The organism is Nonomuraea sp. NPDC050786, assembly GCF_040654115.1.
GTDB lineage: Bacteria > Actinomycetota > Actinomycetes > Streptosporangiales > Streptosporangiaceae > Nonomuraea.
Map to the genome: position 1 here is coordinate 1 of NZ_JBFAHJ010000040.1, position 56,440 is coordinate 56,440.

At 70.9% G+C, this 56,440-nt stretch carries 54 protein-coding genes (1 of these 54 cut by a window edge); 32 read left to right on the plus strand and 22 right to left on the minus strand.

Features of this window, described 5'->3' with window-relative positions; translation table 11 throughout:
* Nucleotides 1-329 precede the first annotated feature (329 nt).
* The 3 genes from AB0H84_RS46340 to AB0H84_RS46350 are packed head-to-tail and all read left to right on the plus strand — an operon-like array spanning nt 330 to nt 2,394.
* A complete protein-coding gene (locus tag AB0H84_RS46340) occupies nt 330-1,001 on the plus strand; it encodes a pentapeptide repeat-containing protein (RefSeq protein WP_357619544.1) in 672 nt (223 codons plus the stop codon).
* A gap of 44 nt (nt 1,002-1,045) precedes the next feature.
* Nucleotides 1,046-1,378 carry a helix-turn-helix transcriptional regulator gene (locus AB0H84_RS46345; protein WP_357619546.1) on the plus strand — a complete coding sequence of 111 codons (333 nt, stop codon included), beginning with the start codon at nt 1,046-1,048 and terminating at the stop codon, nt 1,376-1,378.
* Nucleotides 1,375-2,394, plus strand: coding sequence for a hypothetical protein (locus AB0H84_RS46350; protein ID WP_357619548.1), 1,020 nt, complete (start codon nt 1,375-1,377; stop codon nt 2,392-2,394). The genes AB0H84_RS46345 and AB0H84_RS46350 overlap by 4 nt, the downstream gene beginning before the upstream one ends.
* Here the strand turns inward: AB0H84_RS46350 and AB0H84_RS46355 are convergent.
* Genes AB0H84_RS46355 through AB0H84_RS46370 form a run of 4 tightly spaced genes read right to left on the minus strand, consistent with a single transcriptional unit; the run spans nt 2,354 to nt 5,631 of the window.
* The gene (locus tag AB0H84_RS46355) at nt 2,354-3,421 is read right to left on the minus strand and encodes a nitronate monooxygenase (RefSeq protein WP_357619550.1); all 1,068 of its coding nucleotides are present in this window, start codon (nt 3,419-3,421) and stop codon (nt 2,354-2,356) included. The two genes, AB0H84_RS46350 and AB0H84_RS46355, sit on opposite strands and share 41 nt — an antisense overlap.
* The gene (locus AB0H84_RS46360) at nt 3,418-4,140 is read right to left on the minus strand and encodes a CoA-transferase (RefSeq protein WP_357619552.1); all 723 of its coding nucleotides are present in this window, start codon (nt 4,138-4,140) and stop codon (nt 3,418-3,420) included. Before AB0H84_RS46360 ends, AB0H84_RS46355 begins: the two co-directional genes overlap by 4 nt.
* Complete coding sequence (locus tag AB0H84_RS46365; protein ID WP_344987664.1) at nt 4,124-4,894, minus strand: CoA-transferase; 771 nt, start codon at nt 4,892-4,894, stop codon at nt 4,124-4,126. Before AB0H84_RS46365 ends, AB0H84_RS46360 begins: the two co-directional genes overlap by 17 nt.
* Nucleotides 4,895-4,902: 8 nt before the next feature.
* Nucleotides 4,903-5,631 (minus strand): enoyl-CoA hydratase family protein, encoded by a 729-nt coding sequence (locus AB0H84_RS46370; protein WP_357619554.1) that lies wholly within the window; start codon nt 5,629-5,631, stop codon nt 4,903-4,905.
* Between the two features lie 50 nt (nt 5,632-5,681).
* Between AB0H84_RS46370 and AB0H84_RS46375 the strand changes: the two genes are divergently transcribed.
* A complete protein-coding gene (locus AB0H84_RS46375; protein WP_357619556.1) occupies nt 5,682-6,419 on the plus strand; it encodes an SDR family oxidoreductase in 738 nt (245 codons plus the stop codon).
* Between the two features lie 31 nt (nt 6,420-6,450).
* Nucleotides 6,451-7,365 (plus strand): SDR family oxidoreductase, encoded by a 915-nt coding sequence (locus tag AB0H84_RS46380; RefSeq protein WP_357619558.1) that lies wholly within the window; start codon nt 6,451-6,453, stop codon nt 7,363-7,365.
* Between the two features lie 5 nt (nt 7,366-7,370).
* On the opposite strand, the gene AB0H84_RS46385 is transcribed toward AB0H84_RS46380, so the two are convergent.
* Entirely contained in the window at nt 7,371-8,024 is a 654-nt protein-coding gene (locus AB0H84_RS46385; RefSeq protein WP_357619560.1) for an NIPSNAP family protein, read from the minus strand.
* Nucleotides 8,025-8,170: 146 nt separating this feature from the next.
* On the opposite strand from AB0H84_RS46385, the gene AB0H84_RS46390 reads away from it, so the two are divergent.
* The 3 genes from AB0H84_RS46390 to AB0H84_RS46400 all read left to right on the plus strand — a co-directional run bounded on the left by AB0H84_RS46390 (nt 8,171) and on the right by AB0H84_RS46400 (nt 9,635).
* Entirely contained in the window at nt 8,171-8,446 is a 276-nt protein-coding gene (locus AB0H84_RS46390; RefSeq protein ID WP_357619562.1) for a hypothetical protein, read from the plus strand.
* A gap of 48 nt (nt 8,447-8,494) precedes the next feature.
* Entirely contained in the window at nt 8,495-8,752 is a 258-nt protein-coding gene (locus AB0H84_RS46395) for a hypothetical protein (protein WP_357619564.1), read from the plus strand.
* A 67-nt stretch (nt 8,753-8,819) separates the two neighbouring features.
* Nucleotides 8,820-9,635: a hypothetical protein gene (locus tag AB0H84_RS46400; protein WP_357619566.1), complete on the plus strand. Its 816-nt coding sequence runs from the start codon at nt 8,820-8,822 to the stop codon at nt 9,633-9,635.
* Here AB0H84_RS46400 and AB0H84_RS46405 read toward each other — a convergent pair.
* Nucleotides 9,632-11,410, minus strand: coding sequence for a glycoside hydrolase family 15 protein (locus tag AB0H84_RS46405; RefSeq protein WP_357619568.1), 1,779 nt, complete (start codon nt 11,408-11,410; stop codon nt 9,632-9,634). The two genes, AB0H84_RS46400 and AB0H84_RS46405, sit on opposite strands and share 4 nt — an antisense overlap.
* A 60-nt stretch (nt 11,411-11,470) precedes the next feature.
* Entirely contained in the window at nt 11,471-12,568 is a 1,098-nt protein-coding gene (locus tag AB0H84_RS46410; protein ID WP_357619570.1) for an enolase C-terminal domain-like protein, read from the minus strand.
* Between the two features lie 182 nt (nt 12,569-12,750).
* Between AB0H84_RS46410 and AB0H84_RS46415 the strand changes: the two genes are divergently transcribed.
* The gene (locus AB0H84_RS46415) at nt 12,751-15,702 is read left to right on the plus strand and encodes an FAD-binding and (Fe-S)-binding domain-containing protein (RefSeq protein ID WP_357619572.1); all 2,952 of its coding nucleotides are present in this window, start codon (nt 12,751-12,753) and stop codon (nt 15,700-15,702) included.
* A gap of 155 nt (nt 15,703-15,857) precedes the next feature.
* On the opposite strand, the gene AB0H84_RS46420 is transcribed toward AB0H84_RS46415, so the two are convergent.
* From AB0H84_RS46420 to AB0H84_RS46440, 5 genes are all read right to left on the minus strand, one after another.
* The gene (locus AB0H84_RS46420; protein ID WP_357619574.1) at nt 15,858-17,057 is read right to left on the minus strand and encodes a hypothetical protein; all 1,200 of its coding nucleotides are present in this window, start codon (nt 17,055-17,057) and stop codon (nt 15,858-15,860) included.
* Between the two features lie 48 nt (nt 17,058-17,105).
* Entirely contained in the window at nt 17,106-18,401 is a 1,296-nt protein-coding gene (locus AB0H84_RS46425; RefSeq protein ID WP_357619576.1) for a DUF2252 domain-containing protein, read from the minus strand.
* A gap of 63 nt (nt 18,402-18,464) precedes the next feature.
* A complete protein-coding gene (locus tag AB0H84_RS46430) occupies nt 18,465-19,238 on the minus strand; it encodes an SDR family oxidoreductase (protein WP_357619578.1) in 774 nt (257 codons plus the stop codon).
* An 11-nt stretch (nt 19,239-19,249) separates the two neighbouring features.
* A complete protein-coding gene (locus tag AB0H84_RS46435; protein WP_357619719.1) occupies nt 19,250-20,404 on the minus strand; it encodes an acyl-CoA dehydrogenase family protein in 1,155 nt (384 codons plus the stop codon).
* Complete coding sequence (locus AB0H84_RS46440; RefSeq protein WP_357619721.1) at nt 20,397-20,918, minus strand: flavin reductase family protein; 522 nt, start codon at nt 20,916-20,918, stop codon at nt 20,397-20,399. The genes AB0H84_RS46435 and AB0H84_RS46440 overlap by 8 nt, the downstream gene beginning before the upstream one ends.
* Nucleotides 20,919-21,156: 238 nt before the next feature.
* Here AB0H84_RS46440 and AB0H84_RS46445 point away from each other — a divergent pair, with 238 nt between their 5' ends.
* From AB0H84_RS46445 to AB0H84_RS46465, 5 genes are all read left to right on the plus strand, one after another.
* Entirely contained in the window at nt 21,157-22,326 is a 1,170-nt protein-coding gene (locus AB0H84_RS46445) for an acetyl-CoA acetyltransferase (RefSeq protein ID WP_357619580.1), read from the plus strand.
* Nucleotides 22,326-22,769, plus strand: a complete 444-nt coding sequence (locus AB0H84_RS46450; protein WP_357619582.1) for an OB-fold domain-containing protein — start codon at nt 22,326-22,328, stop codon at nt 22,767-22,769. The genes AB0H84_RS46445 and AB0H84_RS46450 overlap by 1 nt, the downstream gene beginning before the upstream one ends.
* Before the next feature lie 870 nt (nt 22,770-23,639).
* Complete coding sequence (locus tag AB0H84_RS46455; protein WP_357619584.1) at nt 23,640-24,377, plus strand: GntR family transcriptional regulator; 738 nt, start codon at nt 23,640-23,642, stop codon at nt 24,375-24,377.
* A 201-nt stretch (nt 24,378-24,578) separates the two neighbouring features.
* A complete protein-coding gene (locus tag AB0H84_RS46460; protein WP_357619586.1) occupies nt 24,579-25,181 on the plus strand; it encodes a GNAT family N-acetyltransferase in 603 nt (200 codons plus the stop codon).
* A 150-nt stretch (nt 25,182-25,331) separates the two neighbouring features.
* Nucleotides 25,332-26,012 carry a copper homeostasis protein CutC gene (locus AB0H84_RS46465; RefSeq protein WP_357619588.1) on the plus strand — a complete coding sequence of 227 codons (681 nt, stop codon included), beginning with the start codon at nt 25,332-25,334 and terminating at the stop codon, nt 26,010-26,012.
* A 13-nt stretch (nt 26,013-26,025) separates the two neighbouring features.
* On the opposite strand, the gene AB0H84_RS46470 is transcribed toward AB0H84_RS46465, so the two are convergent.
* The 5 genes from AB0H84_RS46470 to AB0H84_RS46490 all read right to left on the minus strand — a co-directional run bounded on the left by AB0H84_RS46470 (nt 26,026) and on the right by AB0H84_RS46490 (nt 32,393).
* Entirely contained in the window at nt 26,026-27,168 is a 1,143-nt protein-coding gene (locus AB0H84_RS46470) for an aldolase (RefSeq protein WP_357619590.1), read from the minus strand.
* On the minus strand, nt 27,152-28,453 hold the full coding sequence (locus tag AB0H84_RS46475) for an FAD-dependent oxidoreductase (RefSeq protein ID WP_357619592.1): 1,302 nt from the start codon (nt 28,451-28,453) through the stop codon (nt 27,152-27,154). Before AB0H84_RS46475 ends, AB0H84_RS46470 begins: the two co-directional genes overlap by 17 nt.
* A 287-nt stretch (nt 28,454-28,740) precedes the next feature.
* On the minus strand, nt 28,741-30,279 hold the full coding sequence (locus AB0H84_RS46480; protein WP_357619594.1) for an AMP-binding protein: 1,539 nt from the start codon (nt 30,277-30,279) through the stop codon (nt 28,741-28,743).
* A 9-nt stretch (nt 30,280-30,288) separates the two neighbouring features.
* Complete coding sequence (locus AB0H84_RS46485) at nt 30,289-31,326, minus strand: hypothetical protein (protein ID WP_357619596.1); 1,038 nt, start codon at nt 31,324-31,326, stop codon at nt 30,289-30,291.
* Nucleotides 31,326-32,393 (minus strand): LLM class flavin-dependent oxidoreductase, encoded by a 1,068-nt coding sequence (locus AB0H84_RS46490; protein ID WP_357619598.1) that lies wholly within the window; start codon nt 32,391-32,393, stop codon nt 31,326-31,328. The genes AB0H84_RS46485 and AB0H84_RS46490 overlap by 1 nt, the downstream gene beginning before the upstream one ends.
* A gap of 94 nt (nt 32,394-32,487) precedes the next feature.
* On the opposite strand from AB0H84_RS46490, the gene AB0H84_RS46495 reads away from it, so the two are divergent.
* Nucleotides 32,488-32,970 (plus strand): hypothetical protein, encoded by a 483-nt coding sequence (locus tag AB0H84_RS46495; RefSeq protein WP_357619600.1) that lies wholly within the window; start codon nt 32,488-32,490, stop codon nt 32,968-32,970.
* A gap of 60 nt (nt 32,971-33,030) precedes the next feature.
* On the opposite strand, the gene AB0H84_RS46500 is transcribed toward AB0H84_RS46495, so the two are convergent.
* A complete protein-coding gene (locus AB0H84_RS46500) occupies nt 33,031-33,966 on the minus strand; it encodes an acyl-CoA dehydrogenase family protein (protein ID WP_357619602.1) in 936 nt (311 codons plus the stop codon).
* A gap of 136 nt (nt 33,967-34,102) precedes the next feature.
* Here AB0H84_RS46500 and AB0H84_RS46505 point away from each other — a divergent pair, with 136 nt between their 5' ends.
* Both AB0H84_RS46505 and AB0H84_RS46510 read left to right on the plus strand, forming a co-directional pair.
* Nucleotides 34,103-34,774: a hypothetical protein gene (locus tag AB0H84_RS46505; RefSeq protein WP_357619604.1), complete on the plus strand. Its 672-nt coding sequence runs from the start codon at nt 34,103-34,105 to the stop codon at nt 34,772-34,774.
* An 84-nt stretch (nt 34,775-34,858) separates the two neighbouring features.
* Nucleotides 34,859-36,601 carry a proline--tRNA ligase gene (locus AB0H84_RS46510; RefSeq protein ID WP_357619606.1) on the plus strand — a complete coding sequence of 581 codons (1,743 nt, stop codon included), beginning with the start codon at nt 34,859-34,861 and terminating at the stop codon, nt 36,599-36,601.
* Nucleotides 36,602-37,316: 715 nt separating this feature from the next.
* On the opposite strand, the gene AB0H84_RS46515 is transcribed toward AB0H84_RS46510, so the two are convergent.
* Together AB0H84_RS46515 and AB0H84_RS46520 are read right to left on the minus strand one after the other, a co-directional pair.
* The gene (locus AB0H84_RS46515; RefSeq protein ID WP_357619608.1) at nt 37,317-37,787 is read right to left on the minus strand and encodes a ferritin-like domain-containing protein; all 471 of its coding nucleotides are present in this window, start codon (nt 37,785-37,787) and stop codon (nt 37,317-37,319) included.
* Complete coding sequence (locus tag AB0H84_RS46520; protein ID WP_357619610.1) at nt 37,784-38,254, minus strand: hypothetical protein; 471 nt, start codon at nt 38,252-38,254, stop codon at nt 37,784-37,786. Before AB0H84_RS46520 ends, AB0H84_RS46515 begins: the two co-directional genes overlap by 4 nt.
* Nucleotides 38,255-38,561: 307 nt before the next feature.
* Between AB0H84_RS46520 and rimP the strand changes: the two genes are divergently transcribed.
* The 8 genes from rimP (at nt 38,562) to truB (ending at nt 46,400) form a co-directional block, all read left to right on the plus strand.
* A complete protein-coding gene (gene rimP / locus AB0H84_RS46525) occupies nt 38,562-39,047 on the plus strand; it encodes a ribosome maturation factor RimP (RefSeq protein WP_357619612.1) in 486 nt (161 codons plus the stop codon).
* 12 nt (nt 39,048-39,059) lie between these two features.
* A complete protein-coding gene (gene nusA, locus AB0H84_RS46530; protein WP_357619614.1) occupies nt 39,060-40,064 on the plus strand; it encodes a transcription termination factor NusA in 1,005 nt (334 codons plus the stop codon).
* Nucleotides 40,048-40,359 (plus strand): YlxR family protein, encoded by a 312-nt coding sequence (locus AB0H84_RS46535; protein ID WP_357619616.1) that lies wholly within the window; start codon nt 40,048-40,050, stop codon nt 40,357-40,359. The genes nusA and AB0H84_RS46535 overlap by 17 nt, the downstream gene beginning before the upstream one ends.
* Before the next feature lie 112 nt (nt 40,360-40,471).
* Entirely contained in the window at nt 40,472-43,606 is a 3,135-nt protein-coding gene (infB, locus tag AB0H84_RS46540; protein WP_357619618.1) for a translation initiation factor IF-2, read from the plus strand.
* Between the two features lie 117 nt (nt 43,607-43,723).
* Complete coding sequence (locus AB0H84_RS46545; RefSeq protein WP_357619620.1) at nt 43,724-44,020, plus strand: DUF503 domain-containing protein; 297 nt, start codon at nt 43,724-43,726, stop codon at nt 44,018-44,020.
* A gap of 39 nt (nt 44,021-44,059) precedes the next feature.
* Nucleotides 44,060-44,500 (plus strand): 30S ribosome-binding factor RbfA, encoded by a 441-nt coding sequence (rbfA, locus tag AB0H84_RS46550; protein WP_357619622.1) that lies wholly within the window; start codon nt 44,060-44,062, stop codon nt 44,498-44,500.
* Complete coding sequence (locus AB0H84_RS46555) at nt 44,497-45,528, plus strand: bifunctional oligoribonuclease/PAP phosphatase NrnA (protein WP_357619624.1); 1,032 nt, start codon at nt 44,497-44,499, stop codon at nt 45,526-45,528. Before rbfA ends, AB0H84_RS46555 begins: the two co-directional genes overlap by 4 nt.
* Nucleotides 45,528-46,400 (plus strand): tRNA pseudouridine(55) synthase TruB, encoded by an 873-nt coding sequence (truB, locus tag AB0H84_RS46560; protein WP_357619626.1) that lies wholly within the window; start codon nt 45,528-45,530, stop codon nt 46,398-46,400. The genes AB0H84_RS46555 and truB overlap by 1 nt, the downstream gene beginning before the upstream one ends.
* On the opposite strand, the gene AB0H84_RS46565 is transcribed toward truB, so the two are convergent.
* Nucleotides 46,397-47,416: an SAM-dependent methyltransferase gene (locus AB0H84_RS46565; protein WP_357619627.1), complete on the minus strand. Its 1,020-nt coding sequence runs from the start codon at nt 47,414-47,416 to the stop codon at nt 46,397-46,399. The genes truB and AB0H84_RS46565 overlap by 4 nt on opposite strands.
* An 82-nt stretch (nt 47,417-47,498) precedes the next feature.
* Here AB0H84_RS46565 and AB0H84_RS46570 point away from each other — a divergent pair, with 82 nt between their 5' ends.
* From AB0H84_RS46570 to AB0H84_RS46595, 6 genes are all read left to right on the plus strand, one after another.
* Nucleotides 47,499-48,437 (plus strand): bifunctional riboflavin kinase/FAD synthetase, encoded by a 939-nt coding sequence (locus tag AB0H84_RS46570; protein WP_357619629.1) that lies wholly within the window; start codon nt 47,499-47,501, stop codon nt 48,435-48,437.
* Nucleotides 48,438-48,599: 162 nt separating this feature from the next.
* Nucleotides 48,600-48,869, plus strand: a complete 270-nt coding sequence (gene rpsO / locus AB0H84_RS46575; RefSeq protein WP_132592555.1) for a 30S ribosomal protein S15 — start codon at nt 48,600-48,602, stop codon at nt 48,867-48,869.
* A gap of 304 nt (nt 48,870-49,173) precedes the next feature.
* Complete coding sequence (locus AB0H84_RS46580) at nt 49,174-51,558, plus strand: polyribonucleotide nucleotidyltransferase (protein ID WP_357619631.1); 2,385 nt, start codon at nt 49,174-49,176, stop codon at nt 51,556-51,558.
* Nucleotides 51,559-51,622: 64 nt separating this feature from the next.
* Nucleotides 51,623-52,960: a pitrilysin family protein gene (locus AB0H84_RS46585; RefSeq protein WP_357619633.1), complete on the plus strand. Its 1,338-nt coding sequence runs from the start codon at nt 51,623-51,625 to the stop codon at nt 52,958-52,960.
* Nucleotides 52,961-53,057: 97 nt separating this feature from the next.
* Entirely contained in the window at nt 53,058-53,795 is a 738-nt protein-coding gene (gene dapB / locus AB0H84_RS46590) for a 4-hydroxy-tetrahydrodipicolinate reductase (RefSeq protein WP_357619635.1), read from the plus strand.
* 157 nt (nt 53,796-53,952) lie between these two features.
* The gene (locus tag AB0H84_RS46595) at nt 53,953-54,426 is read left to right on the plus strand and encodes a GNAT family N-acetyltransferase (protein ID WP_357619637.1); all 474 of its coding nucleotides are present in this window, start codon (nt 53,953-53,955) and stop codon (nt 54,424-54,426) included.
* Between the two features lie 10 nt (nt 54,427-54,436).
* On the opposite strand, the gene AB0H84_RS46600 is transcribed toward AB0H84_RS46595, so the two are convergent.
* A complete protein-coding gene (locus AB0H84_RS46600) occupies nt 54,437-55,222 on the minus strand; it encodes an AAC(3) family N-acetyltransferase (protein ID WP_357619639.1) in 786 nt (261 codons plus the stop codon).
* Between the two features lie 245 nt (nt 55,223-55,467).
* Here AB0H84_RS46600 and AB0H84_RS46605 point away from each other — a divergent pair, with 245 nt between their 5' ends.
* Nucleotides 55,468-56,440 carry the 5' portion of an MFS transporter gene (locus AB0H84_RS46605; protein WP_357619641.1) on the plus strand. The gene runs 305 nt beyond the window's last position, so the window shows 973 of its 1,278 coding nt (coding positions 1-973); the start codon lies at nt 55,468-55,470; the stop codon falls past the right edge of the window.

A 56,440-nucleotide genomic window follows, 5' to 3' on the forward strand; every position in this document is an offset into this window, starting at 1 on the left:
GTTGTGCAGGTGCACCTGCTGGGACTTGGCGACGCACTCGTTCCAGATCCACCGGCACCGGTCCCACTCGGCCAGCAGGGCGGCGCGGGCGGTGGCCGACACCCGAAGCCGGTAGGTGTACCGGGCACGCCCGGTATCCTCAGCTCCCTGCGGTGGCCTCGTCACGATCGGCCAATCTATCGGGGAGGTACGACGAATTTGAGCCTTCGTCGCAGGGTTGAAGCCCGATCGCCTTGGCGGCGATCCGGATGTCCTTGTCCAGCCTCTCAGGAGCTCCGGATTCCTCCTGGCCCCGAAGCTGAAGGACCGGGGTTCTTCCGGAGGTTTCGGTGAACTTCGACGGCGAGGACCTTTCTCGCAAAGCGCTGGCCGACCGCCTCCCCTCCGGCGAAACCCACGTCTTCCGCAATTGCGACCTCACGGAGACCGACCTGTGGGGCGCCCCGCTGGCGGGGGCCAGGTTCGAGTCGTGCGTGCTGGACCAGACCGACTTCCGCAAGGCCGACCTCGACGGGGCCTCGTTCGCGGGTGGGGGCGGGATGCGCACCCGCTTCAACGACGCCGACCTCATCGACGTGACGTTCACCGACGTGGACCTGTCCTCCGCGCAGTTCGGCGGCGCGCTCCTGACGGACGTCTCGTTCACGGGCTGCCGCATGATCGGCGCGTCTCTCACGGCCTCGCGCGGCACCGGCTTCAGGCTCAGCCGCTCCAACCTGACCCTGGCCAACCTCGGCGGCTGCTCGCTGCGCGGTGAGGTCATCGAGGGCGTCCGCTTCGACGACGCCGACCTGTCGGGCTGCGACTTCACGGAGGCCACGTTCAGCGACTGCCGGCTGACCGGGACGCGCCTGCTGCAGACGAAGTTCGCCAAGGCCGATCTGCGCGGGGCCGACCTGGGCCAGCCGGACGACGCGAAGCTGCGGGCGTTCGCGGGCGCCGTCATCAACCAGGCCCAGGCCAACGCCATCCTCGCCGCCCGCGGCATCACCGTGGTCTGACTCCGACCGGCGGCATATGCAGATCATCGGTATATATTGATCGCATGAAGCCGATGCAGGAACCCACTTTCCTCATCCTCACCGCGCTCGCCGCCGGCCCGCAGCACGGCTACGGCGTGATCACCGACGTCGAACGCATCTCCGACGGCCAGGTGCGCCTGCGCGCCGGCACCCTGTACGCCGCCTTCGACCGCCTCCAGGCGGAGGGCCTCATCGAGGCGGACCGGGAGGAGATCGTGGACGGGCGGGTGCGCCGCTACTACAGGCTGACCGGCGACGGCGCGGCCAGGCTGGCGGCGGAGGCCGAGCGGTTGCGCAGGCACGCCCGGGCGGCCACCGCGCGCCTGCGCGCCGCAGGGGCGGGAGGCGCGGCATGAGCCCCGCACGTCCGCACGTCGCCGGCGGCCCAGGCATGAGCCCCCTCGAAGCCCGCTACCGCCGCCTCCTGGCCTGCTATCCGCGCGATCATCGGGCCCGGCACGAGGAGGAGATGATCGGCGTGCTGCTGGCCGGCGCGCGGCCCGGCCAGACCCGCCCGTATCCCGCCGACGTGGCCGACCTGCTGTGGGGCGCGTTACGGGTGCACGCCCGGCGGGCGTTCGGCGCGGGCTCGGCGCCCTCCTGGCGCGACGGGGTCGCGCTCGCCGTGGCGCTGTGGCCGCTGCTGATGCTGGCGGCGGCGCTGGCGACGATGCTGCTGGACAGCGCCAGAACCGTGGAGAACGCGCTGAACTTCGGCGTCGCCGTCCTGGCCGGACCCGTCTGGATCCAGCACCTGGCCCAGCCGGTCGCCATCGCGGCCCTGCTCGCGCTGGCGGTGCGGTCCGGCCGCAGGTGGGTCGCCGCGCTCGGCACGGTCGTGCTCGTGCTGGGCCTCGCGGACCCCTGGAGTGGGGTGCTTCCGTATCTCGTGTCGCCGTCGAGCGGCCGGGTCCTCCTGGTGCACTTGGCGGCACCGAACGTCGGCCCGCTGCTCCTGGCACAGGTGGCGGCGGCCGTCATCGCCTTCCTGCCCGCAGCGCACCGTGCCCTCGCGGCCATCCCCCGGCGCACCTTGCTGCTCTGGGCGCCGCTCGCGCTGGTGGGGCTGACCGCCAGCAAGGCCATCGTGCGCTGGGTGGACGTGGTCGCCCATCAGGATGTCGTCGTCTGGAAACCGGTGCCCTGGCTGGTCGTGGTCTCACTGGCCGCCGGGTACGCGTGCCGGTCGGCGGTGGGCCGGCGGGCGGCGCTGGTGCTGTTCCTGCCCGCGGCCGCCCTCGGCGACCTCGGCGACCTGCTGTGGATCCCCACTTCCACGGCCCTCGCCCAGCTCGGCTGCGCGGCCCTGGCCTTCGCCGCCGGCGCGGCGCTCACCCGCCGCCGGAGCGGTCAGGAGGCGTTGGCGACGTGAGTGCCCGGGTCAGGTGGGAGAGGGAGGTCTCGGCCTCGGCCATGATGCGGTCGATCAGCTCCCGGCAGGACGGCAGATCGTCGATCACGCCCACCACCTGGCCCGACGCCATCACCCCGAGATCCGCCCGGCCCTCCACCATGGCGGCCCGCAGCAGCACGGGTGTGTTGGCCGCCTGCAGCACCTGGGCCCAGGTCAGGTCCCGGGCCTGCCGCATCCGCCTGCCCTCCCTGAGCATCGCCGCCCAGGACAGGCCCGACAGGCGTTTGAAGCGGGCCCCGTTCATCACCGCCCTGACCAGGCGCGACCGCTCCAGTGACGCCACGAAAGGGGTCAGGAGCACCCGGTGCGGCACCCCGTCCACCCTGGTCGTGACCACCGTCTCCCGCGTGGCCAGATAGAGCTTCTTCACCTCGTCGGGCACGGGGGAGTCACTCGTCAGCAGGAACCGGGTCCCCATGGCGATCCCGCAGGCCCCGTACGCCAGGGCCGCCACGAGGCCGCGCCCGTCGAAGAAGCCCCCGGCCGCGATGACCGGGATGTCCACCGCGTCCACGACCTGGGGCAGCAGCAGGGTGGTGGCGACGGGTCCGGTGTGGCCGCCGCCCTCGCCGCCCTGGACGATCACCGCGTCGACGCCCCAGCCCGCCACCTTCTCCGCGTGCCGGCGGGCTCCCACCGACGGGATCGTGACCACGCCCGCGTCCTTGAGCCGGGCGATCAGGTCGCGCTCGGGCGCCATCGCGAACGACGCCACCCGCACGCCCTCCCTGATCAGCACCTCGATCCGCGCCGCGGCGTCGTCGGCGTCGGAACGGATGTTCACCCCGAAAGGCGCGTCCGTGCGCTCCTTGACCCGCCTGATCGCCGCGGTCATCTCGGCCACGGACATGGTGGCGGCGCCGATCACGCCCAGACCGCCCGCCTGCGAGGTGGCCGCCGCCAGCCGGGCCCCGGCGACGTACCCCATGCCGGTCTGCACGATCGGGTGGCGGCACCCCACCAGCTCGGTCAGCGCGGTCCTCACGCCGCCACCTCACGGTCGCGGGCCCGCTCGGGGTCGAGGCGGTCCAGGACGTCGAGCTCCTCGACGGTCGGCCCGCGCGTCCGGCTGACCTTCGCGGGAACGTGCAGCTCGAAGCCGGTCGCCGCCACCACGTCGGCCACCTCCACCCCGGGGTGCACCGACACCAGCCGCATGGTCCCGCCGGGGCCGCGGAAGTCCAGGACGGCCAGGTTCGTCACCACCCGGCGCAGGTCGAAGGCGCCCCTGTCCGTCCCGACCCCGCTGACCATGTCCACCGAGGGCACGAACACCCGGGGGGAGTGCCGGGGGATCCAGTAGCTGGTGGGATCGCAGCGCGTGTTCCCCGGCGCGCCCCGGACACCCAGCAGCTGCGCCTTGGGGCGCGACCAGTCGCCGATGCAGGAGATGTTCGTGTTGCCGTACCGGTCGATCTGGCTGGCCCCGAGCATGACGTGCCGCCGCCCGTTCAGCACCAGCCACAGGTGCTCGCGGAACGGCAGCCACCCCTCCACCACCCCGGGAGCCTCGCCCAGGGCGGGCACGTCGCCGGTGAGCAGGCAAGTGCCGTCGTGCGTGAGCAGCTCCGGCTCGAACGTCAGCCGCGCCAGCCGCGCGGCCAGCACCGTGACCGCCCCGCCGATCCCCGCCGCGAGGATCTCCCCGTCGCCCCTGAACGCCTCCGCGCACGCCACCACGCACACGTCAGCCCTGCTGCTCATCGAACTCCTCCCAGGGGGTCTCCACGTAACGCCGCTGGAGCGCCTCGTCCCGCCCGTAGTCGGGTTCGCACGAGGTGAACCCCGCCCCGCCGGGCGCCTCCACCACCCCGGCCACCATCGAGCGGCTGATCAGCAACGACTGCACGGGCCCTTCCTTCATGAGGTCCTCCACCACCCGCTCGCACGACACGTAGCAGCGCCGCGCGGCCTTGGCGTAGAGGTCGTCGAAGTACGGGTCGGGGCCCAGATATTGGGCGTTGCCCCGGGAGTCGGCCCGGTTCAGGTGGACCAGGGCCACGTCCATGGCCAGCGCGGGCACCGCGACCAGCTCCTCCCCGTCCGCGTACGGCGACCGGACCGTCCGCAGCCCGGGGTTGACCCGCAGCACGTCCGACCCGAGCCCGGCCCGCGTCGGCAGGAACGGCAGCCGGTGCGCCCCCGCCAGCAGCCCGAACATGAACATCCCCTCGTCGTACTCCACGAACTCGATCTCCCCGGCCTGCCTGGCCCGCCGGAAATGCGGCTCCAGGGGGATGGAGTCGAGCGTGACGAAAGGCGCCACGACCCTGCGTACCTTCTTCGCCGCGCAGAGCATGCCGACGTCCGGGCCGCCGTACGAGACGATCGTGAGGTCGTCGGCGGGGGAGCGGAGGAGAGCGCGTACGAGGGCCATCGGCTTGCGGCGCGAGCCCCAGCCGCCGATCCCGACCGTCATCCCGCTCTCGATCCCGCTCGCGACCTCCTCGGCCGACATCAGCTTGGTCACGTGAATCGCTCCCTGTGCCGGTCTCCGGCGCCCGTCAGGTTCAGCTCGAAGGTGAAGCCCTGCTCGAAGCGGTAACTGCGCTTGACGTCCACGGGGTCGATGCCGTTGAGCGACTCCTTGGCGCAGCGGATCACGTACGGGTCCTTCGCGGCGATCTGCCCCGCCACCTCCAGCGCCGCGTCGCGCAGCTTGTCGCCCGGCACCACCTCCAGCACCGACCCGAACGCGTGCAGCTCGGCGGCCGTCACGTTCCTGCACGTGTAGACCATGGCCCGCATCAGGTGCTGCGGCACCAGCCTGGACAGGTGCGTGGCCGCGCCCAGCGCGCCCCTGTCCACCTCGGGCAGCCCGAAGTAGGCGTCCTCGCTCGCCACCACGACGTCGGCGTTGCCTGCCAGGCCGACGCCGCCGCCCAGGCAGAAGCCGTGCACCGCCGCGATCACCGGCACCGGGCACTCGTAGACCGCCGCGAAGGCCGCGTAACACGCCCGGTTGACCCAGACGAGCGCCTCGTAGCCCTTCGCGTCGCGCAGCTCCTTGATGTCGACCCCGGCGTTGAACCCGCGTCCCTCGGCCCGCAGCACCACCACCCTGGTCTCCGGCTCGGCCCCGGCCCGCCGGACGGTCTCCGCCAGCTCCTCCCAGCCCCGCACGCTCAACGCGTTCACCGGCGGCACGTCCACCACGATCTCGGCGATCGGCCCGGCCCGCAGGGTGATTCCCATCCCCGCTCCCGTCTGGTTGCACCTAACGCTTGCTTGGTACGGTAGCACCCGTGACCGTGACTTACGACTACACGGGCAAGGCCGTCCTGGTGACGGGCGGCACCAAGGGCATCGGCGGCGGGATCGCCCGCGCCTTCCGCGAAGCGGGCGCCGAGGTGACGGTCTGCGCCAGGCGCGAGCCCGCCGCCCCTCTCCCGGGGCTCCGGTTCGTGCGGGCGGACGTGCGCGTGCCCGACGACGTCGAGCGGCTGATCTCCGGGTTCGACCGGCTCGACGTGGTGGTCAACAACGCGGGCGGCTCGCCGTACGCGCCGCTGGAGGGCACCTCGCCGCGCCTGCACGCCCGCGTCATCGAGCTCAACCTCACGGCCCCGCTGCTGGTCTCGCAGCGCGCGTACCCGCTGCTCGCCGCCGCCGGCGGGGCGGTCGTGATGATCGGCAGCGCCGGCGGCGCGCGCCCCTCGCCCGGCACCTCCGCGTACGGCGCCGCCAAGGCCGGGCTGCACCACCTGGCCCGCTGCCTGGCCGCCGAGTGGGCCCCGCGGGTACGCGTCAACACGGTCGTCGTCGGCCTCGCCGCCACGGAGAACGCCTCCTCCCACTACGGCGGGCGCGACGACGGGATGGGGGCGGCCATCCCCGCAGGCCGGATGGCGACGCCCGCCGACGTGGCCGCCGCGTGCCTGTGGCTGGCCGCCCCCGGCTACGTCACGGGCGCGGAGGTGCGGGTGGACGGCGGCGGCGAGATCCCCGCCTGGCGGCACCTGGCCTCCAGTGACGTTTCCTGATATCTCTGCATGATCCTTCTGGGAGGTCTGTGTGGGAATCTGTGCCGGCCGCGTGGTGGTCGTGACGGGTGCCGGTCGGGGCATCGGGAGGGAGCACGCGCTGGAGTTCGCCAGGCAGGGCGCCCGCGTCGTGGTGAACGACCTCGGCACGGCCAGGGACGGCGCGGGCAGGTCGGGCGGCCCCGCGCTGGAGGTGGTCGAGGAGATCCGCGCCCTCGGCGGCCAGGCGGTGGCCAACAGCGACGACGTGTCCGACTGGGGCGGCGCGGCCCGGCTGGTCAAGACCGCCGTCACCGCGTACGGCCGCCTCGACGTCCTGGTGAACAACGCGGGCTTCCTGCGGGACAGGATGCTCGTCTCCATGACCGAGCAGGACTGGGACGACGTCGTACGCGTCCACCTCAAGGGCCACTTCCTGCCGCTGCGCCACGCGGCGGCGCACTGGCGGGAGAGGTCCAAGGCGGGCGAGCGCGTCGAGGGCCGGGTCATCAACACCTCGTCCGGGGCCGGCCTGCTGGGCAGCGTCGGCCAGGCCAACTACGCGGCCGCCAAGGCGGGGATCGCCGCGCTGACACAGGTGGCCGCCGCCGAGCTGGCGAGATACGGCGTGACGGTGAACGCCATCGCGCCCGCCGCCCGTACGCGGATGACCGAGGAGGTGTTCGCCGCCACCATGGCCAGGCCGGAGTCCGGCTTCGACCCCATGGACCCCGCGAACGTCTCCCCGCTCGTCGTCTGGCTCGGGTCCGTGCGGTCTGCTCATGTGTCGGGGCGGGTGTTCGAGGTGGAGGGCGGGACGATCGCCCTGGCCACCGGCTGGCGGCACGGTCCCCGGGTGGACGGGGACGGGCGCTGGGACCCGGCGCGCGTCGGCGACGCCGTCGCCGGACTCCTCGCCTCCGCCCCGCCCCCCGAACCGGTCTACGGAGCACAGCCGAGCCGCTGAACCCGCTAGCGCATGGCCGAGCGGGCGGTCGGGCGCAGCAGGATGCGCTCAGGGGCGGCCGTCAGCCGGGGCTTCACCATGGGCAGCTCCACCTCCCGCTCGTCCTCGGCCGTCTCGAAGCGCGCGAACCACACGAACACGTTCTCCCCGGTGCGGATCGGGTGCCGGGGGAAGTTGTTCTCCGAGTGCTCGGTCTCCAGGCAGGCGATCGGCGGCACCCCCGCCTCGACCAGGACGGGCGCGACCTCACGGGCGAAGAACGCGGAGAAGCCGTCCTCGACGTGGTAGATCGTGGCGACGTACAGCGACGAGGGCCGCTCGGTGGCCCCGACGGCGGGGCGCTCCCACTCGGGCAGCTCGGCCCCCACGGAGTGCAGGAGCAGCACGTCGTCCGTGTCGGCCATGGTGACCCTGGCGGCGTCGCGGTGGGCCAGCCACACGGGCCCGTCGTAGAAGGCCTCGAGCGCGTCCTTGCGGGCGGCCATGGACGGATAGGAGCGCAGCCAGGTGAACCGGTCGGGCGCGCCCTCGACCCTGAAGGTGCCGTTGACGCGCATGCCGGCCGCCTCCTGCGACTCGACGAACTCGCGCTCGAACAGCTCGATCAGCGTGTCCCGCTGCCCGGGAAGCAGGGTGTACTGCCGCAGGTCGTAGATCATGCGATGGACGGTAGGACCGACTCGCTGACACCTCCTGTCAGCGTATTTATAGAATAAAATTCCAGTAACGTACTGCTGCGGATCAACCACACACAGTTATAGGCTCGCCATGGCCTTGACCTCCTCCGGTCAACGAAGGAGCAGAAGTGATCAGAAGACTGTGCGCCGCCGTGGCCGTGGTGGGAGCGGCCGTCGGCGGCGCACTGCCGGCTCCCCCCGCGCACGCCGACGACGCCTGGAGCAGCGACAGCTGGTACGGCAACTGGAGCGACAACCGCGGCTCGTCCCAGTCCGGGAACAACTTCGGCGACGTCACCGCCGTCAACCGCGGCGGGAGCGGCTCCACCAACGTCAACAACATCAACGGTATCGCCCCGACCGCCACCGACGGCGGGATCACGGTGACCTACATCTTCTACTGACCGGCTGACGTCCGAAAGCCAAGACGATCCGAGAGGACAACCACAAACATGATCAAGAAGCTCTGCGTGACCGGTCTCATCGCCGCGGCGGCCACGGGTGTGACGCTGCTGTCGGCACCGGCGTACGCGGACGTCAACGCCGGAAACACCAGCTCCAACCGCAGTTCGTCGCAGTCGGGCAACAACTTCGGCAACGTGGTCGGCAGCAACCGGAGCGGCACCACCGCCACCAGCCTCAACAACGTCAACGGCAACGCCGTGACGGCCAGCAACCGCGGCACCGTGACCGTCCACGACATCGACTAGCACTCCCTGGGACGCGCGGCGAGCCGGGCCGGAAATGGCCTGGCTCGCGCCGTAATAGCATCCCGGGGTGGCTATCTGTGCATATGTAACGTTTGAGGACCCCGAGAATGGCGACGACGAGCGCGATCTCGCCCTGTCGGCCTGGCGGGAGGCCGGCATCGACGGGCGCGTCGAGCGCTGGGACGATCCCGCCGTCGACTGGAGCGCGTACGACGCCGTGGTCGTCCGATCGGTCTGGGACTACATCCTCAGGCGGGAGGAGTTCCTGGCGTGGGCGCGGCGCGTGGACTCCGTCACCAGGCTGCTCAATCCGTCCCCGGTCCTCGAGGCCAACACCGACAAGACCTACCTGCGGGAGCTCGGCGTGCCGACCGTGCCGACGCACTGGTCGTCGGAGGGCCTGCCGGACTGGCCGGAGTACGTCGTCAAGCCGACGATCTCCTCCGGCGCCCGCGACACCACCAGGACGGCCGACCGGGACCAGGCCAGGGCGCTGGCCGCCGCGCTGGAGGCCGACGGGCGCACCCCGATGGTGCAGCCGTACCTCGACATGGTGGAGTCGGAGGGCGAGACCTCGCTGCTCTACTTCAACGGCCGCTTCAGCCACGCCGTACGCCGCCTGCCCATGCTCGCACCGGGGATGACGTACGACGACAACGGGCGGGGACAGCTCCGCACACCAGCCCCGGACCAGGTCGATCTCGCTGAGAAGGTGCTCACCGTCCTACCCCAGCCCCTGCTCTACGCCAGGATCGACCTGGTCCGGCTGCCCGGAGGCAAGCCCGCCGTCATCGAGGTGGAGCTGACGGAGCCGTACCTCTTCCTGCGCTACGAGCCGCGCGCGGCGGCCAACCTCGCCACGGCGCTGCGCGAACTGCTCTAGGCCTGATCATCCTGGCCGCCGCTCAGGGCCGCGGCGCTGTTGACGATGGAGACGTGGCTGAAGGCCTGGGGGAAGTTGCCGACCTGGCGGCGATGGGTGACGTCGTACTCCTCCGCGAGCAGCCCCACGTCGTTGCGGAGGGTCAGGAGCCGCTCGAACAGTTGCCGGGCCTGGTGGCGGCGGCCGGTCATGGCCAGGGCGTCGGCCAGCCAGAAGGAGCAGGCCAGGAAGGTGCCCTCGCCGCCCGGGAGGCCGTCCACACCGTCGGTTTGAGGCTGGTAGCGCAGGACGAGGCCGTCGTGGAGAAGCTCGCGCCGGATGGCGTCGATGGTCCCCCTTACGCGTTCGTCGTCGGGAGGTAGGAAGCCGAGGCGGGGAATGAGGAGGAGGGCGGCGTCCAGGCCGGTGGAGCCGTAATACTGGGTGAAGGTGTTGCGGTCGGCGTCGTAGCCGCGGGTGCAGACGTCATGGTGGATCTGCCGGCGCAGGGCGCGCCAGCGGTCGGCGGGGCCGTCGAGGCCGTGGCGGTCGATGGCTTGGAGCATGCGGTCGGCGGCGACCCAGGCGAGGATCTTGGAGTGGACGAAGTGACGGCGGGGGCCACGCATCTCCCACAATCCGTTGTCGGGCTGGTCCCATGCGCCTTCGAGGTAGTTCATCAGGGCGGTCTGCAGGTCCCACGCTTCCTCCTCGATGGTGAGGCCGGATTGGCGGGCCAGGTGCAGGCAGTCGAGGGTTTCGCCGTAGACGTCGAGCTGGAGCTGGGTGGAGGCGGCGTTGCCGATGCGGACGGGCCGGGAGTTCTCGTAGCCGGCAAGCCAGTCGGGGCTCCACTCCGGGATGCGGCGGGCGCCTTCGATGGTGTACATGATCTGCAGCGCGGCCGGGTGACCGGCGGCGGCGCGCAGCAGCCAGTCGCGCCAGGCCCGGGCCTCGGCGTCATACCCGGCGCACATCAGCGCCTGCAGGCTGAAACTGGCGTCACGTAGCCAGCAGTAACGATAGTCCCAGTTGCGGGGGCCGCCGAGTTGCTCGGGCAGGGAGGTGGTGGCGGCCGCGACGATGCCCCCGGTGGGGGCGTAGGTGAGGGCTTTGAGAGTGCGCAGGCTGGAGCGGACCGCCCGCTCGTACTCGCCGCGGTAGTCACAGCGGGCGCTCCATTCGCGCCACAGCCGTTCGGTGTCGGACAGGGCGGCGGGCGGGTCGAGGGGGTCGGGGCGCGGCAGCCAGGACTCCTTCCAGGTGAGCACGAACGGTACGCGGTCGCCCGCACGGACGGTGAAAGACGCTGTGGTGCGGTGGGCATCCTCGTCCACGTGCAGCGGGACAGGGGCATGCAGCCACGCGGCATCGGCGCCGGCGACGGCGACGAACTGGCCGTGGTCGTGGCGCAGCCAGGGGATGTCGCGGCCGTAGTCGAAGCGCAACATCAGCTCCATGTGCATGTCGACGCTGCCGCGCACGCCCTCGACGATCCGTACGACGTCGGGTGCCTGGTCGCGGGGCGGCATGAAGTCGAGGACCCGTACGGCGCCGCCCGCGCCGTCCCAGGTGGTCTCCAGGATGAGCGTGCCGTCGCGGTAGCGGCGGGAGGTGCTGTCGTGCGCACCGGCGGGGGCCAGCAGCCAGCGGCCGGCGCCCGGGCTGTCCAGGAGGGCGGCGAAGCAGGCGGGGGAGTCGAAGCGCGGCAGGCACAGCCAGTCGATGGAGCCGTTACGGCCGACCAGCGCCGCGGTCTGCATGTCGCCGATGAGGGCGTAGTCCTCGATCCGCATGTTGGGTGGTCTCCTCCTTGCCTTCGAGATCAGGTCACGGGCATGCCCTCATGGCCGCCGCTAGGCCACGCGGTGGCGTTCGGCGGCGCCGGCGCGGAGCACGAGGCCGTGGCCGGGGGCGTCGGTACGCGGCCGGACCAGGCCACCGGTCGGGTCGGCGGCGCCGTCGAAGAGCTCGCCCTCGATGCGCTGGTGGTCGTGGAACCACTCGATGTGGCGCAGGTTGGCGGTTCCGGCGGCGGCGGGGACGTGCAGGTTGGGGGCGCAGTGGGCGGAGACCTGCAGATGGTGGCCGGCGGCGACGGCCGCGGCGGCGAACCAGCCGGTGTAGCCGCCGCAGCGGGTGGCGTCGATCTGCAGGCAGTCCACGGCCTGCGCCTGGCACATGCGGGTGAAGTACGTCAGATCGCAGCCGTACTCCCCGGCGGTCACGTCGGCCCGGCAGTGCTCGCGCACCAGTCTCAGACCAGGCAGGTCGTCGGAGGAGACGGGCTCCTCGAACCAGGTCACGTCGTGCTCGTTCATCGCGTCGGCCATGCGGATGGCCTGCTTGGCGGTGTAGCCGCCGTTGGCGTCGACGTACAGCTCGGCCTCCTCGCCGATGACACGGCGGGCCAGAGCCACGCGGTGCAGGTCCCGTTCGGGTCGCGTGCCGGACGACTCGCCGATCTTGATCTTGACGCGGCCGATGCCCTGTCCGTGCGCCCAGCGGGTGAGCTGGCCGATGGTGGCGTCGTCGTCGTAGGTGGTGAAGCCGCCCGACCCGTACAGCGGAACCTGCTCGCGCGCGGCGCCGAAGAGGCGGACGAGCGGCAGGCCGAGCAGGCGCGCCTTGAGGTCCCACAGGGCGACGTCCACGGCCGAGACGGCGTATCCGGCGATGCCGGGCCGCCCCGCGTTGCGTACCTGGCGGGTCATCGCGGCCCAGACGGCGGGGATGTCGGCGGCGTCGGCGCCGATCACCGTCTCGGCGAGTGTCTCGGAGATGAACGGGGCCGCTGCGGCGGGCGCGTACGTCCAGCCGATCCCGGTCGCGCCTTCGGCGGTGAGCGTGACGACCACCATCGTGGTCGCCTGCCAGGCGAATGTGCCGTCGCCTTCGGGCTGGTCGGTGGGGATGCGGTAGGCCGCTGCGGCGACCTTGTCGATCGCGTTCATGTCGTTCTCGCTTCGCAGGTCAGCAGGCGTGTGAGCTACCCCGCAGATGTTCCCCAAACGGGGAATGCGTCCATGTGGCTAGATTTCCGGACGGCCAATGTTTACGTCCGCGCCCGCGGGCAGGCGGCTGGCATGACGTGCCTGGGTTCGTGAAAGGCCGGCCGAGCGGAAGGGCCATCGCCATGGCAGAGACCGTGCAGCTCCCCACCCCCGTACGCCAGCCGTACGTGCGGGTCCGCGACCTGGAACGTGACCTGAGGGCTCGCGTGGACGGGGAGGTCCGCTTCGACGCGGGCAGCCGCGGCGCCTACGCCACCGACGGCTCCAACTACCGGCAGGTGCCGCTCGGCGTGGTGGTGCCCCGGACCGTAGAGGCGGCCATCGAGGCCGTGGCCGTCTGCCGCGAGCACCAGGCGCCGATCACCTCGCGCGGCGGTGGCACCAGCCTGGCCGGACAGACCTGCAACACCGCCGTGATCATCGACTGGTCCAAGCACTGCCACCGCCTGATCTCGGTCGACGAGCGAGCCAGGACCTGCGTGGTGGAGCCCGGAATCGTCCTGGACGAGCTCAACCGGCAGCTCGCGCCCACCGGCCTGATGTTCGGGCCACGCCCGTCCACCCACGGCCAGTGCACCCTCGGCGGCATGATCGGCAACAACTCCTGCGGCTCCACCGCCCAGGCGTACGGCAAGACCGCCGACAACGTCACCCGCCTCGACGTCCTCACCTACGACGGGACGCGCATGTGGGTCGGCCCGACCGACGAGCGGGAATACGCGCGAATCCGCGCCGAGGGCGGCCGCCGCGCCGATGTCCACCGGCGCCTGCGCGAGATCGCCGACACGCACGCCGCCGAGATCCGGGCACGCTTCCCCGACATCCCGCGCCGGGTGTCCGGCTACAACCTCGACCAGCTCCTGCCCGGCGGCGACTTCGACGTGGCCAGGGCGCTGGTCGGCTCGGAAGGCACGCTGGTCACCGTGCTGCGGGCAGAGCTGAAACTCGTACCGGTGCCCGCGGCCGAGGTGCTGGTCCTGCTCGGCTACCACGACATCGCCGCCGCCGCCGACGCGGTGCCGCGCGTCGCCGCCCACCACCCGCTGCAACTGGAGGGCGTGGACGACAAGCTGATCTCCTACGAGCGCCGCCGGCACATGCATCCCGAGGCGCTGGCCCGCCTTCCGGAAGGCGGCGGCTGGCTGATGGTCTCCTTCTCCGGACGCGACAAGCCGGAAGCCGAGGCCCGGGCACGGGCCCTCATCGACGAGTTGCGCGGCGGCGAGCACGAGCCGCACGTGTCGTCCTTCGACGACGACAGGGCGGAGCGGCAGCTGTGGGAACTGCGCGAAGCCGGCCTGGGCGCCACCGCCCGCGTCCCGGACATGCGCGTTACCTGGGAGGGCTGGGAGGACTCGGCCGTGCCTCCGGAGCGGCTCGGCGACTACCTGCGCGACCTGCGCCGGCTGTTCGCCGAGTTCGGTTACGGCGACGCCGCCCTGTACGGGCACTTCGGCCAGGGGTGCGTGCACACCCGCATCCCCTTCGACCTGGTCACCGCCGACGGCATCGCGGCCTTCCACACCTTCCTGCGCCGCGCCGCCGACCTCGTCGTCTCCTACGGCGGCTCCCTGTCCGGCGAGCACGGCGACGGCCAGTCCCGAGCCGAACTGCTGCCCGCCATGTTCGGACCCGACGTCATGACCGCCTTCGCCGAGGTCAAAGCCGTCTTCGATCCCGAGAACAGGATGAATCCCGGCAAGATCGTCGCCCCGTACGGCGCCACGGAGAACCTGCGGCTGGGCAGCGACTGGACCCCCGCCGAACCGGACGTGCAGTTCGGCTACCCGCATGACGAGGGCAGCTTCCAATGGGCGGTGATGCGCTGCGTCGGCGTCGGCCAGTGCCGCAGCCACACCGGTGGGGTCATGTGCCCCTCCTACCGCGCCACCGGCGAGGAGGAGCACTCCACCCGGGGCCGCGCCCGCCTGCTGTTCGAGATGCTGAACGGCCACGCCGACACCCCTGTCACGGACGGCTGGCGCTCCACCGCGGTACGGGACGCGCTGGACCTCTGCCTGGCCTGCAAGGGATGCAAACAGGACTGCCCGATGAGCGTGGACATGGCCACGTACAAGGCCGAGTTCCTGGCCCACCACTACGCCCGCAGGCTGCGGCCCGCCGCCCACTACAGCATGGGCTGGCTCCCGCTCTGGGCGCGCCTGGCCGCGATCGCTCCCGGCGCGGTCAACGCCCTCACCCATGCTCCCGGACTGGCCGGCCTGCTCAAACGGCTGGGTGGCATCGAACCGCGACGGCCCCTGCCGTCGTTCGCCCGCGCGCGCTTCAGCGACAGCTACCGCCGCCGCGGCCCGCGCGGCACCGGCGAACGCGGCGACGTGCTGCTGTGGCCCGACACCTTCACCGACAACCTCGCCCCGCACATCGCCGCCGCCGCGGTGAAGGTCCTGGAGGCGGCCGGCTACCGCGTGCTCATCCCGCCCCGCACCCTGTGCTGCGGCCTCACCTGGATCTCCACCGGGCAACTCGGCATCGCCTCGCGCGTGCTGCGCCGCACCCTGCGCACGCTCGCGCCGCTGCTGCGCCAGGGCGTGCCGATCGTCGGACTCGAACCCAGCTGCACCGCGGTCTTCCGGGACGACGCCGCGAACCTCCTTCCCCACGACCGGGACGTCACGCGCCTGGCCGACCAGACCACCACCCTGGCCGAACTGCTGACGCGTACCGACGGCTGGCAGGCGCCGCACATCGACCGCGAGGCCGTCTGCCAGCCGCACTGCCACCAGCACGCCGTCCTCGGGCATCAGGCCGACGAGGAACTGCTTGACCGCGCCGGTGTCCGCCGGCACACCGTCGGCGGCTGCTGCGGCCTGGCGGGCGACTTCGGCTTCACCGCCGGACACCTGGAGGTCTCCCTGGCCTGCGCCGAACACGAGCTGCTGCCCGCCCTCCGCGAGGCCGGGCCGGACACGGTGGTCCTGGCCGACGGCTTCAGCTGCCGGACCCAGATCCAGCACACCGCACCCGGACGCCGCCCGCTGCACCTGGCCGAACTCCTCGCCGCGCACCTGACGCCGGCGACCGCCCCCGACGAGGACAGAGGCGATCGATGACCACTTACACCGGACGCCTGGTCACCCGCCTGGACCAGGCGGGGCTGCTCACCCGCGTCCTGGCCCCGCACAGCCGCCCCGGCCACACGTCAGGACCTGGCCCGATGCCTGCGGGACTTCACCACCGCGGTGACACACTCCGCCCCTAAGACCGCCTAGGACTCCTTCACCCAGAGCCGCAGCAGCCCGCGGAAGTGCTCGACGAAGCGGTCGCGCTCGTGGGCCGGGTACGTGGCCGTCACGGTGTCCACCAGTAACCGGTCGAACTCGGCCCCGGCCACCCACTCCTGCACCACCTCGTCGATGTGCGGCAGGTGGTCCTGGCAGAACTCGTGGTAGCGGTCCGTCTCGAAGTACTTGTCCGCCAGCCGCCGGTACTCCGCCAGCCGCTCCTCGTACGTCCCCTCGACGGCGAAGTAGTCGTGCGTCTCCAGGTCGATCCGCGGCCTGCGCCGGGTGGCCACGCAGAACACGCTCCACTTCACCAGCGTCTTGATCGCCCAGGGGAAGTAGTAGTGCAGGCTGGTCAGCGCCACGTCGGGGCAGGCGTTGGCGTAGTCGATGGGGTGCACGTCCGAGCCCTTGATCAGGGTCTCGCAGGAGTTGAACTCCCACCGGAAGAACGCGTTCACGAGCTTCCCGATGGTCACCACCTCCTCGCCCACGGACGGCGACAGGAACTCGTGGTCCACGGCGTAGCGGGCGTGCATCGGCTCGTCGGGCCTGAACCGCATCACCATCGTCTCCGCCCCGATCGACAGCGACCTGGCGAACGCGTCGTACCCCTCGATGGCCTGCTGGAGGTGCATGAGCATCTCGCCGCTCTGGTCGTAGGCCCGGTGCAGCTCGTCCCGGTCGCGCACCAGCGACACGCCGCGCCAGGCGCCGCCGTCGTACGGCTTCATGAAGAGCGGGTAGCCGACCCGCTCCGCCACCTCGTCGAGGTCGAAGGGCTGGTTGTAGCGGGCCGCGGTGTAGGCGTACCGCGAGTTGTCGAGCGGGTTCTTGTACGGCACCAGCGCCGTCTCCGGGACCTTGAGCCCGAGCCGCATCATCGCGCAGTACGCCGTGTGCTTCTCCATCGACTGGAACGTGAACGGGCTGTTCAGGAGGTAGACGTCGTCCATCATGGAGATCTTCTTGAGCCACTCGCGCGGGTGGTAGTACCAGTACGCCAGCCGGTCGATCACCAGCTCGTGACGTGGCCTGGCGCGCAGGTCGAACGGCTCGATCGTGATGCGTTCCACGTCGAACTCGCCCACCCCCTTGATCGGGCCGAGCCGCCGCAGCACGGTCTCGAACGCCGACGGCCAGTCCTCCTCCGTCCCCAGCAGCAGCCCGATCAGATGTCGCACGACGCCCCTCCTCCCGCCCGCGCGCTCGCCGCGCCCGGCACCTGGGAGTCACACGCCAGGGAGGCGGCCGTTGCGGAACAGGTCGACGAACCTTTGATGGTCTTCCCGGGCCTGTGCCCCATACCGGTGGGCAAAATCCACCAACATGCCGATAAATCCGGGCTTGTCGTCGCCGATCACCGCCACGATCGCCTCCTCCGTCGAGAAGTCGACGAGGTCGTGGCTGGACTCGTCGTCGGCCACCGAGTGCATGCGCGCCACCGCCCGCCCGAGGTCCTGCACGATCGAGCGGAGCTCCTCCGGCTCGTTGACGTCGTCCCAGTCGAGGTCGGCGGAGTACGGCGAGACCTCGGCCACGAGCTGGCCCACCCCGTTCAGCGTCGTGTAGCCGAGCCACGGATCGGCGTACGCCTGCAGCGCCCGCTGCGACTCGGCCGTGCGATGCCCCTGGTGCAGGAAGTAGGAGGCCACCTTCTCGTCGGCGATGTACCGTGCCACCGCGGGCACCGCCGCCTGCTTCATGTAGAGGATGACGTCGTTCTCCAGCGCCTGCGAGCGCCCTTCGAGCAGCAGGTTGTACGAGGGCAGCCCGGCGGAGCCGATGCCCACGCCCTTGCGCAGCGCCACGTCCTTGATCACGTGCTCGACGCCGTCGCTCTGCCCCGGCAGCGTGGTCAGGTAGTCCCGGAACGCGGCCAGCACCGCCTCCCTGGTCGCCGCGTCCACGCTCTCCCGGCCCTCCATGAGCGCGAACCGCCGGTCGTAGCCGTCGATCGCGGTCTCGACGTCCAGCAGCGCCACCCGCGTGCTGAGCCGCGCCGTCTGCAGGACCCGGTGGAGCACGCCGGTCGTGCTGTCCAGCGTGAGCGAGCCGATCGCGTCGTCCCCGCCGGCCGCGATGGCGGCCAGCTCGACCAGGTACGCGCCGGCGAAGTCGGTCACGAGCACGCTGATCGCGTCGTCGGACAGGGCCTTGGCGTACCCGATGAGCGCCACGCTGGCGGCGAAGCGCTTGAGGTCCCAGACGTACGGGCCCACGTACGCCTCGTCGAAGTCGTTGACGTTGAAGACCAGGACGCCGGAGGCGTTCATGTACGTGCCGAAGTTCTCCGCGTGGAGGTCGCCGTGGATCCAGACGCGGCTGGTCGGCTCGTCGAGGTAGGACTCGTCCGCGTACGTGCCGGTCATGTCCGCGTAGAACAGGCAGGCGCTGCCCCGGTAGAAGGCGAAGGGGGAAGCCGCCATTTTCCGGAATTTCCGCCTGAAAGCGGCGGGGTCTCGCCGGATCGACTCGCCGAACTCCGCCATGAGGACATCGAGCAGGAAGGAAGAGCGTTCGCCCATACCCCGGACACTAGATCGCGATCCCCTTGCCGCCTACCCTGGTCTTTCCCTGACAGGGCCTGGTCAGGGGTGCTGCGAGGAGACCGAGACCACCTCTCCCGTCATGTACGAGGAGTAGTCGCTGGCCAGGAAGACGATGACGTTCGCCACCTCCCACGGCTCGGCCGAGCGCCCGAACGCCTCCTTGGCCGCCAGCTCCGCCAGCAGCTCCTCGCTGGTCACCTTCGCCAGGAACGGGTGCACCGCCAGCGAGGGCGCCACCGCGTTGACCCGCACGCCGTGCTCGGCGGCCTCCAGCGCGACGCACCTGGTCAGCGCCATCACCCCGGCCTTGGCGGCCGCGTAGTGGGACTGGCCCCGCTGGGCCCGCCAGCCGATCACGGAGGCGTTGTTCACGATGACGCCGGAGCCCTGGGCGATCATCTGCCGGAGCGCCGCCCTGGTGCAGCGCATGGTGCCGTACAGGGTGACGTCGATGACCGCGTGCCACTGGTCGTCGGACATCTCGGCCAGCGGGGACGTACCGCCGAGACCGGCGTTGTTGACGACCACGTCGAGCCTGCCGTGCGCCTCCACCACCGCGTCGAACAGCGCCAGCACCTGCGCTTCCGACGTCACGTCGCACGGCACGGCGAGCGGCTTGACGCCGGTGAGCTCGGTCAGCGCGTCGGCGGCCTCGGACAGGCGGCGCTCGTGCCGGTCCGACAGGACGATCGTCGCGCCCTCCTCGGCGCAGCGCCGGGCGGTCGCGTAGCCGATGCCCGCTCCGGCGGCGGCCGTCACGAGTGTCACCTTGCCGTCGAGCAGTCCGTGCGCCTTGGGATAGGAGGGAGGCATCCGTGCTCCAATCAGCGGGGCAGTCCCAGGGTCCGTTCGGCGATGATGTTCCGCTGGATCTCGCTGGCTCCGGCATAGATCGTGTCCGCGCGGCTGAACAGGTAGAGCCGCTGCAGCTCGTTGAGCTCGCCCTCTTCGGTCTGGGTCACCAGCCCGGCTCTGCCCTGCACGGCCTGCGCCAGCTCGCCCAGCCTGCGGTGCCACTCCGACCAGTAGAGCTTGGCGATCGACACCTCGGGCCCCGGGTCGGGGCGCAGCATCCTGAGCGCGTTGAGCCGCATGACCTCCAGCTCCAGCCACGACCGGACGAGCCGGTCGCGCAGCACGGGATCGTCGACGGCGCCGGTGCTCCGGGCCGTCTCGATCACCTTGGCCAGCTCGCGCCTGAACCCGATCTGCTGCCCGAGCGTCGAGGCGCCCCGCTCGTGGCCGAGCGTGGCCATCGCGACCCGCCAGCCGTCGCCCGGCGCCCCCAGGATGTTCCCCGCCGCCGTGCGCGCGCCGTCGAAGAAGACCTCGTTGAACTCGGAGGTCCCGGTCAGCTGCACGATCGGCCGGACGACGACGCCTGGCTGCTCCATGGGGACGAGCAGGTACGACAGCCCCCGGTGCCGCTGCGAGCCCGGCTCCGTGCGGCAGAGCACGAAACACCAGTCGGCCACGTGCGCCAGCGAGGTCCACACCTTCTGGCCGGTGACGACCCATTCGTCGCCTTCGAGGTGCGCCTTCGTCTGGACGTTGGCGAGGTCGGAGCCGGCCTCGGGCTCGGAGTAGCCCTGGCACCACAGCTCCTCGCCACGCTGGATGGGCGGCAGGAAGCGCTCCTTCTGCTCGTCGGTGCCGAACTCGAGGATGGTCGGGCCGATCAGCCCCTCGCCGATGTGGCCCACCCTGGCGGGGGCGTCGGCCCTGGCGTACTCCTCGTGGAAGGCCACCTGGTCCTCCAGGGAGGCGGCGCGGCCGCCGTACCGCTCGGGCCAGCCCAGGCAGGTCCACCCGGCCTTGCCGAGGTGGCGCTCCCACGCCTGGCGCAGCTCGTGGCCCTCGTGCTCGCGCCCGGGCCCGCCGAGCCCCCTGACGTGGGCGAACTCGCCGCTCAGCGCCTCCTCCAGCCAGGCCCTGGCCTCCTCGCGAAGCCCCGGCGTGGCGCCCGCCGGGTCAGGCAGGCTCAACGAAGCCTCCGTACCCGCCGCGGAAGAACACCAGCGGGCCGCCTTCGGCGTGCGTGTCGAGCTGCAGCACCCTGGCCACCACGATCACGTGGTCACCGGCCGGGTGCTCGGCCTCGACCGCGCAGTCCATCCAGGCCAGCGCGCCTTCGAGCACCGGATTGCCGCCGGGGGAGCCGGTCCACTCCAGGCCCGCGAACTTGTCGCCGCCCTTGGTCGCCATCTGCGCGCACACGTCCCGCTGGTGCTCGGCCAGCACGTTGACGGTGACGACCTTCGCGCCGCGCACCCTGGGCCAGCTCGTGCTGGTGTACGCCACGCAGAACGCCACGAGGGGCGGCGTGAGCGAGACGGAGGTGAAGGAGTTGGCCGCCAGCCCGCACGGCTGTCCGCTCGCCGGGTCGACCGCCGTGATCGCCACCACGCCGGTCGCGAACCTGCCGAGCACCTGCCGGAAGAGCCGGCTGTCGAGGTGGCCGTTCGCGCTGTGGGGTGAAGGGCCGGTCGGCATGGCGGCTCCGTTGCGATTTCTGCGCTGATGGGGCGTCGGAAGGCCGCGACAGCCGTCCGGCGTCACGAGCCGGGCAGCGTGTGTGCTCATGGTCCGCCTCCTAGTCCACCGGCTGCGCCCTATCTTACCAAGCGCTTGCTTGGACGGTAGGTGAAGCGGCGAAACCATGTCAAGTTCGCATGTCGCGCGAGGTAGGACGCGTTGACATGGGAGAAATGTCCGGCCTAGTGTGACGAATGTGTCCAAGCGCTTGCTTGACTTCCGGGACCGCACCGCCATAGCGGGGGTGGGTTACACCCCGTTCACCAAGGACTCGGGCGTCAGCACGCTCACCCTGGCCTGCCGTGCCGTGCTGGCCGCGGTGGAGGACGCGGGCCTCTCGGTGGACGACGTGGACGGGCTGGCCACGCACCGGGTGGGGGACTCGGCCGCGCCCACGCTGGTCGGGCCGGCGCTGGGGCTGACCGACCTCGCCTGGCACCTGGACCAGTTCGGCGGCGGGAGCGTGTCGCATGCGGTCGTCGGCCAGGCGGCGCTGGCGGTGGCGGCGGGGATGGCCGAGACGGTCGTCTGCTACCGGGCCATCAACGCCCGCTCGGAGTTCCGGATGGGCGGCACGGGCCGGGGCGTCCCGGTGAGCCCCGAGGTGCAGTACCAGGCGCCGTACGGGTATGTGGCGCCGCCGCAGCAGTACGCCATGTACGCCCGAGCTCATATGACTACATATGGGACAAAACCCGAGCACTTCGGGCAACTGGCGGTCACCCAGCGCGCCAACGCCGCCAAGAACCCCCGGGCGTTGATGCGTACCCCGATCACGCTGGACGACTACCTCGCGAGCAGGTGGATCGCGGAGCCGTTCCGGCTGCTGGACTGCTGCCTGGAGACGGACGGGGCGTGCGCCGTGGTCGTCACCACGGCCGAGCGCGCCCGTTCGCTCCGCCGCCCTCCGGTGCTGATCTCGGCCGCCGCCTGGGGCGGCGGCACCACGCATTTCTCGGGCCCGTCCGCCCACCCCACGGTGACGGCGGCCGCCGCCCTGGCCCCGCGCCTGTACGCGCAGGCCGGGCTCGGGCCGGGCGACATCGACGTGGCCGAGCTGTACGACTGCTTCACGTACTCGGTGATCGTCCAGCTCGAGGACTACGGGTTCTGCGGCAAGGGCGAGGGCGGCCCGTACGTGGCCTCCGGGGCGACCGCGCTGGACGGCCCGCTCCCGGTCAACACGCACGGGGGCTTCCTGTCGGAGGGTTACGTCCACGGCATGAACCACGTCGCCGAGGCGGTCTCCCAGCTCAGGGGCGACGCCGGGGACCGCCAGGTGGCCGGCGCCGAGGTCGCGCTCTCCACCGCCCAGCCCGGCTACATCCTCCCGGCCACCTCCGCCCTGATCCTGAGGAGGCCGTGATGGCGGCGTACCGGCCCGTGTTCGACCGGGACTCGAGGGAGTGGTGGGAGCGTGTCGGCAGGCGGGAGTTCGCCGTGCAGGAGTGCGACGGCTGCGGCACGGCGCGCTTCCCGGCGCGGGCGTTCTGCCCCGCGTGCCGGACGGAGGCGTGGCACTGGCGGGAGGTGGAGCCCGAGGGAGTCGTGGAGAGCTGGATCGTCAACCATCAGCCGTTCATGCCGGGATCGGCGGAGCCGTACGTGGTGGTGATGGTCGGGCTGGCGGCGGTGCCGGGGTGCTTCGTGTACGGGAACTGGCGCGGCGATCGGCCTCCGGAGCCCGGCGAGCGGGTCAGAGCCGCTTACCGCCGGATCGACGAGGAGCTGACGCTGGTGGACTGGGAGCCTGCCGAGGATGACGGGAATCTGGATACTCATCCGGCCCGGCGTACATCCTCCCGCTAGTTGACCTTGGTCCGGAAATTGGATTGGTACCGGAAAACCCCACCAGTCCCACCAACACGAAGCGGCCCCCAGGTTGGGCTCCGAGGGTTGATGATGTGGCAGTAGGCGTCAACGCGGACGGCTCGGACTTGGCGGCGAGCGATGACTGGTTCGGACTTGGTGACAGGCATGGCCCGGAGGTCGCGGGTCACGATCGTGCCTGTCCGCCGGTCACTCGGCCGGTCGCGCCGTACGCGCGGTCCGCCAGGGCCGGAGGAAGCGGCGCGGTCCCCTGGATCGGGAAGAGCGGCGCCATCGGGTTCCCCGCAGAGGAAAGCGCGCCCTGGCGGGCGTGGGGGACCCGCCAGGACGCGCTTCCTGTTCCGTGTGCGGCGGCGCCAGGACTCCGGCGAGGGATGGAGTCCTAGGCCGTTGAATCGCGCACGGAGTCGATGGGGGAGTGTGAAAGCTCCCGCTGCCGGTAACGTGCGGCGATGCGTCGAGCTGCACCGACCGGGTCATCGATGGGGTGCGTGACGGGGGCGCCACCCTCCTCGTTCCAGACAAAGGATCCGTCGTCGCACCGCACGGTCAGCTCAGTCAACGCCGATTGCTCGGATGCGCCGTCGCTCTGGTAGGTGTGGGTGAATCCCTCGCGAGGCAACCCGTAACGCAGTAAACGTGTTGCTTCACAAGGGTCATGCCAGGGCAGGTACGGCGTACCCGTGCGGACCGGCAACACTGGCCTTCACCCCCTCACCGGCCTTTAGATGGATTTGTACCAACGAATGGATGATGGGCTGCTGGAGGGGGTTCGGTCAAGGGGTTGTGGCCTGCTAGAACCAGATCGTCTAAATTGTTGGAACAAAAGGGGTGAAAGTGGCAAGGTCGGTGCTGTATCAGCAGGTGGCTGCGGAATTGCGTCGAGCCATCTACTCGGGTGTCCTCGGCCCGGGGGCACAGCTACCGACCGAGGCGCAGCTCATGGAAGACCATGGGGTGAGCAGGAACACCGTAAGGCTGGCCCTGGGAGAGCTCGTCAATGAGGGGCTCGTCACGCGCACGCCGCGGCGCGGGACAGTGGTCAGGGATCGCAGACCGCTGCTGATCTATCCGCAGCGGGAGCTGGAGCCGCAACCTTCGGGCGAACTGCGGGAAGCCTTCGCCTATGCCGTTGCGCAGGAAGGCCGCGCGCCGAGCCAGTACATCGAGGTGCTGACGGTGTCTCCCGTCGAGGAGATCGCGAGCAGGCTGGAGCTGGCTGACGGGGAATTGGCGGTGGTGAGGCGCCGTCTGCGTTTCGTGGACGGCCAGCCGTACAACACCAACGATTCCTATTTCCCGCGTGATCTCGTCGCCGACTCCGAGATTGCCAGGCCCGGCGACATCGCGCGAGGGGCGAACCGGGTACTGGAGGAACTGGGCCACGCACAGGTGCGCGTCGTGGACGACATCTGGGCCCGCATGCCCAACCAGGAGGAGGCCGAGCGCCTCCAACTAGAGCTCGGCACGCCGGTCATGGTCTACGTCCGCGTCGGATTCGACGCGGCGGACATGCCGGTACGTGTCGCGGTGTCGGTGCTGCCCGCCGACAAACATCTGATCAGGTACGAGCTCGACCGCCGCTAACGGGCTCGGGGTGAAGGGGTGATTCAGCCGGCCGGGCGCAGCGAGAAATAGCCGCCTCGCTGGCCATGGGGAGTCGTGCATACTCCCCTAAATCGCCATTTATCCATATATATCGGGTTGAGGCCCCATTTCGGGCCTGCGCGACATTGCGTCATCACGCTCTGTGTTTTCGCGCGCACCCAACGCAACGGGAGTTGTATTATGCACACAAACACCCTGCTTCACCCGCTCGCTCTCCGCAGAGCCGAGCCCGAGGACCTTCCCGGCGTGCTCACCCTGCTCGCGGACACCGCCGAGTGGCTCTACACGCAAGGAGTGCGGCAGTGGCCGCGCGGGGGCTTCGGCCCCGAGCGGATCGAGCCGCTCATCGAGGAACGGGTGCTGTTCCTGCTCGACGACGAGCTCAGATACCTCGACCCCGACGAATCGGCCCCGCCGGTGGCCACCATAGCCCTCGACGGTCACGCGGACCCCGAGTTCTGGACACTGGACGACGACCCGGGGGCGGCCCTTTACGTCCACAAGCTCGCCGTGGCCCGCCCCTGGTCCGGCAGCGGCCTCGGCGACGCCCTCCTGGACTGGGCCGGCGCCTCGGCCCACGCGGCCGGGCTGCCCTGGCTGCGGCTGGACTGCGCCAAGGGGAACCGGCGGCTTCAGGAGTACTACCGCCGCCGCCGGTTCCGCCACGTCCGCACGGTGGACCTTCCCCACCGCGCCTCGGGGGCCCTTTTCGAACGGCGCTCGGAAGACCTGATCACCACGGCCTTCCGCGACCTCACGATGGCCGAACTGATCAGCGCCTGACACCCTTCACACCCGGCCGGGGCCCGACCCCGGCCGGGCTCCCGGCGCACGGGACCGCCGACCCTGCGCGGTCCTCCGGGAGGTGGGAGGCTGGACAATTTGCTGTGATCTGCGGCGGAACGGTGCAGAGCACCATATAACCTCTCCTCCATGACCGGATCGCTGCTAGAGGTCATCGCGCTGAACGTGCGCGACGCCGTGGCCGCTGAACAAGGTGGAGCCGACCGGCTGGAGGTCGTCGCCGACATGGCGGCCGACGGGTTGACCCCGTCCCCCGAGACGGTTGCCGCGATCGCCGCCGAATGCCCGCTCCCTCAGATGGTCATGCTCCGCTGCGACGCCCACTTCACCGCCGACTCCGACGTGCTCGACCGGCTGAGCCGGGACGCCAAGGCGCTGGCGCAGGCAGGGGCGGCGGGGTTCGTGTTCGGGTTCCTCGACGGCTCGGGGAAGGTCGATCTCGCGGCCACGGAGGCGCTCATCCACGCCGTCTCGCCGCTGCCCTGGACGTTCCACCGGGCCGTCGACCACGCCGCGGACGTCCAGGCGTCCTGGCGGGCCGTGCGGCTGCTGCCCAACCTCGCCACCGTGCTCACCTCGGGCTCACCCAACGGCGTGGGCGAGGGGCTCCGGGTGCTGAAGGCGCGTGCCGAGGCGGGGGACAGCTCGATCATCCTGGCCGGCGGCGGGCTGAAGCCGGCGCACGTACCGGCGCTGCTCGACTACGGCGTCCGGGCCTTCCACGTGGGGTCCGCCGTGCGGGCGAGCTGGTCCGACCCGGTCGAGTGGCGGCTCGTACGCCAGTGGCGGGCCATGGTGGAACGCGACTGACCGGCGGAGCCCGTCACGGCAGGGCCGCGTCCGCGCGCCTGAGAGCGGCCACCAGGGTCCGGATGGTGGCGGGCTCGTCCATGACCCCACCCCCGGCCTCCCGCTGCTCCTCCCAAGCTCTCACGCGCTCCTGGTACGCGTCGTACCGGGCGAGGTGGAAGGCGTAGACGGTGGCGAACCGGCTTACCAGGTGCGAAGGGTGCATGTCCCATCCCTGGTAGAAGCCGTGCCGCAGGGAGTGCCTGACCAGTTCGGCATGGCGCCGCCACAGCGCGTGCACGTCCGCCGCGAGGTCGGAGGCGGGCGAGGCGGCCAGTGATCCGTCCGACAGCTCCACCCCCGTGCCCGCGAACGCGGTCTGCATCACGTGCCGGGCATGGTCGCACGCGGGATGGTCGAGCCGCTGCTCGTGCGGCGGCAGCCCGATCGCGGCGGTGTAGTCGAACACGCCGAAATGCGCCGCGGCCAGCCGCCCGCCGAGCGACTCCGCCAGGTCGCCGCGCAGGAAGTGCAGCGTCTGCGGCGCCTCCACCTGCATCTCGAACCGCAGCCGTACGTCCAGCTCCGCCTCGAGCCGCTCCAGCACCTCCGCGAACTGGCCGAGGTACGGCTCCATCAGGACCTTGGGAAAGGTGACCGTGAACCCCGGCGGCAGCTCGCCGGCCCGCTCGGCCACTCCCGTGACGAGCAGGCCGAGCGTGCGCACCGAGCGCGCCGGGTCACCGTCGGCGAACGACTTGACCCGCGGCCCCCACCGCCGCGGCAGCGCTCCCGCCGCGTGCATCGCGGCCACCGCCTCGACGGCCTGCGCCACGTGCTCGTCCTCCACCGGGTCGGGGCGGACGCCGTACCCGTCCTCGAAGTCGATCCGCAGGTCCTCGACGGGCTCGGACGAGAGCTTCCGCACCAGCTTGGCGTGCACGGAGCTGCCCAGCCCGGAGGGCACCCCGAAGACCTCCGCCAGCGAGCCCGGATCGGCCAGATGCGCCTTGACCAGGGACAGCGCCTGCTCGCCCCACTCGGAGACGGTACGGGCGGAGATGCGGTCGGCCGGGACGTAGACGGTGTGGACCGGCTGCCAGCCCGCGTCGGCGGACGGATAGCGGGCCCGCTGGACCCGGTAGGTCTCCTCGAACCCCTCAGGGACGGCACGCACGGAGCATTGCCTCCAGGCCGACGAGCTTGACGCGTTCGCCCCGGCCCAGGGACCTGGCCAGCTCGGCCTCGGCGGCCTCGATCACCAGCCACTCCTCGTACGTCACCGGACGCACCCCGCGAGCGGCCAGCAGCTCGTCGATGGAGCCCCGGCTCACCGGCACGCGGCCCGCGAGGTCGGCCAGGAGCGTGCGGACCGTCTCCGCCGCGTCGGACTTGTTGGTGCCGATCACCCCGGTGGGGCCGCGTTTGAGCCAGCCTGCCACGTATTCGCGGTCACGCACCCGCCCGGCGTCGTTCGGCACGGTCATGGTCTTCTCGGAGAACGGCACCCCGGGCAGCGGCACGCTCTGGTAGCCGACCGAGCGCAGCACCATGCCGACCGGCAGCGTCTCGAACTCGCCCGTGCCCACGACGCGCCCGTCCTCCGACAGGCGGGTGCGTTCGAGCCTGAGCCCCTCCACCCGTTCGGTGCCGAGGATCTCCACGGGCCGCAGCCAGAAGCGCACGTCGAGGCGGCGCGGGCGGCCCACCGGCTCGCGGGCGGCCCAGGACTGCAGGACCTTGATGTTGCCCTGGACCTGGCGCGGGAAGTCGGCGCCCAGGACGACGGCCTCCTCAGGGCGGACGCAGACATCGGCGTTGGCCAGCTCGCCCAGCTCGCGCAGCTCCTTGAGGGTGAACTTGGCGTGCTCGGGGCCGCGGCGGCCGATCATGTGGATGGCCTTGACCTGGCTCTCCTCGAGCCGCTCCAGCACGTCGTGCGGCACGTCCGTGGAACGCAGCTCCTCGTGGGTCTTGGCGAGGACGCGTACGACGTCCACGGCCACGTTGCCGACGCCGATCACCGCCACCTCGGAACTGTCCAGCGTGAACCGCCCCGGATCGACGTCGGGGTGCCCGCAGTACCAGTTGACGAAGTCCGTGGCCGCCACGCTGCCCGGCAGGTCCTCGCCGGGGATGCCGAGCTTCCTGTCGACCATCGCGCCCGTGCAGTAGACCACCGCGTCGTAGGTGCTCAGCAGGTCCTCGACGGACACGTGCTCGCCCAGCGTGACGCCGCCGAGGAAGCGGACCTGAGGGAGCTCGAGCACCTTCCGCAGGTAGTTGGCGATCGACTTGATCGACGTGTGGTCGGGCGCGACGCCGTATCTGACCAGCCCGTACGGGGTCGGCAGGCGTTCGAGGACGTCGACCTCGACGGGCTCCGCCGACTGCTTCACCAGAGCCTCGGCCGTGTAGATCCCGGCGGGGCCCGACCCGATGACCGCCACGTGCAACGCCACGCTGCCTCCTAAGACTCGGTTACACGTGTCCCACCCGATGTAACCGGCCGGTGTGATCGATGTATCCCCGGTCGCCGGTCCGGATGAACCCGTCCCCGGCGCGTACCGCATGATCGCTGCTGCCAACGTAGCCGCTCAGCATCGTCACGGAGCGGAGGAACACCCACCTTGTTCCTCGACCGGCAGCCCGCATCCCGGATGTGTCGACCAACAGGCGCAGCATGACGGCTCCCGGGGCATATGGCGCTAATTCGACACTACTCCGCTCAGGCCGCCCCGCAGAGACCTCAGCTCTCCCGCAAAAGCGCCTCGGCCGACGTGCGGAGGGTCAGCTTGTCGATCTTCCCGTTGGCGTTCGTCGGAAGGGAGTCCACGACGACCACCCGCTTGGGCACCTTGTAGTTCGACATGTTCGCCCGAGCCCAGGCGAGCAGGGCCTCGGGATCGGCGGAGACCCCCGGGCGCGGCACGACGTACGCCAGTCCCGACTCGCCGCTGCCCGCGTCCGGCACGCCCACGACGGCCGCCTGCGCCAGAGACCCCTCCCTGAGCAGCAGCGACTCCACCTCGGCCGGTGAGACGTTGAACCCGTTGACGATGTAGAGCTCCTTCTTGCGGTCCACGATGGCGAGGTTCCCGTACGGGTCCAGCACCCCGATGTCCCCCGTGTGCAACCACCCGTCCCGGTCGACGACCTCGGCGGTCCTGGCGGGCTCGCCCCAGTAGCCCCGCATCACCCCGTAGCCCCGCTGCAGGATCTCCCCCCGCTCCCCGGCGGCGACCTCCTTCCCGTCGTCGTCCACGATCCTGACCTCGATCCCCGGCACGGGCCGCCCCGTGGTGCCCGCGATCACGTCGATCGGGTCCCCGGCCCTGGTCATGGAGACGACCGTGCCCTCCATCAGCCCGTACGCGTTGATCATCCGCTCCAGCCCCACCCGCTCCACCAGTCGCGTGATGAGAGTGGACGGCACGGCGGCGGCCCCGCAGATGGCCACGCGCAGCGACGACACGTCCCAGGAGCCGCGCTCCAGCTCGTCCAGGATCCGGTGGAAGAGTGTCGGCGGCCCGGCCAGGACGGTGATCCGCTCGGCCGAGATCAGCGACATCAGCGCGTCGGGCGTGAAGATGGGGATGGGCACCATCGTGGCCCGGCGCAGCACACAGGCGATGAGCCCGGCGTTCAGCCCGAAGCCGTGACTGAAGGGGGCGATGATCGGATAGCGGTCCCGGTCGTCCAGGGTGACGATCTCGGACCAGTCCCAGTAGCCGCGCAGGACCTGCGCGTGGTCGAGCATGACCCCCTTGGGCACGCCGGTGGTGCCCGACGTGGACATGATCTCGCACAGGTCGTCCGGGCGGATGGCGAGCGCCCGTTCCTCCGCCTCCCCGGCGGAGACCCGCGCGGCGTGAGCGCGTGGATCGGACGCGTGGCGCAGGCCGGGGATCGGCGGCAGCAGGTCGGCGAGCGGGGCCGCCGACGGCCCCGCGCCGGTGATCAGCACCTTCGCGCCGGTCTTCTCGATCATCTGGGCGGCCTCGATGCCCTTGTAGCGGGACGAGAGCGGGACGATCACCGCGCCCGCGTCCCAGATGCCGAACGCGTGCCGCACCCAGTGCGCCGAGTTGACTCCCCATAACGCCACCCGGTCGCCGGGAGCGACGCCGAGCGCGATGAGGCCGCGGGCGATCTTGGCGGCCGCGGCCCTCAGGTCGGACAGTGTCATCCGCGTGCCGCCGTCGGCGACCACGGTGGCGTCGGGATGGTCGGCTGCCTGCTCGCGCAGCATGCGGGGGAGCGTTCCCCAGTCCGGCATCGGTGCCATCGGTTGCCCCTAGGTGATGAGAGCGCGGTCCCTTCCGAGGTGGTGGCCGCGCAGGTCGTTCACCGTGCCCGCTGTGGGGGTCTCGGAGGCGTCCTGGGCGATCTCCACGTTGATCGAGACGGGGGTCAGCGCGTGGACGGCCTGCTGGATCCTCGACTTCCACATGGGGTTGCGGACCAGGCTCGCCCGGCTGAACGTGACCGTGAGCGTCGCCGTGTCCAGCGTTCCCAGCCTGCTGATCGCGAGGTCCCAGCCGGCCACCCCGTCGATCTTCGACAGCGCCTTCTCGATGCGCGGCAGCGCCAGCCACACGCCTCTGACCAGCACGTGGTCGCCCACGGTGTGGGCGGGCGCGGGGATGCCGGCGCCGCCGAGCCGGCTGACCAGGCCGGTCCTGAGCACGGCGTCGCCGGGCGGCGGCGTGACGATCAGCTCGGCGAGTTCGGCGGCGGGATCAGGGGCGTCGTCCTTGGTCAGCGACGCCACCCGCAGGACGCCGTCCGCGAGAGGCGTGAGCGGGTCCTCCTCCGAGGCCCGCCACGCCAGGGCGCCGCCGGTGAACGGGCTGGCGAACACCTCCGTCACCCTCGACTCGAACTCGCCCGCCAGATGGCCCATCGTCCGCGTGGAGGCGATCTCGCCGGTCAGGATGATGTTCCGGAGCCCGAGGTCCAGCGGGTCCAGGAGGAACTCCAGGTGCAGCCGGGCCAGGAAGTCCATCGCGCCCGTGGGCGTGATGACCAGGGTGGTCGCCTTCAGCGCGGTCAGCGCGTGGTGCAGGCGCATCCGGCCGCGCGGGCCCACGTCCGCGGCGGCGCCTGCCACGTCCGCGGCCGCGGCCGCCCAGAGCGCCCCCGCGGGCTCGGCGAGGGCCACCACGACGCGGTCGCGCTCGCCCACGCCCGCCTCGCGCAGGGCCTGCGCGGTGAGGCTGTGGTCCTGAGGCTCCAGCCGGACGGCGCTCGACACGTCGGGGGAGACGAGCAGGAGCCCCGTGGCGGCGTGCGCGGCGGCCCCGAGATCGTCACGGGTCAGCCAGAGGGTCATCAGACCACCACTTCCGTCATGAACAGGGTCATGGAGTCGCACACCCGGTCATGGGCCAGGCCGCCGACCTGCGCCTGGATGATGAGGTCCGTCGCGCCCGCCTCGGCGATCCTGGCCACGGCCTTGCGCGAGCCCTCCACGTCGTCCACCACCACCATCAGGTTCTCGCGCAGCGTGGCCATGGACTCCTCGGGCGGCAGCCCGGCCGCCAGCTGCCCCAGCACCCGGTGTGTGGCGTGGCGGGCGTCGTAGTAGTCGGGCGGGGTGACCAGGTTGACCTGGCGGCGGATGTACCACAGGACGGCGTCGGCGGCTGTGGCGGTCGCCTCGTCGCGGGTCGGGGCGACGTACCAGGGAATCATCAGCGCGACGCGCCGGCTCGCCGGGTCGAAGCCATGCTCAGCCAGACATTCCCGATATTTCGCGATATCGGAGGCCACGTCGTCGATGCCCTTGAGCATCGTCATGCCGAGCAGGTTGTACCCGTGCCTGGCCGCCGCCAGGTACCCCTCCAAAGAGGTGGACGCCACCCACACCGGGGGGTGCGGCCGCTGGACCGGGCGCGGGTAGACGGCCACGTCGGGGATCTCGAAGAACTCGTTCGAGCGGCTGACCGGCTCGCCGTCGGCCTGCCAGATGGCCAGCGTCGCCTCCAGCGAGTCCTCCCAGATCTGCCGCGACTTCTCGAACGGCCGCTGGAACGCCTGGTACTCCAGCGGGGAGGCGCCCCGCCCCGTCCCGAACTCGACCCGCCCGCCGCTCAGCACGTCCAGCGTGGCCACGCGCTCGGCTGTGCGGATGGGCGACTGGAACGGCAGCAGCACCACGCCCAGCCCCAGGTGGATGCGCTCCGTGCGCTGTGAGATGGCGGCCAGGACCAGGTCAGGCGCGGAGGAGTGGGAGAAGCCTCGGGTGAAGTGGTGCTCCACGAACCAGGCGGTGTCGAAGCCCAGCCGGTCGCCCAGCGCGACCTGCTCGACCACGTTCCTGAACGCCTGCTGCTCCACTTCGCGGGTGCGGCCGCGGACCTCCAACTCATACCCCAGGCTGATCCGTAGGGACGTCATCGCGCCTCCGGCGAAGTAGTGAACCAAGCGCTCGCTTGGTAGAGCGTATCAGCAGCGAACACTTGCGGGAAGGGCGCGGACCCGATCAGAGTGGATGCCTGTGAAGCGAAAGCACGCGCTGCGGCGGCCGAAGGACGGATTGACTTTCGACGCCGACGACGACTTCTCGCTCACCAGCGCCCGCAGGTATGAGGCGTTCGGCCGGGTGATGGCCGCGCTCGCCACCGAGGCCGACTTCATCGAGTCGTGCCGCGATCTGACCTGGTGGCGCGGGTCCGACCACAGCTGGCACATCGAGTGGCGCGACGGCCCGTACGCGTCCGAGGTCGCCGCCCTGCTCGCCGAGCAGGTGCGCGACCCGGAGCACGACGGTCCCCTCGTCACCGAGGCCGGCCCGGGCAACGGCGGGTCGGCCGTGCTCGACGTGATGGGGGTGCGGTTCGAGCTGCGGGCGATCGACCCGATGGGCCGGGCCACCGTACGGGCGCGCCCCGGGCTCTGGCGCCTGGCCGAGGCGCTCGACACCACGCGCCGCACCAACACCCGCCACCCGTGGGAGGAACTCCTCGGCGGCTAGCCTCCCCGCCCTCGCGAGCCGCCGGCGCCGCCGTTTCTCCTCCCGCGGCGGAGACAGTTGCTAGCCCAAAGCCCGGGCCGCCAGGCGGGCGCGGTGGGCCTGCGGCGGCCCGAACAGCTGCGCGTCCGAGGTCGCCCGCTTGAGGTAGCGGTGCGCGGAATGCTCCCAGGTGATGCCGATCCCGCCGTGAACCTGGATGTTCTCGCCCGCCGCGGCCAGATACGCCTCCGTGCAGTACGAGCCGGCGATCGCCGCGAACGCCTCGTCGCGGGCCGCCGCCCCGGCCGCCGACCGGGCCGACTCCACCAGCAGGAGCAGGTCGGCGAGCTTGTGCTTGACCGCCTGGAACGACCCGATCGGCCGCCCGAACTGCCGCCGCCGCTTCGCGTGCTCGACCGCCGCCTCCAGGCACCGCTGCGCCCCGCCCACCTGCTCGGCGGCCAGCGCCGCGATCCCGAGATCGCGCACGCGGGCCCACGACGCGCCGTCGCCGAGCCGCCGTACCGGGGTGTCCTGGAAGGCGAGCTCCTGCAGCGGCCGGCTCTCGTCCACGGTCCGGTACGTCCTGCGCCGCGCCGGCACGGCCTGCACCAGCAGCCCGTCCACGTAGAGCAGCACCAGCTCGCCTGCCATCGCGTACGGGACGACGCCCGTGAGCAGGCCGGACTCGAGCCGGAGAGCCCCGTCGCCCGGCAGCACCACGGTGGCCGTCACCGAGCCGTCGGCCAGGGCCGGGAGAAGCTGGAACGCCTCGCACGACTTCAGCGCCTCGACCGCCATCACCGCCGTCTGCAGGAACGGATGCGGCGACAGCACCCGGCCCAGCTCCTCGGCCACCGCGGCCATTTCGGCCGGACCGCATCCCGCCCCGCCGTGCTCCTCGGGCACGAGCAGCCCCGCGATCCCCACGTCGCGCGCGAACGTCCGCCACGGCGCGTCCGGCCGGTCGGCGAGGTAGTCGCGGACGACGGCGCCGAGCTCATCGGGGAGTGCCATGAGGGCCATATTAACCAAGCGATTGCTTGATTTGGCATTGGGATGACCGAAATTTGCCTTTTCTGTACGGTCACATAATCTGGCGAAGGTGAACCCGAGGAGCGGCCAGGGGTACAGCCGACCAGGGAACTCTCAGATGAACGACACCAGCATCGACTATGCCGACCTCGCCGAGTACGACCGGCGGCAGCGCTGCATCGAACGCCATCTCCTGACAGCCTTCCTAGGAGGACTCGCTGTCGGGCTCGTCGGCATGTTCCTCACCGGCCAGGGTCCCCGATGGATCGGCCAGATCTATGACCCGTACCTCTATTTCGCCCTGTCGCTGGCCGTGGGGGCGACGGCGTCCGGGTTCGGCTGGGCGCTGCTGACGACGTTCCTGGCGGCCGCCTCCACGCTGGTCGCCACCATGGGCGCGGGCGCACTCAGCGGCGACCTGGCCTTCGACGTCATCGGCGGCAGCGCCGCGGGGCTCAACTGGACGCTCGTGCTGCTCGTCGGCCTGGGCCTGCTGGCGTACGCCAGCCGCAGGCATGACGCCTGGGGCGACCTCGCGGCGGGCGCGGTCGGCGTCGCGCTGATCGCGGACGTGATGGACCGGGCGACCCCGGGGTTCATCGACAGCGACCGGTCGTTCTGGCCCGGCCCCGCGGTGGTGGTCGGGCTGCTCTCCGTCGCGCTGGTGTTCCTGCTGCGCTGCAAGGCGCGGGGCCGGGGGCGCGCGCTGGCGCTGGCGGCGGTGTTCGCCGGGGTGCTCGCGGCCTGCCTGGCCGCCGTCCTGTCCGGCTGGATTCCCCTGACTGTCTGAGCGCGGCGGATAAGCCCGAGCGCTGTGCCGCTCCGAGTCGATAGCCTGTAATCCTTCACATCCAGGTTCGAGCAAGGAGTAGCCGTGTTGCTGCGCATGTCGTCGTTGTTTCTTCGCACCCTGCGGGACGACCCGGCAGACGCGGAAGTGCCGAGCCACAAGCTCCTGGTCCGCGCCGGCTACGTCCGCCGCGTGGCGCCCGGCATCTACTCCTGGCTGCCCCTCGGCAAGCTGGTGCTGGAGAACGTCACCAGGATCGTCCGCGAGGAGATGAACCGGATGGGCGGCCAGGAAGTGCTCTTCCCCGCCCTGCTGCCCCGCGAATACTACGAGGCCACCGGCCGCTGGACCGAGTACGGCGACAACATCTTCCGGCTCCAGGACCGCAAGGGCGCCGACTACCTCCTCGGTCCCACCCACGAGGAGCTCTTCACCGACATGGTCAAGGGCGAATACTCCTCGTACAAGGACTATCCGGTCACCCTCTACCAGATCCAGACCAAATACCGCGACGAAGCCCGGCCGCGGGCGGGGATCCTGCGCGGGCGCGAGTTCCTCATGAAGGACTCCTACTCGTTCGACCTCGACGACGACGGGCTCAAGCGCTCCTACGAGCAGCACCGCGACGCGTACATCCGCACCTTCGACCGGCTCGGCATCAACTACAAGATCGTGTTCGCCCAGTCGGGGGCGATGGGCGGGTCGGCGTCGGAGGAGTTCCTGGCGCCCACGCCCACGGGCGAGGACGCGTTCGTGGCCTGCCACGTGTGCGGCTACGCGGCCAACGCCGAGGCCGTCGTCACGCCCGCGCCCGCTGCCCGCTCCTTCGACGACGCGGCGCCGCTGCAGGTCCTCGACACGCCCGACACGCCGACCATCGAGACGCTGGTGTCGTACGTCAACGAGCACCACGGCCTGTCCGTCACCGCCGCCGACACGCTCAAGAACGTCGTCGTCAAGGTCTCCACGCCGGGCTCCGACAAGGTCGAGACCCTGGTCATCGGCGTGCCCGGCGACCGCGAGGTCGACTTCAAGCGCCTGGAGGCCGCGCTGTCGCCCGGCGAGCCCGCCATCTTCGAGGCCGCCGACTTCGCCAAGCACCCCGGCCTCGTACGCGGCTACATCGGGCCGCAGGTCCTGCGCTCGCTCGGCATCCGCTACCTCGTCGACCCGCGGGTCGTCACCGGCACCTCCTGGGTGACCGGGGCCAACGAGCCCGGCAAGCACGCCGCCAACGTGGTGGCGGGGCGCGACTTCACCCCCGACGGCACGATCGAGGCCGCCGAGGTGCGCGCCGGCGACCCCTGCCCCCGCTGCGGCTCCGAGCTCTCCATCGACCGTGGCATCGAGATCGGCCACATCTTCCAGCTCGGCCGCAAGTACGCCGACGCCGCCGGCCTCGACGCCCTGGGCCCCGACGGCAAGCCGATCCGGATCACGATGGGCTCCTACGGCATCGGCGTCTCCCGCGCCGTGGCAGTCATCGCCGAGCAGGCCCACGACTCGCTCGGGCTGGTGTGGCCGCGCGAGGTGGCGCCCGCCGACGTGCACATCGTCGGGACCGGCAAGGAGAACCAGGTGGAGGCCGCCCTGGAGCTGGGCGCCGCGCTGGAGTCACGCGGGCTGCGGGTCCTGGTGGACGACCGGCCGTCGGTCTCGCCCGGGGTGAAGTTCAAGGACGCGGAGCTGCTGGGGGTGCCCACGATCGTGGTGGTCGGACGCGGGCTGTCGCAGGGAGTCGTGGAGCTCCGGGATCGGGTTTCCGGGGAGAAGTCGGAGATCCCCCTCGCCGAGGCCGCCGACCGCATCCTGGCCGCCATCGGCTGACACACCGCCCACGGGCCCGGTCGGCGTACTCGATGCCGACCGGGCCCTGTCGTGCTGTGCGTCGGGCCGTGTCGTGCTCCGTACGGGCCGTGTTGTGCTCTGCGCCGTCGGTGGTGGGCCGCCGTGCGATGGCGCCGGGCTCCACCGCACCACGTCCCGCCGACGCGGCGCACTTGAGACGGCGCCACGCGCTGCCGCGCCGTCGCGTGGCGCCGTCGCGTGGCGCCGTCGCGTGGCGCCGTGGGTGGAGCCGTGGGTGGAGCCGTGGTGTGGAGCCGTGGTGTGGAGCCGTGGTGTGGAGCCGTGGCGTGGCGCCGTCGCGTTGTGTGGTGTCGCGCTGCCGTGTCGCATGGCGCGCCGATTCATACCGCGCCGCCGAGTCGTGCTACGCCGCAACGTCGAACAACGCCACCGCCCGCGTGGACGAGGGACGGCCCTGTTTGCTCGTGCCGACCGTCCACAGCAGGGACCCGACCAGGCTGCGGCCGGCATACGCGATCCTGCGCAACCCCGTCGCCCGTCCGAGCCGGCCACCCAGCTCGGCACGAGCGCACCCCAGGTCTCCCGGCACCTGCGCAGACCTAGGGAGGCGCAGCTCGTGCACACGCACAGGCGCGGCTCGGTGGTCCACCACGAGCGGGACGCCTCCGCCGTCGAGCGCCTCGGCCCCGCCCTGCTCTCCGTCCTCTACCGGTGAAGAACCCGCTGGGGCGGCCTATCCGCCGCTGGTCGTCGCCGAGGGGGAGGGAGCCGTCGGCGGGAATGCCGCCGGCGGCATGCCGGGGAAGGCCGCGGGCTGGGCCGGGCGGAAGGCGTACGAGCGGGTCACGGCCTCCTGCATGGCCAGCGCGGCATAGCGCCGCAGCGTGACGTCCTGCGCGGCGGCCAGCTCGAGGTAGGCGGCCGTGATGCCGCTCTCCAGGTGCACCGCCAGCTTGACGGCCAGCGACTGGTCGGCGGGGAAGAACGGCAGCGCGTAGGAGGCGTCGGGCTCGGCCGGCCGGCCGCCCCGCGCCGTGATGAACGTGCGCAGCTGGTCGCGGCGCGCCCGGTGGGCGTCGAAGGCCGCGCTCACCCTGGCCCGCAGCGACCCCGACGTGCGCGCGCCCAGCAGCCCGTACGCGAACAGGACCGCGTGCTCGGCCGCCAGCGCCTTGCGTAGTTTCTCGATGTCGTCGGCGCTCACAGGGACCTCGGCAGGGCGACGGCGTGGGCGGCCTCGCAGGCCCCGATGCTGGCGATCAGCTGCGCCACGCCGGGCGAGACGCCGGCGAGCTGCCGGACCCGCAGGGCGGCGGCCTTGCGTTCGAGATCGCGCAGCCCCGAGAGCGACGGCTTGGGGGTGGCGGAGGCCGTGGCCGAGGCGGTGGCGGGCGGTGGCGAGGAGGCGACGGTGACGTATTTGCGCAGCTCGTTCACATGGGCCTGGTGGCGGTCCCGGAACGGGACCAGCTTCTGCGCCCCGCCCGCGATCAGCGACGAGTAGAGCGCGATCGTCCGCTCCTTCTCCGCGATCAGGCCTTTCAGCAGGACGGTCTCCGGCGAGTCGGGGGCCTTCGCGGACGGCTGGGGCGGGCCGGACGCGCTGCAGGCGGTGAGAGCGGCCGCTCCGCCCGCCAGCAAGACTCGCCGGGAGAGGTGACGCGGGCGCACGGCGCTAGGACCTCCAGTGACAGTGGCGCAGACCGACGAGAGAGCCGCTCATGGACCGCCGTCCCGTTGCCGCGCACGCATGCCGCGGCGGCAGGCCGTCCGACGGCTTTCTCATCGGTAGCATCGTACGGGCTGGTGCCCGGGATCGCTGTCAGGCGACGCTCCGCCATTCGACCACGACGAGTGGCGCTCTTTCCGTGCCCTCATACAGATAGGGTGTCAACTGTCGTCGCTGGCTGGGCAGCCGGACGGCGGGAGCCAGAGGCGAGGTCCGCCCGGCTGAGACATGACAATAGGGGAGGTCGATATGGGCAGCGCATCACCCCGCGACCACCTGATAAAGCTCCTTGAGCCCGTGGTCAGCGCGGAGGGCCTCGACCTGGAGGACATCACGGTCACCCAGGCGGGCAAGAGGCGGTTGCTGCGCGTGATCGTCGATCGCGACGGCGGCGTGAGCCTCGACGACGTGGCCGAGGTGAGCCAGGCGGTCTCCACGGCCCTGGACGGCGACGACTCGATGGGCCAGTCGGCTTACACGCTGGAGGTCTCCTCTCCGGGCGTCGACCGCCCGCTGACCGAGCCGCGCCACTGGCGCCGGGCGGCCAGACGGCTGGTGAAGGCGGAGACGAAAGACGGCGCCGTGGTGGAGGGCCGCATCGTGGCCGCGGACGAGACCGGTGTCGACATCGATGTCGCGGGCAGCGTACGCAGGCTTGATTACGAGGACCTGACCCGGGGACGGGTACAGGTGGAGTTCCGCCGCATCGACGACGTCGACGGCGACGAAGGCTAGGGGGGAGCCGTCGTGGACATCGACATGAGCGTCCTGCGCAGCCTGGAGCGGGAAAAGGACATCTCCTTCGACCTGGTCGTCAAGGCGATCGAGGACGCGCTGCTGATCGCCTACTTCCGCACCGAGGGCGCCGCCGCCAAGGCGCGCGCCGAGCTCGACAGGAGCAGCGGACACGTCACGATCTGGGCGGCCGAGCTCGACGAGGACGGCGAGGTCGCCAGGGAGTTCGACGACACGCCCAGCAACTTCAGCAGGATCGCCGCCACCACCGCCAAGCAGGTCATCCTGCAGCAGCTGCGCGACGCCGAGGACGAGATCAACTTCGGTGAGTTCGCCAGCCGCGAGGGCGAGCTGGTCTCCGGCGTCATCCAGCAGGGCAAGGACCCGCGCGTGGTGCTGGTCGACCTCGGCAAGATCGAGGCGGTGCTGCCGCACGCCGAGCAGGTCCCGGGCGAGGACTACGTGCACGGCGAGCGCATCCGCGCCTACGTCGTCCAGGTGAAGAAGGGCCACAAGGGCCCCTCGGTCACCCTCTCGCGCACGCACCCCGGGCTGGTGAAGAAGCTGTTCGCGCTGGAGGTGCCCGAGATCGCCGACGGCACCGTGGAGATCGCGGCGGTGGCGCGCGAGGCGGGCCACCGTACGAAGATCGCGGTCAGGTCGCGCAAGCCGGGCGTCAACGCCAAGGGCGCCTGCATCGGGCCGATGGGCTCCCGCGTGCGCAACGTGATGACCGAGTTGCACGGCGAGAAGATCGACATCATCGACTGGTCCGAGGACCCGGGCGAATTCGTGGGGAATGCGCTGTCGCCGGCCCGTGTTTCCCATGTCGAGGTGCTCGATCTCGAGGGACGCGTCGCGCGGGTGACCGTGCCCGACTACCAGCTCTCGCTGGCCATCGGGAAAGAGGGGCAGAACGCCCGGCTTGCCGCGAGACTCACTGGATGGCGGATCGACATCCGGCCCGACACACAGGCCGAAGATGCCGCCGGTTCCGTAGATGCGTCAACACGGTAAGCTGGAATATGGTGGCCAAGCGGTCCCACAGCGCACCTGTGTGGGCTGCAGGGTTCGCACGGCTAAGTCCGAGCTGCTCCGCCTGGTTCGGGTTGAGGATCATGTGGTCCCTGACCTGCGAGGACGGCTTCCTGGCCGCGGTGCATCGCTGCATCCGTCCGTGAGCTGTCTGGAGCTTGCCGAGCGGCGCCGAGCGTTCCCGCGCGCTTTTCGCGTGCCGGGGCCGCTTGACGTCTCGCGTGTGCGAGCGCACCTGGAGGGAGACACCGAAATGTCATGTAGGACGCCGAGTTGATGGGCGGAGTCAGATTGCTATGAGCGCCTGATGAGCACGCGGCGATGAAGACGTCAAGGTAGCGACGGTCCGGACGGCATAGCCAGCCTCCCGGGCCGAGTAAGGGAGTGCAGTGGCGAAGGTCCGGGTATACGAGCTCGCTAAGGAGTTCGGCGTAGAGAGCAAGGTCGTCATGGCCAAGCTCCAAGAGATGGGAGAGTTCGTCCGTTCGGCGTCCTCGACCATCGAGGCGCCGGTGGTCCGCAGGCTCACCGAAGCTCTGGGCGCATCGAAGGGTGGGCCCTCCAGGGGCGGCGGACAGCCGTCCAACAAGCCGCAGCCGCCGAAGGCTGCTCCCCGGCCGGCGGAAGGCCAGGCCGGTAACGGCGCCACGCAGGCGCCGGTCCCCTCAGCCCCGCGTCCGGGTCCGGGTCCCAAGCCCGGCCCGCGTCCCGGCCCCGCGGGCGGCGGTCAGCCGCGCCCGCCGGTGCCCATGCCGCACCAGCCTCAGCAGCAGCCGGAGGCCGCTCGCGGTGAGACGTCCGGGGCTCCGCAAGCACGATTCGAGAGTGGCGCGCCCGCGCGCCCGACTCCGGCTCCGGGTCCGCGTCCCGGCCCCGGCGGCGCCCGTCCCGGCCCCAGGCCGGGTCCCGCGCCCCGTCCCGGGCCCTCGGGCGGCGGCGACCGCGCCGACCGTGGTGACCGTGGCGACCGGCAGGCGCCGCGTCCGGGCGCGCCCACCGGTGGTGGCCCGCGTCCCGGCCCGGGTCCCAAGCCCGGCCCGCGCGGTCCGCGTCCCGGTAACAACCCGTTCTCCTCGACCGCCAGCGGCATGGGCCAGTCCCGTCCGCCGCGTTCGGGTGGCCAGCGTGACGGAGGCGGCCCCGGCCAGCGCGAGCGTCGCGACGGCCCGCCGCGTGACCGTGACGGCGCGATCCCGCGTCCGCCGCAGGGCCGTAGCGGCACCGGCGACGCCGGTCCCAGGCCCGGTCCGCGTCCCGGCCCGCCCGGTGCCGGTGGTCCGCGTCCTGGTCCCGGTGCGGGCGGTCCCCGTCCCGGCGGTCCGCGTCCCAACCCGATGATGATGCCGCAGGGTCGTCCTGCCGGTCCCGGCGGCGGTGGCCGTCCGGGTGGCGGTGGCGGCGGTGGCGGTCGTCCCGGCGGTGGCGGCGGTGGCCGTCCCGGTGGCGGTGGCGGTCGTCCCGGCGGCGGTGGCGGCGGCTTCGCCGGCCGTCCGGGTGGCGGCGGCACCGGTCAGCGCACCGGCACCGGTGGTCCCGGTGGCGGCGGCGGTGGCTTCGGCGGCCGTCCCGGCCCCGGCGGTCGTGGCCGTGGTGGCGGCACCGCGGGTGCCTTCGGGCGTCCCGGCGGCCGTCCGGCTCGCGGGCGCAAGTCGAAGCGGCAGAGGCGCCAGGAGTTCGACAACATGTCGGCGCCGGCGATCGGCGGCGTGCAGGTCGCTCGTGGCAACGGCGCGACGATCCGCCTTCCGCGCGGCGCGTCGCTGTCCGACTTCGCCGACCGCATCGGCGCGAACCCGGCCTCGCTGGTGCAGATCATGCTGCACCTCGGCGAGATGGTGACCGCGACGCAGTCGGTGAGCGAGGACACGCTGCAGATCCTCGGCACCGAGCTGGACTACAACATCCAGGTCGTCAGCCCGGAGGAGGAGGACCGCGAGCTTCTCGAGGCCTTCGACATCGAGTTCGGCGAGGACGAGGGCGACGAGGCCGACCTGGCCGCGCGTCCGCCGGTCGTGACCGTCATGGGTCACGTCGACCACGGTAAGACCAAGCTGCTCGACGCCATCCGCAAGACCAACGTGGTGGCGCGCGAGGCGGGTGGCATCACCCAGCACATCGGCGCTTACCAGGTCGCCACCGAGCACGAGGGCGAAGACCGGAAGATCACCTTCATCGACACCCCGGGTCACGAGGCGTTCACCGCCATGCGTGCCCGAGGCGCCAAGTCCACCGACATCGCGGTGCTGGTGGTCGCGGCCGACGACGGTGTGAAGCCGCAGACGATCGAGGCTCTCAACCACGCCCAGGCGGCCGACGTGCCGATCGTGGTCGCGGTCAACAAGGTCGACAAGGAGGGCGCCGACCCCAACAAGGTCCGTGCCCAGCTCACCGAGTACGGCCTGGTGGCCGAGGAGTACGGTGGCTCGACGCTGTTCGTCGACATCTCGGCGAAGAACGGCACGGGCATCGACAACCTCCTCGAGGCCATCCTGCTGACCGCGGACGCCGAGCTCGACCTGCGGGCCAACCCGACGATGGACGCCCAGGGCATCGCGATCGAGGCGCACCTCGACAAGGGCCGCGGCCCTGTCGCGACCGTCCTGGTCCAGCGCGGCACGCTCCGCGTCGGCGACTCGATCGTGTGTGGCGAGGCCTTCGGCCGCGTCCGCGCGATGCTCGACGACAACGGCGACGCGGTCGAGGAGGCCACGCCGTCCCGTCCGGTCCTGGTGATGGGTCTGACGGCCGTGCCGAGCGCCGGTGACAACTTCATCGTGGTCACCGACGACCGGATGGCCCGGCAGATCGCCCAGCAGCGCGCGGCGCGCAAGCGCAGCGCCGACATGGCGAAGTCGAGCCGTCGCCGCACCCTCGAAGAGCTCTTCAGCGACCTCGAGAAGGGCCGCGTCGACGAGCTCAAGCTCATCATCAAGGGTGACGTGTCCGGTTCGGTGGAGGCCCTGGAAGACGCCCTGCTCAAGATCGACGTCGGCGACGAGGTCAGGCTCCGTGTCCTGCACCGCGCGGTCGGCGCGATCACCGAGTACGACGTCAACCTGGCCGTCGCCGACGACAACGCGGTCATCATCGGCTTCAACGTCCGCCCCGAGCCCCGGGCGCGCGACCTGGCCGAGCGCGAGGGCGTCGACATCCGCTACTACTCGGTCATCTACCAGGCGATCGAGGAGATCGAAGCGGCGCTCAAGGGCATGCTCAAGCCCGAGTTCGAAGAGGTCCAGATGGGCACCGCCGAAGTCCGCGAGGTCTTCAAGGTGCCGAAGATCGGCAACGTCGCCGGTTCGCTGGTCCGCTCCGGCGTGATCGTCCGCAACAGCAAGGCCAGGCTGATCCGCGATGGCGTCGTCATCGCCGACAACCTGACCGTCTCGTCCCTGCGTCGCTTCAAGGATGACGCGACCGAGGTCCGCGAGGGCTTCGAGTGCGGCATCGGTGTCGGATACAACGACATCCGGATCGACGACGTGATCGAGACGTTCGAGATGCGGGAGAAGCCGCGCGTGTGACGCGCGGCCGGGCGCCCGGCGGGACATCCGCCGGGCGCTTCTCGCACGCCCTGGCCTGGTCCCCACCGCAGCAGGCCGGTCGTGCGTTCACACCAGGTCAAGCGGTGGTTGCCAACGATGTATGTGGGTGCTCTGACCCTGGACATCCTGCTCGGCGACGTCAGGTCGCTGAAGCAGAAGCGCTCTGTCGTACGGCCGCTGATCGCCGAGCTGCAGCGCCGTTACCCCAGCATCGCGGTGGCTGAGACCGGCCATCTCGACCTGCACCGCAGGGCCGAGGTCGGCATCGCCGTGGTCTCCGCCTCCGCGGGAAACTGCAAGGAGGTGCTGGACGCCTGCGAGCGGATGGTGGCCTTCCGCCCTGAGATCGAGCTGCTGTCCGCCAGGCACCGGCTCTACAACGACGAAGATTGAACGACTGCACGGCCACGTCGTGCGTGAGGGGGAGCGAACATGGTGGATGCCGCACGAGCGCGCAAGCTCGCCGACCGCATCCAGCAGATCGTCGCCGAGATGCTGGAACGCCGGATCAAGGACCCGCGCCTGGGCTTCGTCACCGTGACCGACGCCCGCGTCACGCCCGACCTGCGCGAGGCCACGGTGTTCTACACGGTGTTCGGCTCCGACGCCGAGCGGGCCGACAGCGCGGCCGCCCTCGAGAGCGCCAAGGGGATCATCCGCTCCGAGGTGGGCCGCCAGACCGGTGTCCGCTTCGCCCCGACGCTGACGTTCAAGCACGACCCGCTGCCCGACAGCGCGCGCCACCTCGACGACCTGATCCTCGCCGCCAGGGCGCGGGACGCCGAGGTCGCGCGCCAGGCGGAGGGCGCTGCCTACGCCGGTGAGGCCGACCCCTACAGGAAGCCCGACGAGGGTGAGGACGACGAGGAGTGACGCCCGACGTACGCGACAGGGCCGGCCGTCCGTCCCGCGCGAACTCCCTGACAGGCACCGCGGTCCCTGAGGCTGCCTGGGACCGTGCGGTGCGGCTGATCGGCCAGGCCGAGGAGATCGCGCTCGCCTGCCATGTCACACCGGACGGCGACGCGCTCGGCTCGATGCTGGCCGTCGGGTTCGCGCTGCGGTCGATGGGCAAGCGGGTCGTGGCGTCGTTCGGCGACCATCACTTCGTGGTGCCGCGCCTGCTGCGGTTCCTGCCGGGGCAGGAGATGCTGGTGCCGCCGGAGGACTATCCCGCCGCTCCCTCGCTGATGATCACCTTCGACGCCTCGACGTTCGAGCGCCTGGGGCTGCTGCGTGACAACACAGCCAGGGCACGCGAGGTCATCGTCATGGACCACCACCCCTCCAACGAGGGCTTCGGCACGCTCAGCCTCATCGACTCCACGGCGGCCGCCACCGCCATGCTGGCCGAGCAGCTCATCTACCGGCTCCGCGGGCGGCTCGACCGCGACATCGCCACCTGCCTGTACGCGGGGCTGGTGACCGACACGGGGTCGTTCAGGCACTCCTCGACCACGCCGGCCGTGCACCAGATGGCGGCCAGGCTCGTCGCGACCGGGCTGCGGACCGACGAGATCGCCCGCGAGCTGTGGGACCGCTCGCCGTTCGGTTACCTGAAGGTGCTGGCCGCCGCGCTGGACCGGGCGGTGCTGGAGGACGGCCTGGTGTGGACCTACGTGACGCGGGTCGACCGGGCCGCGCAGGGGCTGCCGTACGCGGAGCTGGAAGGCATCATCGACATCGTGCGGCGTACCGACGAGGCCGAGGTCGCGGTCGTGCTCAAGGAGGACGACCACGGCCACTGGCAGGTGTCGACCCGGTCCAAGGGCAGGGCCGACGTGGGAGCCGTGTGCGCGGCGCTGGGCGGCGGCGGTCATCACAACGCGGCCGGATACACCTCGTACGACAGTGTGGAGAAGACGATGGCCGCGTTCCGGCGCGAGCTGGGGAAGGTCTGATGGCCGAGAGCGGATTGATCATCGTCGACAAGCCGGGCGAGTGGACGTCCCACGACGTGGTGGCCAAGATGCGGCGCATCGCGGGCACCCGCCGGGTGGGGCACGCGGGCACGCTCGACCCGATGGCGACGGGCGTGCTCGTCGTCGGCGTGGAGAAGGCCACCCGGCTGCTTGGGCACCTGACGCTGACCGAGAAGGTGTACGAGGCCACGATCCGGCTCGGCGTCAGCACCAACACCGACGACGCCGAGGGCGAGGCCACCGCCACGGCATCGGCCTCGGGGGTGACGGCCGCCGAGATCCACAAGGGCGTCGCCGCGCTGACGGGCGAGATCATGCAGATCCCGCCGCAGGTGAGCGCGATCAAGGTGAACGGGCAGCGCGCCTACAAGAAGGCACGCGCCGGTGAGGAGGTCGAGCTGTCGGCCCGGCCCGTCACCGTGCGGACGTTCGAGGTGCTCGACATCCGGGCCCACGATGACGTCGTGGACGTGGACGCGGTCGTGACCTGCTCCAGCGGCACCTACATCCGCGCGCTGGCCCGCGACCTGGGGGCGGCGCTCGGGGTCGGGGGACATCTGACACGGCTGCGGCGCACCCGCGTCGGGCCTTACGACCTGTCGCTGGCCAGGACCATCGAGCAGCTCGCCGAGGAGTGCGTGATCCTGCCCATCGGCGAGGCGGTGGCGGCGGCGTTCCCGCGCCGCGATGTGACGGCCGAGGAGGCCAGGGTCATCGGGCATGGCGGGCGGCTGGGCGCCGCCGGGCTCGGGAAGGGGCCGATCGGCGTGTTCGGGCCCGAGGGCGAGCTGCTGGCGCTGGTGGAGGAGCAGGGCCGGGTGGCCAAGCCGGTCGCCGTCTTCGTCCCCTAGGCGGGTTTGCGGGCGACGATGATGTCGCGGACGATCGCCTGGTCCACCCAGTGCTCGAAGTCGGGGTAGTCCATCACCTCGAGCCCCGCCCCGGTGAGGATCTGGGCCAGCTCGGACCTCTTGCCCCCGTAGGTGTTCCAGGAGATGCCCATGGCGCCTCCTGGACGCAGCAGCTCGGCCCAGACCGGCACGGCCTGCCTCAGCAGCTCCAGAGGGCTCCGCGACAGCCCGCTGCCGCCCTTGCTGCCGTGCTGGACGCCGTAGGGGGTGTCGGTCACCAGGACGTCGAACGAGCGCGGCTTGAAGAAGTCCCTGCTCTTGAGCGTGCCGGCGTTCACCATGGCCAGGTGCTGGACGTCACCGGTCTTGAAGGCCTCCTTCGACAGCCCGAAGGTCACGTTCAGCCGCCGTCCCACCAGGGCCCGCTCGCGCCGGACCGGCACGGTCTCGGCGGTGTGCTTGAGCCGCTTGTTACGCAGCCAGGTCTTGATGAACCCGGTGTAGGCCTCGAAGTCCTTGCCGTCGACGTCGAGCCCGTAGGCGTCGTAGCCGTACATGAGGGCCTGGTTGAGCGTCGTGCCGCGCCCGCAGAGCGGGTCGAACACCGCCAGCCGCTCGCCGAGGCCCTTCTCGCCGGCCAGCGCGGTGACGTTGAGGAGCAGCTTGGTGAAGTGCTCGTTGGTCTTTCCCGCGTACTTCTGGATGGTGATCAGGTCGCTGCTCAGCCGGTCGAGCGAGCTCATCGTGAGGGGGCGGAGCAGCTCCCCTTCGATGCCAAAAATCGCGTAAACAGCGGAAAGGTTGGACAAAAGCGATATATCCGACGCGCTCAGGTCCGCTGATGTCTCGAACGTCACATACGGCACACCGCCGATGGTGGTCTCCTCGCTCTCCACCACCTTGCCGCCCAGCCCGCGCGCGTCGAACACGGCCAGCTCGTTCCGGGTCAACCGGACGGAGCTCTCCCCGTAGACCCGGTTGAATGCAGGCAGGATCAGAAGCGCGTAACGAGGCATGATGCCCGATCCTATCTCCATCAATTGGAAGGAATACTGACGCGCGTGGCAGGCTTGTGTCGGATTGATCCGCCACGAGCGAATGGGGCCTAGCGTGCAGGGTTCGGGAAGGTCTGTCGTCACCATAGGCGTGTACGACGGGGTCCACCGCGGGCACCAGCGGGTGGTCGAGCGGGCCGTCGCCGTCGCCCGTGAGCGTGGGCTGCGTAGCGTGGCCGTCACGTTCGAGCCGCATCCCGAGGAGGTGGTGCGGCCCGGGTCGCGCCCACAGCGGCTCACCAGCCCGCGGCGCCGGGCCGAGCTGCTGGCCGGCCTGGGTGTGGACGAGATCGACGTGGTGGAGTTCACGCTCGACGTGTCGCGGACGAGCCCGGACGACTTCGCCCAGAACGTGCTGGCCGAGCGGCTGCGGGCGGCCGTCGTGGTGGTGGGGGAGAACTTCGTCTTCGGCCACCAGGCGAGCGGCGACGTCGAGACTCTGCGGACGCTGGGCGACAAGTACGACTTCGAGGTGGAGGTCGTGCCGCTGCTGTCCGGACCGCTCGGCGCCGTCTCCTCGACCGCCATCCGCCAACGGCTCGTCGAAGGCGACGTCGAGGGCGCGCGCGAGCAGCTCGGCCGGCCGCACCGGGTGGAAGGCGTGGTCGTGCGCGGCTACCAGCGGGGACGCCAGCTGGGCTTCCCGACCGCGAACGTCGAGACGCCGCAGCACACGGCCATCCCGGCCGACGGGGTCTACGCGGGGTGGCTGGAGTGCGTGCAGGTGGCCAACCTGCCCCCGCTCTACGCGGGCGAGCGCTGGCCGGCGGCGATCTCGATCGGCACCAATCCGACGTTCGAGGGGGTGCCGCGGACGGTCGAGGCCTACGCGCTGGACCGGGACGACCTGGAGCTGTACGGGGTGCACGTGGCGGTCGAGTTCGCCGCCCGCCTGCGCGGCAACACGCGCTTCGAGTCGATCGACGCGCTGATCGCCCAGATCCAGGCCGACGCCGACGCCACCCGCCGCCTCACGAGCTGAGTCGTCCGAGCACTCCGCGTGAAGTGGTAGCCTTGCATGTCGGCTCTGTAGCGGCGGCGCTGCGCGCTGCCCATGACGGCCTTCATCGCGGCGACTGTAGGCACGCACGGTCGTTCGCACTCTCAATTTCATTCGTGCGTGCCCGTAGCTCAAAGGAGAGCCGTGTCCCTCGACACCGCTGCCAAGAAGTCCATCATCAGCGAATACGCGACGGCCGAAGGCGACACCGGGTCGCCCGAGGTGCAGATCGCGCTGCTGAGCAAGCGCATCAGCGAGCTCACCGAGCACCTGAAGACGCACAAGCACGACCACCACAGCCGTCGTGGCCTGCTTCTGCTCGTCGGTCGCCGGCGTCGCCTGCTGAAGTACCTGCAGAAGGTCGACATCCAGCGCTACCGGTCGCTCATCGAGCGGCTCGGCCTGCGCCGATAACATGAAAGGGAGCGGCGAACGCGCCGCTCCCTTCTCATATGGGTAGAGCCATATGGTCGGGCGCGTGGCGGTGTGGAAACCCCGTCGCGCCTGACGTACAACTGAAGATCCGAGACACACAGCCCCCGCGTCCGCTCAGCACCATGCGACCCGCGACGCCTGCGGGCCGGTCCTCGGTAGTGGCTTCCGGTAGGAACTTTGACAGTGACTTTGACCGGGCGCTTCGATCGAAGACCGGCGCTGCACCTAACGAGGGTGCCGGTGAGAAAAAGGGCGCGGGAGACCGACCACAAGGAGGTCCCCCGTGGAGGGTGTCCACACTGCTGAAGCCGTCATAGACAACGGCGCATTCGGCACACGCACGATCCGGTTCGAGACCGGTCGTCTCGCGCGCCAGGCGGCGGGCTCCGCCGTCGCCTACCTCGACAGCGACACCATGGTGCTCTCAGCCACCACCGCGTCGAAGGCGCCCAAGGAGAACTTCGACTTCTTCCCGCTCACGGTCGACGTCGAAGAGCGCATGTACGCCGCGGGCCGCATCCCCGGCTCGTTCTTCCGGCGCGAGGGCCGTCCCTCCGAGGACGCGATCCTCACCTGCCGGCTGATCGACCGGCCGCTGCGCCCGTCGTTCGTCAAGGGCCTGCGTAACGAGATCCAGGTCGTCGCCACCGTGATGGCGCTCAACCCCGACCACCTCTACGACGTCGTCGCGATCAACGCCGCGTCGCTGTCCACCCAGCTCGCCGGGCTGCCGTTCTCGGGCCCGATCGGCGGGGTGCGCGTCGCGCTGATCGACGGCCAGTGGGTCGCTTTCCCGACCCACCCCGAGCTGGAGCGGGCCACGTTCGACATGGTCGTGGCGGGCCGCGTGCTCGCCGACGGCGATGTCGCGATCATGATGGTCGAGGCCGAGTCCACCAGGGACACGCTCAAGCTGGTCGCCGAGGGCGCCGTGGCGCCGACCGAGGAGACCGTCGCGCAGGGCCTGGAGGCCGCCAAGCCGTTCATCAAGGTGCTGTGCGAGGCGCAGTCGCGCATCGCGCAGGTCGCGGCCAAGGAGACGGCCGAATACCCGGTCTTCCTCGACTACCAGGAGGACGTCTACAACGCGGTCGAGGCCGCGGTGAAGACCGAGCTGGCCGCCGCGCTGACGATCGCGGGTAAGCAGGATCGCGAGAACGAGCTGGAGAAGGTCAAGGCGCTGGCCGCCGAGAAGCTCCTGCCCGAGTTCGAGGGCCGCGAGAAGGAGATCTCCGCCGCCTACCGCTCGGTGATGAAGAAGCTCATGCGCGAGCGGGTCATCAAGGAGGGCATCCGCATCGACGGCCGCGGCACCAAGGACATCCGCGCCCTGTCGGCCGAGGTCCACGTGGTGCCCCGGGTGCACGGTTCGGCGCTGTTCGAGCGCGGTGAGACCCAGATCCTGGGCATCACCACCCTCAACATGCTCCGCATGGAGCAGGTCATCGACACGCTCAACCCTGAGCGGACCAAGCGCTACATGCACAACTACAACTTCCCGCCCTACTCCACCGGCGAGACCGGCCGGGTGGGCTCGCCCAAGCGCCGCGAGATCGGTCACGGCGCGCTGGCCGAGCGGGCGCTGATCCCGGTGCTCCCGACCCGCGAGGAGTTCCCGTACGCCATCCGCCAGGTCTCCGAGGCGCTCGGCTCCAACGGCTCCACCTCGATGGGCTCGGTCTGCGCGTCCACGATGGCGCTGCTGGACGCCGGTGTGCCGCTGAAGGAGATGGTCGCGGGCATCGCGATGGGCCTGATCGGCGAGGGCGACACGTACGTCACCCTGACCGACATCCTCGGCGCCGAGGACGCCATGGGCGACATGGACTTCAAGGTCGCCGGCACCAAGGACGTCATCACCGCGCTGCAGCTCGACACCAAGCTCGACGGCATCCCGGCGAGCGTGCTGGCCGCCGCGCTCAAGCAGGCCAAGGGCGCCCGCCTGGCGATCCTCGACGTGATGCAGGAGGCGATCGCCTCCCCGGCCGAGATGAACCCGACCGCGCCGCGCATCATCACCATCAAGGTCCCGGTCGACAAGATCGGCGAGGTCATCGGCCCGAAGGGCAAGATGATCAACCAGATCCAGGACGACACGGGCGCCGAGATCACCATCGAGGACGACGGCACGATCTACATCGGCGCCACCGACGGCCCGTCCGCCGAGGCGGCCCGCTCCGCGATCAACGCCATCGCCAACCCGCACATGCCGGAGGTCGGTGAGCGCTACATCGGCACGGTCGTCAAGATCGCCGCCTTCGGCGCGTTCATCTCGCTGCTGCCCGGCAAGGACGGTCTGCTGCACGTCTCGCAGATCCGCAAGCTGCACGGCGGCAAGCGCATCGAGAACGTCGAAGACGTGATGAGCGTCGGCGAGAAGATCCAGGTCGAGATCGCCGAGATCGACGCCCGGGGCAAGCTCTCGCTGGTGCCCGTCGAGGTCATCGAGAAGGAGGCCGCCGAGAAGGAGGCGAAGGCCGCTACTGGGGCCGCTACTGGGGCCGCTGCTGGAGCCGAGGCGCCCGAGTCCGCCGAGGCTCCGCCTGCCGAGGAGGCCGCCGGCGAGCCGGCCGGCGAGGAGAAGCCGGAGCGGCCCCGCCGCACCCGGACCCGCGTTCGCACCCGCGGCAGCGGCAGCGGTAACGACGGGGACGACCGGAACTCGTGAGAGATCTGACCAACCTCGGTCGTGAGCCCCTCGCGGAGGGGCTCACGGCCGGTCTCACTGGACGATGCGGCGGCACCTCGGAGGCCCTGTGAGTACGACCACGCTGCACCCCGGCAGGGACGGCGCCGGGGTGGTGAGGCGCACCGTCCTCCCCGGTGGGCTCCGCGTGGTGACCGAGACCATGCCGACCGTGCGCAGTGTCGCGGTCGGTATGTGGGTCGGCATCGGATCGCGCGACGAGGCCCCCGAGCACATGGGGGCCACCCACTTCCTCGAGCACCTGCTCTTCAAAGGCACCCCCACGCGCGACGCGATGGAGATCTCCGCCTCCATCGAGGGCATCGGCGGTGAGATCAACGCCTTCACCGCCAAGGAGTACACGTGCTACTACGCACGCGTGCTCGACGAGGACCTGCCGATCGCGGTGGACGTGCTCGCCGACGTGGTGACCAGCTCGCTCGTCACGGAGCAGGACGTCGAGTCCGAGCGCGGCGTGATCCTCGAGGAGATCGCCATGCACGACGACGACCCCTCCGACGTGGTGCACGAGCAGTTCGCCGCCGCGCTCTACGGCGACTCGCCGATCGGCCGGCCCATTCTCGGCACCGTCGACTCGATCAACGCGCTCGGTCGCGACCGGATCGCCGAGTACTACCACCGCTACTACCGGCCTCGCCGCACCGTCGTGTCCGTCGCGGGCAACGTACGGCACGAAGAGGTCGTCGAGCTGGTCACCAGGGCGTACGAGCGGGCGGGCGCGCTGGGCGGCCCCGCCGAGTTCGCCCCGCCGCGCACCAGCGGCCCCGGGGCGGAGACCCGCTCGGGCGTGCGGGTGCTCGACCGGCCGACCGAGCAGGCCAACCTGGTGCTCGGCACGACCGGTCTGTCCCGTACGGACGACCGCAGGTTCGCGTTCGGCGTGCTCAACGCGGCGCTGGGCGGCGGCATGTCGTCCAGGCTCTTCCAGGAGATCAGGGAGAAGCGCGGCCTGGCCTACTCCGCCTACAGCTACACCTCGGCCTACGCCGACACCGGCCAGTTCGGCATCTATGTGGGCTGCCTGCCGTCGAAGATCGACGACGTGCTCAAGATCTGCCGGGACGAGGTGTCCAGGGTGGTGGCCGAGGGCCTGAGCGCCGACGAGATCATGCGCGGCAAGGGGCAGATGCGCGGCGGGCTCGTGCTCGGCCTGGAGGACACCGGCTCGCGCATGTCGCGCATCGGCAAGAACGAGCTGGTCTACGACGAGTTGATGTCGGTGGACGAGGTGCTGTCCCGCATCGAGGCGGTCACCCCCGACGAGATCGACGAGGTGGCCAGGGACGTGCTCGAACGGCCGCTCACGCTCGCCGTGATCGGCCCGTACGGTGATAAGGACTTCTCCGACGCCATTCGACAGTGAGAAACCTGCTAAACGGACTGCCGTTACGGTCTTGAGCTGCCACAACAGTAGGACGGCAGGCCGATGAGCAGGTTTCTTGCTGGTATAAGGTTGGCGTGTGATCAGGGTAGGTGTGCTGGGCGCCCGCGGGCGGGTGGGCGTCGAGGTGTGCAAAGCGGTCGAGGCGGCCACCGACATGGAGCTGGTGGCCGCGCTCGACAAGGACGACTCCGTCGAGGGGCTCGAGGGCGCCGAGGTGGTGGTCGACTTCACCCATCCCGACGTGGTCATGGGCAACCTCGAGTGGGCGATCCGGCACGGCATCCACCCGGTGGTGGGCACGACCGGCTTCGACGAGGGGCGGCTGGAGACCGTGCGCGGGTGGCTGGCCGAGTCGCCGGGCACCCACTGCCTGATCGCCCCCAACTTCGGCATCGCGGCCGTGCTCATGATGCACTTCGCCCAGCAGGCGGCCCGCTATTTCGAGTCCGTCGAGATCGTCGAGCTGCACCATCCCAACAAGGCTGACGCGCCGTCCGGCACCGCCCGGCGCACGGCCGAGCTGGTCGCCGAGGCCCGTGCCAAGGCGGGGCTCGGCCAGATGCCCGACGCCACGAGCACCGCGCTCGACGGGGCCCGCGGGGCCGACGTCGGCGGCGTGCACGTGCACGCGGTGCGGCTGTCCGGGCTGATCGCGCACCAGGAGGTGCTGCTGGGCGGCGCCGGCGAGATCCTCACGATCCGGCACGACACGATGAGCAGGTCGGCGTTCACGCCGGGCGTGCTGCTCGGGGTGCGCCGCGTGCGCGAGCTGCCCGGCCTCACCCTGGGCCTGGAGCCACTCCTCGACCTCTGAGGCCCGGGTGCGATCTCTGGCCGCACACGACGTGCCCACCACCGTACGGTCGTGGGCACGCCGTGAGGAGAGGGTCCCGGCTCCGCACAGCCGAGCCTACGAGCACAAACACTAATACGAGCGGCGAGATCCGCCTGAAACATGAGATCGTGTCGGCATGGTGCGATGGGCCGAGGCGGACGAGCTGGCCGGGCTGGCCGCCGTGGAGCGGGCGGCGGACGGGCTTTTCGAGCAGGTGGGCATCGTCTTCCCGCCCGGCACGACCATGATCGAAGAGGTGGACGATCCCGGCGTCGTCCTCGTGGAGGGAGACCCTCCGGCCGGGTTCGCGATGATCGGGTGGGTGGACGGCAACCTGCACCTGGAGCAGCTGGCGGTGCATCCGCGGAGCATGCGCCAGGGCATCGGCGGGCGGCTGATGGCGGCGGTGACCGACCACGCGCGTGCCGCCGGCGCACCGGCCGTGACGCTGACGACGTACCGGGACGTGCCCTGGAACGCGCGGTGGTACGCGCGGCACGGCTTCTCGGTGATGCCCGAGGAGGAGTGGGGGCCGGAGCTGCGCGCGGTGGTGGAGCACGAGCGCGAGCTGGGGATCGAGGTCGCGCCCCGCGTGGTGATGCGCCGCTAGCCGGGTACGCCTAGCGCCTGCGGTGGGTGGCGAACCAGTCGACGGCGTAGTCCACGGCGGCGATCAGCGGGAACAGGCGGGCCTCGGCCGCGCCGACCCGTCCGCGCCGCACCGCGCCGGTCCCGTCGAAATCCGCGCCGAGGGCCTCGAAGTCGCTCACGTCCACGTCCACGTCCACGAACTCGCACCATTCGGGCCCCCGCCCGTCGTCGACCACGGCGCGGTAGCTGCGCCGCGGCGGGTCGCTGGTGTAGCGGTATTCGGCCAGGTGGAACGCGGTGCACTTGTCGTAGCCGACGCCGAGCAGCAGGATCAGGGCCCCGGCGTCGTAGAGCCGGGCGAGCGGCGAGCGCTCGCCGAGGAGGCAGTCGCGGGCGTGCCCGCCCGTGATCGCCGCCGCCCGTGGCCCGATGGCGGCGAAGGACGTCTGCGGGTGGGCGCTGCGGAGGGCGCCGGGCAGGGTGCGTACGCACTCGGCGATCACGCCCATCGACGTGGACGGGCTGGTACGGGGGTCGTAGGCCGGCATCGCCGAGCGGTAGCGGGTGATCTCGTCCGGGCTCATTCCGGCGGTGGCGCCGCGGTAGTGCGGTGAGGTGTCGGAGTTGGCGGAGGTGCCGCTCGGGACGGTGAGAGTGCCGTCGCCGCCGAGCAGCTCGCGCAGCACGGCGACCACCGTGCCGGGGCCGCCCTCGACGTGGCCGAGACGGCTGAGCGAGGAGTGCACGAGCACGACCTGCCCGGGGCCGATCCCCAAGGCGGCGAGTTCGCGTGATAAACGGGCATTGTTGATCATAGGGTGTGAGGTCACCATCCAAGCGGCCATTACTCCTGATCGCCTTATTATGCGATAGTTACCGTAAACAGTGCGATTAGGTCGGTAAACGTACGGAATTGGGAGAGCCAGAATGCCTCCTGCCTGCACGTTGCCTGGCTATACTTCAACGGGTTGCAGCGCCGATATGGTGGCCGACGTTTTCCCGTGCATCCCGTTGCAAGCAGTATGTCGCTGTTCCCACGCGTATTGATGACGCAGAGGTCATGCGGCCCGAGGGAAGCGGCTGGGGCGGGGGCGTGGAAGGAACTTACGCGGCACGGCGCGGCTCGCCGCCTCCTTGGACGCCGGACTTCGTTCGCGTCTGGGCCGGCTCGGCCATTTCCACGGTCGGCACCCGCACTCTCGGTGTGGTTTATCCGCTTCTGGCGCTCTCGGTAACCGGCTCGCCCGCTGCGGCGGGTTGGACCGGATTTGCCCTGACTCTCCCCATTCTGATCCTCTATGTTCCTGGCGGGATTCTGGTCGACCGAATACCGCCTCGCTCGATTGTGCTCTTCGCCGAATCCGTGCGCGGGCTGACCGTGGTGAGCGTGTGCGTGGCGCTGCTGTTCTCCGGTCACGTGTGGCTGCCGCACGTGATCCTGGCCGCGCTCGTGGAGGGCGCGATGTGGGTGCTCTACATGCTCGCCGAGATGTCCTTGGTGCCGTCCCTGGTGGAACGGACCGGGCTGCGGTACGCGCTGGCGCGGACGGAGAGCGCCAGCCATCTGGCCTCGCTCGCGGGCAAGCCGCTCGGCGGTTACCTGTTCGGGCTGGGCTACCTGATGCCTTTCGCGGTCAACGCCGTGCTCTTCGCCGTGTCGTTCCTGCTCTTCCTGGGGATGCGCGAGGGGCCCAGCCGGCTGCCGGTGCGTCCGCCCTGGCGGCGCGACCTGCTGGCCGGATTCCGGGCGCTCAGGCACCAGCCGTTTCTCCGCGCGTCGGTCGCGCTCATCGCCATCACCAATCTGATGGTGAACACGATGATCATGATCTTCGTGGCCGGTTCCAGCGGTCTCACGTCGTTGACGGTCGGGCTCGTGCTGGCGTCCGCCGGCGTCGGGGGAGCCGTCGGAGCGGCCCTGACTCCTTATCTCAGGCGGCCGATGCGTTCGATCCTGCTCGTTCACATGTGGGTCTGGGTCGCGGCGCTCTGCACCGCGGCGCTCGGCGCGATGCTGGAGATCCGGGCGGTCT

Bases quoted from the DNA above. Each gene is read 5' to 3' on its own strand.
- AB0H84_RS46345 (WP_357619546.1), top strand. From the start codon at position 1,046: ATGAAGCCGATGCAGGAACCCACTTTCCTCATCCTCACCGCGCTCGCC.
- AB0H84_RS46485 (WP_357619596.1), bottom strand. From the start codon at position 31,326: ATGACCCTCTGGCTGACCCGTGACGATCTCGGGGCCGCCGCGCACGCC.
- rimP (WP_357619612.1), top strand. From the start codon at position 38,562: ATGGGCAGCGCATCACCCCGCGACCACCTGATAAAGCTCCTTGAGCCC.
- AB0H84_RS46500 (WP_357619602.1), bottom strand. From the start codon at position 33,966: ATGGCACTCCCCGATGAGCTCGGCGCCGTCGTCCGCGACTACCTCGCC.
- AB0H84_RS46440 (WP_357619721.1), bottom strand. From the start codon at position 20,918: ATGCCGACCGGCCCTTCACCCCACAGCGCGAACGGCCACCTCGACAGC.
- AB0H84_RS46415 (WP_357619572.1), top strand. From the start codon at position 12,751: ATGGCAGAGACCGTGCAGCTCCCCACCCCCGTACGCCAGCCGTACGTG.
- AB0H84_RS46460 (WP_357619586.1), top strand. From the start codon at position 24,579: ATGCACACAAACACCCTGCTTCACCCGCTCGCTCTCCGCAGAGCCGAG.
- AB0H84_RS46505 (WP_357619604.1), top strand. From the start codon at position 34,103: ATGAACGACACCAGCATCGACTATGCCGACCTCGCCGAGTACGACCGG.
- AB0H84_RS46535 (WP_357619616.1), top strand. From the start codon at position 40,048: ATGCGTCAACACGGTAAGCTGGAATATGGTGGCCAAGCGGTCCCACAG.
- AB0H84_RS46385 (WP_357619560.1), bottom strand. From the start codon at position 8,024: ATGATCTACGACCTGCGGCAGTACACCCTGCTTCCCGGGCAGCGGGAC.
- AB0H84_RS46430 (WP_357619578.1), bottom strand. From the start codon at position 19,238: ATGCCTCCCTCCTATCCCAAGGCGCACGGACTGCTCGACGGCAAGGTG.
- AB0H84_RS46405 (WP_357619568.1), bottom strand. From the start codon at position 11,410: ATGCGGATCGAGGACTACGCCCTCATCGGCGACATGCAGACCGCGGCG.
- rbfA (WP_357619622.1), top strand. From the start codon at position 44,060: ATGGTGGATGCCGCACGAGCGCGCAAGCTCGCCGACCGCATCCAGCAG.
- AB0H84_RS46450 (WP_357619582.1), top strand. From the start codon at position 22,326: ATGGCGGCGTACCGGCCCGTGTTCGACCGGGACTCGAGGGAGTGGTGG.
- AB0H84_RS46360 (WP_357619552.1), bottom strand. From the start codon at position 4,140: ATGAGCAGCAGGGCTGACGTGTGCGTGGTGGCGTGCGCGGAGGCGTTC.
- AB0H84_RS46600 (WP_357619639.1), bottom strand. From the start codon at position 55,222: ATGATCAACAATGCCCGTTTATCACGCGAACTCGCCGCCTTGGGGATC.
- AB0H84_RS46410 (WP_357619570.1), bottom strand. From the start codon at position 12,568: ATGAACGCGATCGACAAGGTCGCCGCAGCGGCCTACCGCATCCCCACC.
- truB (WP_357619626.1), top strand. From the start codon at position 45,528: ATGGCCGAGAGCGGATTGATCATCGTCGACAAGCCGGGCGAGTGGACG.
- AB0H84_RS46465 (WP_357619588.1), top strand. From the start codon at position 25,332: ATGACCGGATCGCTGCTAGAGGTCATCGCGCTGAACGTGCGCGACGCC.
- AB0H84_RS46350 (WP_357619548.1), top strand. From the start codon at position 1,375: ATGAGCCCCGCACGTCCGCACGTCGCCGGCGGCCCAGGCATGAGCCCC.
- AB0H84_RS46595 (WP_357619637.1), top strand. From the start codon at position 53,953: ATGGTGCGATGGGCCGAGGCGGACGAGCTGGCCGGGCTGGCCGCCGTG.
- AB0H84_RS46565 (WP_357619627.1), bottom strand. From the start codon at position 47,416: ATGCCTCGTTACGCGCTTCTGATCCTGCCTGCATTCAACCGGGTCTAC.
- AB0H84_RS46480 (WP_357619594.1), bottom strand. From the start codon at position 30,279: ATGGCACCGATGCCGGACTGGGGAACGCTCCCCCGCATGCTGCGCGAG.
- AB0H84_RS46585 (WP_357619633.1), top strand. From the start codon at position 51,623: ATGCGGCGGCACCTCGGAGGCCCTGTGAGTACGACCACGCTGCACCCC.
- AB0H84_RS46365 (WP_344987664.1), bottom strand. From the start codon at position 4,894: ATGTCGGCCGAGGAGGTCGCGAGCGGGATCGAGAGCGGGATGACGGTC.
- AB0H84_RS46545 (WP_357619620.1), top strand. From the start codon at position 43,724: ATGTATGTGGGTGCTCTGACCCTGGACATCCTGCTCGGCGACGTCAGG.
- AB0H84_RS46490 (WP_357619598.1), bottom strand. From the start codon at position 32,393: ATGACGTCCCTACGGATCAGCCTGGGGTATGAGTTGGAGGTCCGCGGC.
- AB0H84_RS46395 (WP_357619564.1), top strand. From the start codon at position 8,495: ATGATCAAGAAGCTCTGCGTGACCGGTCTCATCGCCGCGGCGGCCACG.
- AB0H84_RS46370 (WP_357619554.1), bottom strand. From the start codon at position 5,631: ATGGGAATCACCCTGCGGGCCGGGCCGATCGCCGAGATCGTGGTGGAC.
- AB0H84_RS46570 (WP_357619629.1), top strand. From the start codon at position 47,499: ATGGGGCCTAGCGTGCAGGGTTCGGGAAGGTCTGTCGTCACCATAGGC.
- AB0H84_RS46495 (WP_357619600.1), top strand. From the start codon at position 32,488: ATGCCTGTGAAGCGAAAGCACGCGCTGCGGCGGCCGAAGGACGGATTG.
- AB0H84_RS46425 (WP_357619576.1), bottom strand. From the start codon at position 18,401: ATGGGCGAACGCTCTTCCTTCCTGCTCGATGTCCTCATGGCGGAGTTC.